At 74.0% G+C, this 42,123-nt stretch carries 35 protein-coding genes and 3 pseudogenes; 28 read left to right on the forward strand and 10 right to left on the reverse strand.

The window, feature by feature from the left end:
* Nucleotides 1–3,849: pseudogene (locus G011_RS30665) on the reverse strand (hypothetical protein); the annotation flags it as partial.
* Between the two features lie 466 nt (nucleotides 3,850–4,315).
* On the opposite strand from G011_RS30665, the gene G011_RS30300 reads away from it, so the two are divergent.
* The 14 genes from G011_RS30300 (at nucleotide 4,316) to G011_RS0126425 (ending at nucleotide 17,495) form a co-directional block, all read left to right on the forward strand.
* Nucleotides 4,316–4,885: a DeoR/GlpR family DNA-binding transcription regulator gene (locus G011_RS30300; RefSeq protein WP_019611078.1), complete on the forward strand. Its 570-nt coding sequence runs from the start codon at nucleotides 4,316–4,318 to the stop codon at nucleotides 4,883–4,885.
* Between the two features lie 595 nt (nucleotides 4,886–5,480).
* Complete coding sequence (locus tag G011_RS0126365; RefSeq protein WP_019611079.1) at nucleotides 5,481–6,029, forward strand: hypothetical protein; 549 nt, start codon at nucleotides 5,481–5,483, stop codon at nucleotides 6,027–6,029.
* Nucleotides 6,023–6,889, forward strand: coding sequence for a hypothetical protein (locus G011_RS0126370; protein WP_019611080.1), 867 nt, complete (start codon nucleotides 6,023–6,025; stop codon nucleotides 6,887–6,889). The genes G011_RS0126365 and G011_RS0126370 overlap by 7 nt, the downstream gene beginning before the upstream one ends.
* Nucleotides 6,890–6,910: 21 nt before the next feature.
* Entirely contained in the window at nucleotides 6,911–7,585 is a 675-nt protein-coding gene (locus G011_RS0126375; RefSeq protein WP_019611081.1) for an SAF domain-containing protein, read from the forward strand.
* A complete protein-coding gene (locus G011_RS0126380) occupies nucleotides 7,585–8,358 on the forward strand; it encodes a hypothetical protein (RefSeq protein WP_019611082.1) in 774 nt (257 codons plus the stop codon). The genes G011_RS0126375 and G011_RS0126380 overlap by 1 nt, the downstream gene beginning before the upstream one ends.
* Nucleotides 8,355–9,713, forward strand: coding sequence for a CpaF family protein (locus G011_RS0126385; protein ID WP_019611083.1), 1,359 nt, complete (start codon nucleotides 8,355–8,357; stop codon nucleotides 9,711–9,713). The genes G011_RS0126380 and G011_RS0126385 overlap by 4 nt, the downstream gene beginning before the upstream one ends.
* The gene (locus G011_RS0126390) at nucleotides 9,701–10,588 is read left to right on the forward strand and encodes a type II secretion system F family protein (protein WP_019611084.1); all 888 of its coding nucleotides are present in this window, start codon (nucleotides 9,701–9,703) and stop codon (nucleotides 10,586–10,588) included. Before G011_RS0126385 ends, G011_RS0126390 begins: the two co-directional genes overlap by 13 nt.
* Before the next feature lie 323 nt (nucleotides 10,589–10,911).
* A complete protein-coding gene (locus G011_RS30305; RefSeq protein WP_231391598.1) occupies nucleotides 10,912–11,478 on the forward strand; it encodes a type II secretion system F family protein in 567 nt (188 codons plus the stop codon).
* Between the two features lie 27 nt (nucleotides 11,479–11,505).
* Nucleotides 11,506–11,676 carry a hypothetical protein gene (locus G011_RS32235; protein ID WP_019611086.1) on the forward strand — a complete coding sequence of 57 codons (171 nt, stop codon included), beginning with the start codon at nucleotides 11,506–11,508 and terminating at the stop codon, nucleotides 11,674–11,676.
* 38 nt (nucleotides 11,677–11,714) lie between these two features.
* A complete protein-coding gene (locus G011_RS0126405; RefSeq protein ID WP_019611087.1) occupies nucleotides 11,715–12,041 on the forward strand; it encodes a TadE family protein in 327 nt (108 codons plus the stop codon).
* A complete protein-coding gene (locus G011_RS0126410) occupies nucleotides 12,038–12,472 on the forward strand; it encodes a TadE/TadG family type IV pilus assembly protein (RefSeq protein WP_019611088.1) in 435 nt (144 codons plus the stop codon). The genes G011_RS0126405 and G011_RS0126410 overlap by 4 nt, the downstream gene beginning before the upstream one ends.
* Complete coding sequence (locus G011_RS0126415; protein WP_019611089.1) at nucleotides 12,469–12,870, forward strand: TadE/TadG family type IV pilus assembly protein; 402 nt, start codon at nucleotides 12,469–12,471, stop codon at nucleotides 12,868–12,870. The genes G011_RS0126410 and G011_RS0126415 overlap by 4 nt, the downstream gene beginning before the upstream one ends.
* Before the next feature lie 16 nt (nucleotides 12,871–12,886).
* Nucleotides 12,887–16,360 (forward strand): OmpA family protein, encoded by a 3,474-nt coding sequence (locus G011_RS0126420; RefSeq protein ID WP_026338685.1) that lies wholly within the window; start codon nucleotides 12,887–12,889, stop codon nucleotides 16,358–16,360.
* 115 nt (nucleotides 16,361–16,475) lie between these two features.
* The gene (locus G011_RS0126425) at nucleotides 16,476–17,495 is read left to right on the forward strand and encodes a glutathione S-transferase family protein (RefSeq protein ID WP_019611090.1); all 1,020 of its coding nucleotides are present in this window, start codon (nucleotides 16,476–16,478) and stop codon (nucleotides 17,493–17,495) included.
* Nucleotides 17,496–17,611: 116 nt separating this feature from the next.
* Here the strand turns inward: G011_RS0126425 and G011_RS0126430 are convergent, their stop codons facing one another.
* On the reverse strand, nucleotides 17,612–18,865 hold the full coding sequence (locus G011_RS0126430; RefSeq protein WP_019611091.1) for an FAD-dependent oxidoreductase: 1,254 nt from the start codon (nucleotides 18,863–18,865) through the stop codon (nucleotides 17,612–17,614).
* A gap of 15 nt (nucleotides 18,866–18,880) precedes the next feature.
* Nucleotides 18,881–19,720: a TetR/AcrR family transcriptional regulator gene (locus G011_RS30310; protein WP_051104411.1), complete on the reverse strand. Its 840-nt coding sequence runs from the start codon at nucleotides 19,718–19,720 to the stop codon at nucleotides 18,881–18,883.
* 457 nt (nucleotides 19,721–20,177) lie between these two features.
* Here G011_RS30310 and folP point away from each other — a divergent pair, with 457 nt between their 5' ends.
* From folP to G011_RS0126450, 3 genes are read left to right on the forward strand one after another with little or no spacing between them, the layout of a single operon-like run.
* A complete protein-coding gene (folP, locus tag G011_RS0126440) occupies nucleotides 20,178–21,038 on the forward strand; it encodes a dihydropteroate synthase (protein WP_019611093.1) in 861 nt (286 codons plus the stop codon).
* Nucleotides 21,039–21,051: 13 nt separating this feature from the next.
* Nucleotides 21,052–21,783: a hypothetical protein gene (locus G011_RS0126445; RefSeq protein ID WP_019611094.1), complete on the forward strand. Its 732-nt coding sequence runs from the start codon at nucleotides 21,052–21,054 to the stop codon at nucleotides 21,781–21,783.
* Nucleotides 21,765–22,538, forward strand: a complete 774-nt coding sequence (locus G011_RS0126450; protein ID WP_019611095.1) for a pyrimidine reductase family protein — start codon at nucleotides 21,765–21,767, stop codon at nucleotides 22,536–22,538. The genes G011_RS0126445 and G011_RS0126450 overlap by 19 nt, the downstream gene beginning before the upstream one ends.
* 322 nt (nucleotides 22,539–22,860) lie before the next feature.
* Here G011_RS0126450 and G011_RS0126455 read toward each other — a convergent pair whose 3' ends face one another.
* From G011_RS0126455 to G011_RS0126475, 5 genes are all read right to left on the reverse strand, one after another.
* Nucleotides 22,861–23,550, reverse strand: coding sequence for a TetR/AcrR family transcriptional regulator (locus tag G011_RS0126455; protein ID WP_155979844.1), 690 nt, complete (start codon nucleotides 23,548–23,550; stop codon nucleotides 22,861–22,863).
* Between the two features lie 196 nt (nucleotides 23,551–23,746).
* Nucleotides 23,747–24,895: a PrsW family intramembrane metalloprotease gene (locus G011_RS0126460; RefSeq protein WP_019611097.1), complete on the reverse strand. Its 1,149-nt coding sequence runs from the start codon at nucleotides 24,893–24,895 to the stop codon at nucleotides 23,747–23,749.
* Entirely contained in the window at nucleotides 24,892–25,503 is a 612-nt protein-coding gene (locus tag G011_RS0126465; RefSeq protein ID WP_019611098.1) for a hypothetical protein, read from the reverse strand. Before G011_RS0126465 ends, G011_RS0126460 begins: the two co-directional genes overlap by 4 nt.
* Nucleotides 25,504–25,661: 158 nt before the next feature.
* The gene (locus tag G011_RS0126470; protein WP_019611099.1) at nucleotides 25,662–26,603 is read right to left on the reverse strand and encodes an MBL fold metallo-hydrolase; all 942 of its coding nucleotides are present in this window, start codon (nucleotides 26,601–26,603) and stop codon (nucleotides 25,662–25,664) included.
* Between the two features lie 67 nt (nucleotides 26,604–26,670).
* The gene (locus G011_RS0126475; protein WP_019611100.1) at nucleotides 26,671–27,594 is read right to left on the reverse strand and encodes a LysR substrate-binding domain-containing protein; all 924 of its coding nucleotides are present in this window, start codon (nucleotides 27,592–27,594) and stop codon (nucleotides 26,671–26,673) included.
* Nucleotides 27,595–27,810: 216 nt separating this feature from the next.
* Here G011_RS0126475 and G011_RS0126480 point away from each other — a divergent pair, with 216 nt between their 5' ends.
* From G011_RS0126480 to G011_RS0126500, 5 genes are all read left to right on the forward strand, one after another.
* Nucleotides 27,811–28,593: an enoyl-CoA hydratase/isomerase family protein gene (locus G011_RS0126480; protein ID WP_019611101.1), complete on the forward strand. Its 783-nt coding sequence runs from the start codon at nucleotides 27,811–27,813 to the stop codon at nucleotides 28,591–28,593.
* Nucleotides 28,594–28,641: 48 nt separating this feature from the next.
* Entirely contained in the window at nucleotides 28,642–30,288 is a 1,647-nt protein-coding gene (locus tag G011_RS0126485; RefSeq protein ID WP_019611102.1) for an acyl-CoA synthetase, read from the forward strand.
* Nucleotides 30,289–30,426: 138 nt separating this feature from the next.
* Nucleotides 30,427–31,749: an MFS transporter gene (locus tag G011_RS0126490; RefSeq protein WP_013152292.1), complete on the forward strand. Its 1,323-nt coding sequence runs from the start codon at nucleotides 30,427–30,429 to the stop codon at nucleotides 31,747–31,749.
* A gap of 90 nt (nucleotides 31,750–31,839) precedes the next feature.
* Nucleotides 31,840–32,829 carry a phosphotransferase gene (locus G011_RS0126495; protein WP_019611103.1) on the forward strand — a complete coding sequence of 330 codons (990 nt, stop codon included), beginning with the start codon at nucleotides 31,840–31,842 and terminating at the stop codon, nucleotides 32,827–32,829.
* A 164-nt stretch (nucleotides 32,830–32,993) separates the two neighbouring features.
* Nucleotides 32,994–33,446, forward strand: coding sequence for a hypothetical protein (locus tag G011_RS0126500; RefSeq protein WP_019611104.1), 453 nt, complete (start codon nucleotides 32,994–32,996; stop codon nucleotides 33,444–33,446).
* Nucleotides 33,447–33,473: 27 nt separating this feature from the next.
* Here G011_RS0126500 and G011_RS0126505 read toward each other — a convergent pair whose 3' ends face one another.
* A complete protein-coding gene (locus tag G011_RS0126505; protein WP_019611105.1) occupies nucleotides 33,474–34,943 on the reverse strand; it encodes a phosphatase PAP2 family protein in 1,470 nt (489 codons plus the stop codon).
* Nucleotides 34,944–35,375: 432 nt separating this feature from the next.
* Here G011_RS0126505 and G011_RS0126510 point away from each other — a divergent pair, with 432 nt between their 5' ends.
* The 5 genes from G011_RS0126510 to G011_RS0126530 are packed head-to-tail and all read left to right on the forward strand — an operon-like array spanning nucleotide 35,376 to nucleotide 40,831.
* Nucleotides 35,376–36,662 carry an NAD(P)/FAD-dependent oxidoreductase gene (locus G011_RS0126510; protein ID WP_019611106.1) on the forward strand — a complete coding sequence of 429 codons (1,287 nt, stop codon included), beginning with the start codon at nucleotides 35,376–35,378 and terminating at the stop codon, nucleotides 36,660–36,662.
* The gene (locus G011_RS0126515; RefSeq protein WP_155979845.1) at nucleotides 36,659–37,522 is read left to right on the forward strand and encodes a DUF1365 domain-containing protein; all 864 of its coding nucleotides are present in this window, start codon (nucleotides 36,659–36,661) and stop codon (nucleotides 37,520–37,522) included. Before G011_RS0126510 ends, G011_RS0126515 begins: the two co-directional genes overlap by 4 nt.
* Complete coding sequence (locus tag G011_RS0126520) at nucleotides 37,519–38,769, forward strand: cyclopropane-fatty-acyl-phospholipid synthase family protein (protein WP_019611108.1); 1,251 nt, start codon at nucleotides 37,519–37,521, stop codon at nucleotides 38,767–38,769. The genes G011_RS0126515 and G011_RS0126520 overlap by 4 nt, the downstream gene beginning before the upstream one ends.
* Nucleotides 38,766–40,028 (forward strand): cyclopropane-fatty-acyl-phospholipid synthase family protein, encoded by a 1,263-nt coding sequence (locus G011_RS0126525; protein ID WP_019611109.1) that lies wholly within the window; start codon nucleotides 38,766–38,768, stop codon nucleotides 40,026–40,028. Before G011_RS0126520 ends, G011_RS0126525 begins: the two co-directional genes overlap by 4 nt.
* Complete coding sequence (locus G011_RS0126530; protein ID WP_019611110.1) at nucleotides 40,028–40,831, forward strand: DUF1295 domain-containing protein; 804 nt, start codon at nucleotides 40,028–40,030, stop codon at nucleotides 40,829–40,831. The genes G011_RS0126525 and G011_RS0126530 overlap by 1 nt, the downstream gene beginning before the upstream one ends.
* Before the next feature lie 228 nt (nucleotides 40,832–41,059).
* On the opposite strand, the pseudogene G011_RS30315 reads toward G011_RS0126530, so the two are convergent.
* Nucleotides 41,060–41,788 (reverse strand): annotated as a pseudogene (locus tag G011_RS30315) (zinc-binding dehydrogenase); the annotation flags it as partial.
* Nucleotides 41,789–41,900: 112 nt separating this feature from the next.
* Here G011_RS30315 and G011_RS0126540 point away from each other — a divergent pair.
* Nucleotides 41,901–42,123 (forward strand): annotated as a pseudogene (locus G011_RS0126540) (IS110 family transposase); the annotation flags it as partial.

A 42,123-nucleotide genomic window follows, 5' to 3' on the forward strand; every position in this document is an offset into this window, starting at 1 on the left:
GATGGACTCGCCGCTCAGCGGGAGGCGCCTGTTGGAGGGGTCGGAGACGGTGTACACCAGTGCCTGCGCGAGCGTGCGCGCCTCGCGGATGGAGCGGTTCTCCGGGACCGGACCGTCGACCGGTCGCAGTGATCTCCAGAATTCGGCGCCCAGCGCCCGTGCCCTGGGGATGTCCTTGTCCGCGAGGGCCCGGGTGAGTTCGGGCAGGCGGTCCAGGACCGACGCGGCGCGGGCGTCGGCCCTCGGGTCGATCCCGGAGACGGCGGGGTCGGTGCGTGTCTGTGCGGGGGTGGGGGAGCCGGTGTCCGCCGCGCGCTCGGGTCCGGTGGCGGGCGGTGCCGCAGGCGCGTCCGTGTCCGCGCTCCGGGCGGGGGTCGGGGTGTCCTCGGCCGTGTCGGGCGTCGCGGCCTCGGCGGCGCGCGGGGCGTCCCCGGTGCCCGGTACCGGCGCCCCGCTGTTCTCCGTCGGCGGGGCTGAGGTCTCCCGGCTGTCGGCCGTGGCTGGGGGCTCCACGGTGGCGGGGGAGGACGGGCTGTTCCGTTCCGGGTTGGTCTCCCTGTTGGGGACGGGAGAGGACGGGCTGTTCCGTTCCGGGTCGGTCTCCCTGCTGGGGACGGGAGAGGGAGAGCCGTTCCGTTCCGGACCGGCCTCCCCGTCGGGGAGCGGTTCCGGACGGGGCCGCGGCGCCTCCTGATCCTGCGGGACACCGTCCGTGTTCAGGGACGGGGCCGCTTCGGACGCCTCGGCCTCGGGTGGCGCGGGCGGACGCACCGTCTCCTCCGCCGTCTCCCCGGTCCCGGTGGTCAGCGGGTCCGGCGGGGTCTCCTGTCCCCGCGAAACGCCGGTCTCGGCGTGGGTGACCTCGGGGGTCTGCTCGCCGCCCTGCTCCTGGCCGTCCTTCCCGTCGGTGGACTCCTCCTCGTGCACGGACTCGGCGTCGTCGTCCGCGCGTTCGCCGTCCTTGCCCTTCTCGTCGTCGGGTCCGTCGCCCTTCTCCTCCCCGGAGCGGTCTCCGTCGCCCCGGTCCCCGCCGTCTCCGGAGCGGTCGCTGTTCTCCTCGCCCGATCGCTCGTTTCCGTCGCCGGACCGGTCCCTCTCACCATCCCGGGAGTGGTCGTCGTCGCGGGAGGTGTCCTCGTCGCGGCCCTCGGGCTGTTCGCCGCCGCGTTCGGACGGGCTGTGCCCGGTGTCCTCCGTGTCCTGGGGCTGCCCGCTCTCGGTGACGGGGGGTGGGGGAAGCGGGACGTCGGCCGGGGAGGGTGCGTCGGAGGCGGTCGGGGTGCGGGGGGTCGCCCGCTGTTCGTCCGTCGAGGTGACCTGGTCGTCCTGCCCGGTGGTGTCGCCGGTGGTCGCGGTCTCCATAGCGGGAGGCGCGCTCTCCGTGGCGACCTGGGGGCCGTTGCCGGTCGTCTGTCGGGTGGACGGGTCCTGGGCGCTGGTGTCACCGGTGCTCTGGGAAGGACGTCCGCCGCCGCGCTCGGAGGACGCGGGGCGCTGGCCGGTGTCGGGGGTCGGGTTCTGCGGGGCGGGCGCGGGTGGTGGAGCCGCCTGGCCGACCGGGGGCGCCACAGCGACGGGAGCGGTGTTCTGCTGCTGCTCCTGTTCGGGGACGGAGCGGTCAATCGGATCCGCGGTGTCGCGGTCGCCGGTGTTCCCCGTGTTCGGTGTGGTCTGTTCGGCGCCGGGGGGCACGGCCGCCATGGGGTTGTCGGGGACGATGGCGTTGAGGAAGTTGACGCTCAGGGGGCTGTCGTTCATGCCCGGCAGGAAGGGGGCGTCGCCAGGCCCGGGGGCGGGGGAATCGGTTCCCCGTGGGGCGTCGCCGGGCCTGGGGTCGTGGGAGTCGGTTTCCCGCGGGTTGTCGCCGGATCTGGGAGTGGGGGAGTCGGTTCCCCGTGGTTCGTCCCTTGGTCCCGGGACGGAGGGCGCGTCGGGGCCGGGTTTCCCGTTCGGTTTCTCGGTGGTGGTCTCCTGCTGGGTAGCGGTCTCGTCGGTGTCGAACAGCGAGGCCTCGTCGTCGCTGTCGTAGGGCGAGGAGTTCTCGTCCCGGTCGAAGACGGACGATGTGTCGCTGCCGTAGTCGGAGTCGCTGTCGTACAAGGACTCCGTGTCCGCGGGCCTTCCCGGCGGGGGCGTGGTGTGGACGTTCGCCTGGTCGTCCGCGCCGTTGCTCTCGGTCCGGGGCTGGGACGGCGGTGTGTCGAGGTCGGGTTTGTCCTTGTCCTTGAACAGGTCGACGCCGTGCAGGATGCCGTCGGTGGCGCCCTGCTGGATGCCCGCCTGGGTCGCACCGGATGTGGCGGACCAGACGGAGGCCTCCCAGCCGCGTCCGTCGGCCATGCTGCCCAGGCCCTCGCCGAGGTAGCCCTCCAGGGCTCCGGTGCCGATGCTGCCACCGGTCTGCTGGGCGTAGGTGCTGGTTTTGGAGAAGTAGTCGTTGAGGGGTTGTTGGAGGGTGACCGGCACGTCTGAGAGGTGGTCGCGGGTGGAGGGGGGCAGGCGGTCGCCGATGGTGTCGCGCAGGTGCTGGGCGAGGTTGGGGTCGGTCCAGTTGCGGGCGAGGGTGTCGGCGTAGTCGCGTCCGAGGTCGCGTGCTGCGGTGTCTCCGATGTGGTCGCCGAAGTGGCGGGCGAACAGGTCGGCGAACTCGTTGCGTGCTGCGGCGGCTTTGGCGGCGTTGTCGAAGACGCCCGCGCCGATGGGGCTGGCGGGGTTGTAGGGGACCAGGAACTCGTCCTTGTGGCGGACGAAGACCTCGGCCAGGTCCTTGTTCAACGAGGGCGGGGGCAGCGGCCCGTCCTTGGGAGCGGGTGTGGTTTCGGGTGTGGTTTTGGGCGCGGGGGAGTCCGGCCCCCGGTCGGGGGTGGTGGTCGGCGGGTCGTCCTTGACCGGTCCGGAGGGCGGCCCGTCGGGTCCGCCGCCGGGCGGTGGTGGCGTGTCGGTGTCGCGGTTGGGGTTGCCGGGAGGCGGGGTGTCCTTGACGGGACTGGTGGGCGGCCCGTCGGGTCCTCCCCCGGAGGGGGGGCCGGGCGGCGGAGCGTCGGGGGTGTCGTTGACGGGGCCGGCCGGGGGCGGTCCTCCACCGTCGGGGTCGGTCCGGACCAGGGGTGGTGGGTCGGGGAGGTCGGTGATGCGGGCGACGCGGTCGTTGAACAGGTCGGTGAGTTGTTTGCTGAAGAGTCCGTCCATGCCCGCGGAGAAGACGGCGGACAGGGCGCCTTCGATGGTGGCGCCGACGTGGGCGCTGCGGGTGAGGTTGGGGTCCTTGTGGTGGCGGGTGCCTCGTCCGATCTGGATGCGTTGGATGATGCTGTCCATGCTGGCGAAGATCTGGCTGATGATCTGGTGGCCGGGCACGGTGATCAGCAGCCAGGTCAGGATGCGGCGGATGGCCAGGCTGCGGATGGCCTTGAAGATGGGGATCCACTTCAAGGAGGCGCCGAAGGTGAACTTGGCGGTGGCGATGGCCCAGGCGATCTCGGCTAGGAGTTGGACGAACTGGCCGATGACCATCATGTGCATGTACTCGACGTTGGCGCGGGCCTTGAAGAGTTCGCTGGACATGGTGGTGGCGTTGGAGCGGGCGGAGCCGACGTAGTCGTTGTCGCCGGTGGTGAACTGGTCCAGGGAGCGTTCGTAGTGTTGGGCGGTGCGGCCGTCGAAGTGGCGTCGGGCGTGGACGCGGCTGAGGTCGAACAGGTCGTCCAGGACCTTGATGCGCTTGTCGAGTTCGGCGTAGACCTCAGAGCCGCGGCCCAGGGTGTTGATGCCCGCCTTGGGGATGGGGATGCCGGTGAGGACCTCGATCGCCTTGCGTTGGGAGGCGCTCATGTTCTCGTCCAACGGCATGCGAGCCCTCCCCCCTCCACGACCGCTCCCCCAGGAGAGATGAAAATAACACCATTGCGGCCAGATGTGGAAGCAGTTGCACTTATGTTTCCGTTCCCGTCCGTGTGCGTTGCCTTGTGTCCTCTTCGGCTGTGGTACGAGGCCCTGTCGCGGATTTCCCTCCGTCCCGCCGCCGCTTCGCCACCGCCGCGGTGCCCGACCCGCAGGTCGGCGGCTCCCGTACGAGGCCCGCACCCAGGGTGACGTTGCCATTTCGCAACGGTTTTCCCCGAACAGCGGGGGTATTCGCATACCGTTCCCCTTCGGCCGGGATGCTTTCTTCGTGAGGAAGCAGAGGACCCGATCGCATTCACTCGCCGGGCCGGGGCCCGTCGCTCCCCCGGCCGAGGGGTTGACCATCGACGGATCGGAGGACCTTGTGAGTGGTCTCAGCGGTGGCGCCACGGTTGTCAGGCAGGCAGCGGGTGTGAGCGCCACGACGACACCGTCCGGAACGGGGCGGCTCTCGGCCGCCGAGGGCAGGATCGCCAGGGCCGCCCTGGAGGAACTGCCGAGGGACGGGGTGATCATGCTCGACGCCGGGCTGATGGCGGAGCGGATCGCGTGGTTGCTGCCCGCCGGGTGCGGGCTGAGCGTCCTGACCAACTCGGTCCCGGCCGCGCTGGCACTGGCCTCGCGCCGCGACCTCTCCGTACACCTCCTGGGGGGCCGGGTGAGCGCGGCGGCCGGGACCACGCTGGCCTCCGTGCGCCTGCTGGAGCAGCTCCACGTCGACGTGGCCTTCATCGTCGCCGACGGGGTGTCCCCCGGGCGGGGCCTGACCTGTGCCGACCCCGCGGAGGTGATGACCAGGCAGGCCATGGTGCGGGCCTCGTCCAGGACCGTGCTGCTGGCCGACCACACCAGGATCGGCGGCGACCGCATCTCCCGCTTCGCGCGGCTGCACGAGGTGGACTGCCTCATCACCGACACCGGCACCGACCCCGAGGACGTCCGGAGGCTGCGCGGACGCGGACCGCGCGTGCGCGTGGTCTGACCCCGTCCGGTGCCGGACACTCCCGGTGACGGACGCGTCGGCCGCCGGACGCGTCCGGCGGCCGACGGATGTGTCGCGCTCCACACCGCGGCGCCCTCCCCGCCCCGTCTCCGGCCAGTCCCGCGGGTCGGAGACGGGGAAACCGGCTCCAACAGCGGTGTCGTTCAGATGTTGTTTTGCGTGTGTTTGTCGCAGGGCCGCGGATGCGTGTTCTTCTCTGGGTGCCGTGAGGCTGATGTCCGGAAGTTCCGCCGGTCCACAGTCACAGAAGGGGCACGGGGGGTTGTTACGGCAGGCGACTTCTCTATAAGCTCACGCAAGGACAGATAAAACCCAACCAATACCACGTGGTTTCGGTCAGTCCTCGGGCTCCGCCCGCGCGACTCGGGTCACGCCGGCCCGCGGCGGACCGCAACCCGGGCGAGGGGTCCCCTCCTCCGCCCGTTCCGCTCAACGGCCTCCGCGTCCGGTCCCGTGACCTCCCGGCGCAGGAGACCGCCCCCGCCCCTCGTCGGAAGGGAAAGGGCCCGTTCACCGGGTCGGTTCCGCCATGCTGCACCACCCCTCCCCTTCCCCGGCAGTGGAGAACGCACCGATGACGACAGCCGTGAGAAGAACCGGCACCGTCCCGCGCGCGGCCGCGATCGCGGGATGCTGCGCGGTCCTCGCCCTGGCGGCGGGCTGCTCATCCTCCGAGAGCGGGGTCTCCGAGGGCGCGGTCTCCGGGGCGGAGGCCGCACCGAGTTCCCCGGCCGCCCCGTCCGGCGACGAGGAGGCCGCGGCGCTCGCCGCCTACACCGGCATGTGGGACACGGTCGTGGCCGCCTCCCACGAGGGCGGCGAGGTCCCCCCCGAACTCCGGGACTACGCCGTGGGCGGCGCCTACGCCCTCATGAGCGCGGCCCTGGAGGGGGCCCGTACCGCCGGTGCCCAGGTCACCGGCGAACCCGTCCTCGACCCCGTCGCCGCGGTCGAGGGACCCGACAGCGCGACGGTCGACGACTGCCTCGACGACTCCGGCTGGAACCTCGGCATGGGCGCCTCCTCCGGGCAGGGCCCGCGCCTCGTCGAGGCCACACTCATTCACGACGGACTCGCCTGGCGCGTGTCCGACCTCAGGATCTGGGAAGCGGGATCATGCTGAGACTCGTACGACCCGCGGCCACGGCCGCGGTACTGACCCTGCTGGCGGCCGGAGCCGCCACCGCCCCCGCGCACGCCGACGACGGCTCCTTCCTCGGCCAGATCGAGTGCGGCAGCTCGGGCGGCAACGGCTGCTCCATCCTGCTGCGCTGGTGGCAGAGCCAGGCGGGCCAGCAGGGCTCTGGCGGTTCGGGCGGCTCGGGGGGCTCCGGCGGCTCCGGAGCCCAGGACGACCCCTACGCCCACGTCGACTGGGACGCGATCGACTGGTCCCAGGTGGACTGGAGCGCCATCGACTGGGAGTCCATCGACTACGAGCAGGACGGTGAGGAGGGGCAGGAGGGCACCGACATGGTCACCGCCCTCCAGGAGGCCATGGCCTCCTTCGAACTGCCCCCGCCCCGGATCGAGACCTCCCCGGGCAGCGACTCCCTGGTCCTGGTCAACACCCCCGTGTGGCTGTGGGTGGAGTCCCAGGACTGGGAGGCCACCGAGGCCTCCGCCGAGCTCCGGGACTCCTCCTTCACGGTCAGCGCTAGCCCCGTCTCCACCGTCTGGACGCTGGGCGACGGCACGCAGATCAGCTGCGAGGGCCCCGGGACGCCCTTCGACCCGGCCGTGCACGACCCCGAGTCGGCCTCCCCCGACTGCGGGCACGTCTACACCCTGCCCTCCGACGGCCAGCCCGGCGGCGCCTACCCCGTCACCGTCCAGGTCGGATGGAACGTGGGCTGGGAGATCACCGAGGGCGAGTTCGCCGAGGGCGCGACGGGCGAGTTCGACCCGCTCACCACGACCTCGCAGGTCGAACTCCAGGTGGCCGAATCCCAGGGCCTGGTCACCGGCACCGGCAACCGCTAACACCGAAAGAAGACGACAGACGTGGTGGACACGAAGACGGCACCGGCCCCCGCGGCCTCCCCGCGGCAGGGGGAGACCCCTCCGGTGCGGCTCCTGGGCAGCGGACCCCGCCGCTGGCGGTGGCTGGTCCTGGCCCTGGGCATGATGACCGCGGGCGGTCTGAGCGGCGTTGTGGCCCTTGAGCAGATGGACGACCGGCAGGGCGTGCTCGTCGCCGACACCGACCTGCCCGCGGGCCACGTGGTGACCGCGGAGGACCTGCGGGTCGCGCGGATCTCCGTCGCCGACGGGGTCTCCTTCGTCGGCGCCGACCGCCTGGAGGCGACCGTCGGCCAGACCCTCACCGTGCCCGTCACCGAGGGCGGCCTCCTCCCCGAGGCGGCCCTGGGCACCGAGGCCGCCTTCCCCGAGCGCGACCGCGCCGTGCTCGGCGTGGCCCTGCGCGTGGGCCGCTTCCCCGCCTCGATCGGCCCCGGCGCCGCGGTCTCCGTGGTGGTCCACCCCGAGGAGGGAGCCACGGGCGGCGGAGTGGAGGCCTACCGCGCGCTCGTGCGCGACGTCCAGCCCTCCGCCGCCGAGGACGGCTCGGTGGAACTCGAACTCGTCGCGTCCTCAGCCGACGCCGCCGCCATCGCCTCGGCCGCCGCCGTCGAGCGGGTCAGCGTCGTCCAGGTCAACCCGCGGGGAGGCGCGTGATGCCCCGGACCGTGGCGCTCTTCTCCCTGGGCGGAGCACCCGGCGTCACCTGCGCGGCCATGGCGCTGGCCGCGGTCTGGCCCGGCGGGGCCGGAGCCGTCCTGGTGGAGACCGACGCCTCCGGCGGCGACGTCGCCACCTGGCGCCGCCTCCAGCCGGACCCCGGTTTGACCGGCCTGGCCGCCGCGGCCCGGCACGGCGGGGCCTCCGCCGACCTGGCCGCGCACACCCAGATCCTCCCCGGAGGGCTGTCGGTGTGCCACGCGCCCGTCACCGCCGACCGCGCCGAGGGCGCCGTGCGCCTGCTCGCCCAGAACCCCGGCGTGCTCGTCTCCGCCGACGGGCCCGCGGTCGTCCTGGACCTGGGCCGCCTGACCCCCGGCGCGTCCGCCGCCGCACTGGCCACGTGGGCCGACGAGGCACTGCTGCTCGTCGCCGACGACCTGGCGCAGCTGCGCCGGGCCAAGGAGGCCTCCGAGGCCCTGACCCGCAGCCTGCCGCGCCTGCGCACCGTCGTCGTCGGCGGCTCCGGCAACGTCCGCGAGATCGAGGGCGCGCTGGGCCCGGGCGTGTGGGGGCGGCTCCCCGACGACGCGCGCTCCGCGGCCTTCCTGCGCGGGGAGGCCAACCCGCGCAAGCCGCACCGCAGGCCCCTGCTGAAGGCGGCGGCGCGTCTGGCGAAGGACCTCGCCGAGGGCGTCCGCCCCGCTGAGCCGGCCGACGGCAGCGGAGCCCCGGCGCCCGCGCCCGAGGCGACGGGGGTCCACGCATGAGCAGCGGACACGACGCCGGATACGACATCACCGACGGATACTTCCTGGACACCGACCGGGCCCGCACCGTGGCCGACCGCGTGGAGCGGACCGTCACCGAGGCCACCCGGCGGCTGAGCGAGGAGACCCGCGGCCAACCCGAGGACACGCCCGAGGAGTACCGCGCCCGCGCCGAACGCGTCATCGCCCAGATCCTCGACGAGGACGCGAGCCGCGCCCTGTCCGAGGGCAGGCAGGTGCTCGACGCCACGACCGAGGCCTCCGTCGCCGCTGGCGCCCTGGCCCGGGTGTGCGGTCTCGGTCCCCTCCAGCCGCTCCTGGACGACCCCGGGATCGAGAACATCAACATCAACGGCGTGCACGTGTGGGTGCGCCGCGCCGACGGCAGCCGCGAGCGGCACGACTCCCTCTTCGACGACCCCGACGAGGTCGTCGCCCTGGTCCGGCGCCTGGCGTCGGAGTCCGCCACGGGCGAGCGCCGCTTCGACCCGGGCGCGCCCATCCTCGACATGCAGCTGCCAGGCGGCGAGCGCCTCAACGCGGTCATGGAGGTCGCCCGGCAGCCCTCGGTGTCCATCCGCCGCCACCGCTACGGCCGCACCACCCTCGAACAGCTCCACGGACTGGGCACGATCGACGACATCCTGGTCGCCCTGCTGCGCGCGGGGGTGCGCTCCCGCCGCAACATGGTCATCACCGGCGGCACCGGCGCGGGCAAGACCACCCTGCTGCGGGCCCTGGCCGCCGAGATCCCCGTGGACGAACGCCTCGTCACCATCGAGGACGTCTTCGAACTCGGGCTGGACCGCGACCGCGACGCCCACCCCGACTGCGTCGCCCTCCAGGCCCGGCCGGCCAACGTCGAGGGCGTCGGCGAGATCACCATCGCCGACCTGGTGCGCACGGCCCTGCGCATGTCGCCGGACCGGGTCATCGTCGGTGAGACGCGCGGCCACGAGACCGTCCCGCTGCTCAACGCCATGAGCCAGGGCAACGACGGCAGCCTCACCACCCTGCACGCCGCCAACTCCGCGGGCGCCTTCACCAAGCTGGGCGCCTACGCCGCCCAGTCCGCCGAGCGCCTGCCCCTGGACGCCACCGCTTCCCTGGTGGCCGCCGCCGTGCACCTGGTCGTGCACGTGTCGGCACTGCCCACGGGCGGACGCATGGTCACGAGCGTGCGCGAGGTGGTGGGAGCCGAGGGGCAGAACGTGGTCTCCAACGAGATCTACCGGCGCGACCGCAACGGGCCCCTGCCCGCGGCGCCGCCCAGCCCCAACACGCTCGACGCCCTGGCCGAGGCCGGGTTCGACCCGGCGATGCTGAGCCCGGACACGGTGGGGTGGGCGCGGTGACGACCCCTGTTCTGCTTGTCGCCGCCGCGGGCGTCCTGCTCGGCGCGGGGCTGTGGCTGGCCCTGGCGTCGCTGGCCGCGTCCAGTGGTAACTCGCGTACCTCGCGGGTTCCGCAGTGGCGGGCGCTTCTGTTCGGTCAGCAGCGGCCGTTGAGGCTGGTCGCGGCGATCGTCGGCGGCCTGCTGGTCTGGTTCGTCACCGGGTGGCCGGTGGCCGGTGTGCTCGCCGCCGCGGGCTGCTGGTGGGGTCCGGCGGTGCTGGGACCCGACCGCGGTCATGAGAAACAGGTGGCGGGGGTCGAGGCCGTCGCGGCCTGGACCGAGATGCTGCGCGACCTGATGGCCGGTGCGGCCGGTCTGCACCAGGCCGTGGCCGCCACGGTGCCCATCGCGCCCGAGCCGGTGCGGGAGCCGGTCGCCAGGCTGGCGGAGCGGCTGCGCGCCGGTCAGCCCACGCAGGGGGCGTTGCGGGCCTTTGCCGATGAGGTGGACAACCCGACCGCCGATCTGGTGGCCGCCGCGCTGACCACCGCGGCGACCCGGCACGCCACCGACCTGGGCACGCTGCTGGGCAGCCTGGCGGAGGCCGCGCGTGAACAGGCGGCGATGTTGGTGAGGGTGGCCGCCAGTCGCGCGCGGTTGCGTACCTCCACGCGGATCATCGTCGGTACGACGCTAGGTATGGCCGCGTTCCTGTTGTTGTTCAACGCCAGTTATCTGGAACCGCTCGACGGTCCTCTCGGTCAGTTGGTGCTCGCGGGTATCGGCGTACTGTGGGCGGTCGCCTTGGTCTGGCTAGCCAGGATGTCCAAATTCGACCTAGGACCGCGAGTGCTCGCATCCACCCCCTCCCGCACTCCGGAGGCCGCCCGATGACTCCCGTTCTGGCTGCCGCTCTCGCGGGTGTCGCCTTTGGGTTGGCCCTGTGGGCGCTTTTCGCAGCCCGTTGGGCCAGGCCTACGCTCGCCGAGCGCCTGGCCGCTCCACCGCCTCCCCGTCCTGTCGTGGCAGCGGGGCCGAACACCGGTGTACTGACGCGCTTGGGAAAGATCGGAGTCCCGGCCCTGGAGGGCTTCGGTATGCCCGGGCCCCGCACACGCCGCAATCTGCGAGTGTGTGAGCGCTCAGCGGAGTCCTATCTCGCGGAGAAGTTCACCGCTCTGGTACTGGGACTGGCATTCCCCCCTCTTTTGGGCGGCATGCTCTCCCTGACAGGTGTTCTGTCGTCCGCCACCATCGCGGGGGCTATGTGGGTGGCGTTTGCTCTGGTCGCCTGGTTCGCTCCCGATCTGTCGCTGCGTGACGAGGCGGACAAACGCCGAGAGCGTATGCGCCGAGCCCTGGCCAGCTTCGCCGACCTGGTCGTGGTGTCCTTGGCTGGAGGCGCGGGCGTCAACGGAGCACTGGCCGACGCGGGTGCGGCGGGCAATGGATGGGCCATGGTGCGCATTCGGGAGAGCCTGCGCGAAGCGGCACTGATGCGCCAGCCGCCCTGGACAGCGCTGCGTGAACTCGGCGATCGATACGACACCCCCGAGTTCGCCGAGCTTGCGGCGAGTCTGCAACTGGCCGGAGCCGACGGTGCGCGTATCCGTAGCTCTCTGGCTGCCAAGGCCAAGACGCTGCGGACCCAGTTCCTTTCCGAAATGGACGCCGAGGCGCAGTCCGCCACCGAGCGGATGAGCCTTCCGGTCGTTCTGCTCTTTGTCGGTTTCCTGGCTTTGCTGGGTTACCCGGCGATGAGCCACATCCTGTTCAGCGCATGAAAAACCCACACGTCTTGGAGACTTCTGATGCAGCGCTTCACCGCCTACCTCAGCTCGTTGCTATTCAGTCGCAGGGACGACGGCTACTCCACCGAGGCAGTCATTGTCACGGCCCTACTGGTGGCCATGGCCATCGGGGCGGTTGCCATTATCAGCAACGCAGTAATGGAGCGAGCCAATTCCATCACCGGAAGCTGACCTTGCGCTCTTCGCAGGATGACCGCGGTAGTGCGGAGATGGTGGTCGCCGCACCTCTCATGCTGCTCCTGGTCCTGTTCGTCATCCAGACGGCCCTGTGGATGCACGGTGATCACGTCGTTGCCGACATTGCCCGCAGGACCGCCGAGCAGTCGCGCACAGCGGGTGGTGGTGCGTCGGTGGTCGAGGGGGGAGGAAGCTCCTTCCTCTCCGGCCTCGACGTATCCGTCAACCGCAGTGCGGAGGAGGTACGCGTGGTGGTGGACGCCGAGGTGCCCAGCATCATCCCCGGCCTCAGTTGGCCCGTGGGTCATGAGGTCACCGCGCCCGTGGAGCGTTTCGTTCCTGCGGAGGCCGCCCCGTGAACCCCGGACGCGTGGTGGGAACCGGACGTGGTGACCGGGGTTCTGCCTCGGCGGAACTGGCACTCCTCACCCCCGCCCTCCTGGCGTTCGCCATGCTCATGGTGCTCGCCGGGAGGGTGGCGGACGCCAACTCCACCGCTGACCAGGTGGCGCACTCCGCTGCGCGAGCCGCTTCCCTCGAACGCAGCGTCGCAGCCGCAGAGGGGGCGGCCTCAAGCACCGCCGCGAGTTCCCTCGCTGAGAACGGCCTGGCCTGCGGCGACCACTCCGTCAGCCTCGACCACGGCGGTCTGACCCCCGGAGGGGCGGTCACCGCCGTGGTCGAGTGCCGCGTCGGGCTGAACGGCCTGACCGGGCTGGGCGTCCCCGGAACCATGACGATCACCGGTGACGCCACCGTCGTCATCGACACCTTCAGGGGGCAGCCGTGAGACGCACGGACGACAGGGGCCAGGCCACGGCGTTCGTCGTCGTCATGGCCTCGGCCTTCATCCTCTGCCTGGGCCTGGTCACCGACGGCGGCGGTCTGATGCGCGCACGCAACGAGGCCGCCACCCTGGCCCAGGAAGCGGCCCGGGCGGGAGTCCAGCAGCTCGACTGGTCCTCCTACCGCGAGGGCACCAGTGAGGTCGCCCTCGACCCCTCGGCGGCCTCGGCCGCCGCGCAGTCCTTCCTCAGCGCCGCCGGTGCCACCGGTACGGTCGCGGTCAGCGGTGACACCGTGACCGTGACCTGCTCGGTGGACTACTCCTTCACCCTCCTGCCGATGGGCTCGACCACCGTCGACGCCACGGCCAGCGCACGTCCCCACACCCAGCCGACTCCCTAGCTCCAGTGAGGCGGACATGACCCAGATCCGACGGCTGAGCGCCCTCCTGCTCGCAGCGGCGATCCTGCTCGGCATCCCCTACCTGCTCCTGTGGCATCTGCCCTGGCCGGAGCTGCCGGACTCCTGGGCCGTGGCCGCGGCGCACCTGCGCGGCTGGCGTCTGCCGCCGGGTGTGTTCACCGCCCTGCTCATCACCGTGCTGTGGGCTCTGTGGGGCCTGTACGCGGCCGGACTGGTCGTGGAGACCTTCGCCCGCCTGCGCGGCATGCCCCGCAGGCTGCGCCCCCTCGGACCGCTCCAGGTGGTGGCGGCGGCCGCCGTGGGAACCGTGGCGGTCGCCCCGGCCACCGCGTTCGCCGACACCGTCACCACGCAGGAGGACCGCGAGGCGGACGGGGAGCAGGACGCCGACGCGCCCCCCGCCCCCGAGGAGGCCCCGTCCGCGCAGCCCGTCGAGCGGGTGCGCACCGTCTCCGGTTTCGGCGTCGGCTCGGCCGAGCTCACCGAGCAGATGCGCGACGACCTCGCACCGGTCGCGGAGATGATCGACTCCTACGGTGACACCGAGACGCCCGTGCGCATCACCGGTCACACCGACCCCAGTGGGAACGCCCAGACCAACCAGGAGCTGTCCGAGCGCCGGGCCCAGGCGGTCGCCGACCACCTCGACGAGGTCCTAGGCGAGGAGGCCCCGGAGATGGAGGTGGAGGGCGTCGGTTCCGAGCAGCCCCGCGAGGGCGGCGCCGCCGCCCAGCGCAGGGCCGAGGTCACCTACACCGTCGTTCCGCAGCCGACCTCCCTCCAGTCGCGTGTGATGGCCGCCGAGACGCCGGACTCCGGTGCCGGTGCCGGTGCCGGTGCCGGTGCCGGGGAGACCGCTGCCCCCGTCGAGGAGGACGACCCCGTGGAGGCGGCGGCCGCTGCCGCCGCCGAGGCCGCCGAGGACGGCGAGAACGTGCTGGTCGTGGAGATCCCCGACGGAGCCGTCACCGGAGCGGTGGCCTTCGCGGGCCTGGCCGGGGGATACCTGCTGGGCAAGCGGGGCGTCCGGATGCCCGGCGTCAGCCTGAGCCTGCCCCGCCTGCCGAGGGCGCCCCGTCGCCTGGCCCTGACCGCCCCGCCGCCCCGCCCCACCCCCGGGGACGAGATCGACGAGCGGGTGACGGTGGAACTCGACCACGTGCCCGGCCTCGGCATCACCGGGCCGGGTGCGGCGGGGGCCGCCCGGCGCCTCATCGTCAACGCGCTCGACCGCCTCAACGGCGACGCCGTGCGCGTGCTGCTCACCGAGGCCGAGGCCTCCCGCCTGGTGGGCGACCGGGGCCGCGACCTGCTGCGCGCGCACCCCTGCGAGCCCGTGCGGATGGTCGGCACGATGGAGGAGGCCCTGACCGTCCTCCAGCGCGAGCTGCACCAGATCGTCGAGGAGCCGGGGGACCGGCCGCACACGCCCCTGGCCCTGGTGACCTCGCCCACCTCCGAGCACGAGACCGCGCTGTCGGGTCTGCTGCTGCACGGGCAGCAGCAGGGCATCACGGCCGTGGTCCTGGGCCGCTGGCCGCTCGGCGGAAGCTGCGTCATCGAGGAGGACGGTCTCATCACCGAGACCAGCCCTCCGCTCAACCCGGTCTTCCACTGCTCCTGGCCCGGCGCGACCGCGGAGGAGGTCATGGACGCCGTCCGCGCCTACCGCCACTCCTCGCCCGCCCTGGAGGAGACCGGGGACCGGGTGCCGAGCCCGGAGGCCGCCGCGGAGACCGTTCCGGACGTCGCGGTGGAGGAGGCCGGTTCCTTCGCGGAGCCGTTCCTCGGCGCCCTGGGGGAGCAGACCGCTGTTGAGACGGCGGAGACGAACGAACCGGTGGAGACGGCTGAGTCGATCGAGTCGGTCGATGCGGTTGATGCCGCTGTGAGCGAGAAGGACCAGAAGAAGACCGAGACGGCCGCGAAGCCCAGGAGGACCAAGGGGATCAGGAAGGCCAAGGCGGCCGACGCCTCGGAGGAGGGCTTCTGGGACGCCGACGTCTGGAACACCGACTTCTGGGAGACCGACGCGCCCGCGGTCGGGAAGGCCGACACCGCCCGGACCGAGGACGAGTCGGCCGACGCCGCGCCGTCCGTCCCCGAGCAGGCCGGCGCCGTGTGGTCCGAGGCCGAGCCGACCGACACAGGGCGGTCCGGGGCCGAGTCGGAGGTCTCCGCGCGACCGGACGCCCGGTCGGACGGTTCCGTCATCGGGCGGCCCGCCGTGGAGGAGAGCACGACGCGGCCTTCCTCGTCCGCGTCCGAGGAAGCGGAGTCCCGAAGGGTTGTGTCCGAGCCGTCCACCGCCGATCGGTCCGTTCCCGAGGTAACGGAGTCCCGGAAGTCCGCGCCCGCGCCGTCCGCGTCCGAGCGCGCGGCCACCGCGCGGACGGACGCGGAACCCGCGGACACCGGAGCGGGCCGCTCCGCCTCCGAGCCGTCCGCCGCCGAGGAGGCCACGTCCGACCTGTCCGCGTTCGAGCAGCTCGCCTCCGAGGAACGGGTCTCCCGGGAGACCGTGACGGGACCGTCCGAGTCCGCGCGGCCCGTCGCCTCCGAATCCGCTCCGGAGAAGGCCGCCGCCGAGGAGTCCGCGCCCGAGCAGCGTGCGTCGGAGCGGTCCGCACAGGAGGAGGGCGCCCCCATGGCGTCCCCGTCCGAACGGCCCTCCGCCGAACAGTACGCCGCCGAGCTGTCCGCGCCCGCGCCGTCCGCGACCCGGGCACAGCGCGCGCCCGAGGAGACCGCGTCCGAGCCCGCCGCGCCCCGGGAGAACGCGTCCGCCCAGGTCACCGCTCCGGCACAGACGGAGCAGCCGAAGGAGAACGCACCCGCCGAGCCCCCAGCCCAGCGCCCCGCGTCCGAGGAGGCCGTCCCCGCCAGGCCCGCCGCCGAGCGGCGTGAGCCGGAGCCGGAGTCCGAGCCCGCCAGGCCCGCCCCCGGGCGTCCGAGCACCGGCACGGTTCCGTCGGTGGTCGCCTCTCCAGCCCGCGCCCAACGCCCGTCCCAGCAGACGCGCACGGCGCCCGCCCAGCAGGAGCCGACCTCCGAGGAAGAGGCCGCCCCCGTCCGCAAGGCCGCCAAGCGCGCCGTGCGCTCCCGCCTGCCGAAGCCGAGCGGGACCGCGTCCGCTCCGGCGGCTCAGGCGTCCCCGTCCGCCCCGGTGGCGCGGTCCGAGCAGCCCCCGCTCCCGGACCAGCCCGCCCGCCCCGAGCGGGCCCGCGCCCGCGCCCAGAATGCGGCCGCGTCCGGCGCCGAACCCCTCACCAGCCGCGCGGAGCGCCTGGAGAGGCGCACCAGGGCCGAACGCAGGAACGCCACCGCCCCCGCCGGAGCCGTCGCCGAGCACCCCGTGCCGGACACCGAGGGCGCGGAGTCGGACGGGTCCCAGCCGTCCCGGCCCCTGCTCCGCAAGCCCAAGAAGGCGGGACGCGGAAGGAGCTGGCGCCCCAGGGACAGCTCCTGACCCGGGGCCCGCACCCAGGTGTCGTGGCGCGGACGGCCGGAGCCGACTCCGTACACTGCACGGACAATGTGCGCGGCTCCGGCCGCGTCCCGCAAGCGTGATGAGGGGGCCGCAGATGAGGGCCAACCAGATGCCCACCGAGGAGATCACCCGCGACCCGGCGGCCTTCGCCGACCGGGTCACCGCCGACGGCCGCTTCGGCCGCCGCGCCGAGCCGGGCCGCTACCGCCTGGTCGTCAGCCGCGCCTGTCCCTGGGCGCACCGGGTCGTCATCACCCGCAGGCTCATGGGTCTGGAACAGGCCGTCTCCCTGGCCGTCACCGACCCCCGACAGGAGGTCATCGAGGGCGACCCGCACTGGGTGTTCACCGAGGCGACCGGCAGCCCCGGCGACAGGGACCCCGTCCTGGGCATCCACGCCCTGCGCGAGGCCTACCTGGCGCGCGACCCCTCCTACGACGGCGGGGTCAGCGTCCCCGGCCTGGTCGACGTGGAGAGCGGCCACCTGGTGACCAACGACTTCGACCAGCTGGTCCGGGACATGGACACCGAGTGGGACGGCCTGGTCAGGGACGGCGCCCCGGACCTGTACCCGTCCGCGCTGCGCGACGAGATCGACGCCCTGTCCCGGGAGGTCTACACCGACCTCAACAACGGCGTGTACCGGGCCGGGTTCGCCCCCGACCAGAGGCGCTACGACGCCGCGGTCGCCGCCGTCTTCGCCAGGCTGGACGCGCTGGAGGAGCGCCTCTCCGGTCGGCGCTACCTGGTCGGGGACTCGATCACCGAGGCCGACATCAAGCTCTTCCCCACCCTGGTGCGCTTCGACGCGGCCTACCACGGCCACTTCAAGTGCAACGTCCGCAAGCTGTCGGAGTACCCGGCGCTGTGGGCCTACGCCCGCGACCTGTTCCAGACCCCGGGGTTCGGCGACACCACCGACCTCGACCACGTCCGGATCCACTACTACTGGGTCCACACGGGGATCAACCCCACGCGGATCGTCGCCGCCGGACCCGATCCGCGCGGCTGGCTCACCCCGCACCACCGCGAGGAGCTCGGCGGCAGCCCCTTCGGCGCCGGGACCTCCCCGGGGCCGGTCCCGAGGGGCGAGCGCGTCCCCGACATCTCCTGACCCCCGCGCCTCGGCCGCACCCCTCCTGGCGCGTCTCCGATCCGCTGGTGGACCGACCGGAACCGTGGCCGGTGTGACGCCAGTGGCCCTGAACTACGATGGCGGGTTTGGCGCCGCTAACGGGCCGCGCGTGCGGGGCCGCGGCGGGCGAACCCCGGTATGTGCTCGGGGCGCAGGCCCTTGCCGATGAGGTAGGCGGGCACGAACGACAACCAGGGCGCGCGGTCCAGGGCCGCCAGCACGGGCTTGGGCGGGCCTTGCCGCTCGCCCCCGATGATCGGTTCGGCCAGACCCCGGTGCATGAGGCGCTGGAGCGTCTGGACCGCGACCGTCGGCACGATCCGCCGCCTGCGCACCGCGGCCAGGTCGCGGGAGGTGAGCGAGCTCCCCTTCAGCGGCCGGGCCAGCAGCGTCGCGGCGGCCACGGCGTCCTGCACGGCGAGGTTGATCCCCACGCCCCCGAGGGGCGACATCGCGTGGGCCGCGTCGCCGATGCACAGCAGGCCCTCCACGTGCCAGCGGCGCAGCCGGTTGACCCGCACGTCCAGGTGCTTCACCTCGTCCATGGACCGCAGGGCCCCCACCCGGTCGGCCAGCTCCGGCATGAGTTCGGCGAGGTCGCGCCGGAAGGCCCCGATCCCGCGTGCGCGCAGTTCCCGGTCGGTGCCCTTGGGCCCGATGTAGGCGATCTGGAGGTAGCCCTCACGCGGGATGACCACGGCGAACCTGCCCGGGGCCGCACGCGGGGTCAGGGTCGCGCGGTCACCCGACTCACGGGGCAAGCGGAACCACCACGCGTCGATCCCCACCGGGAACTCCCGGGACACCAGACCCGTCTCGCGGCGGGCCAGCGACCACCGCCCGTCGCAGGCCACCGTCAGGTCGGCGCGGATCTCCCCGTCGCCGTCGAGGTTCCGGTAGCGCACGCCCGCCACCCGGCCGGACTCGTGCAGCAGCCCCGTCACCTCGGTGTCCATCCGCAGGGTGAAGGCCGCCTCCTCGCCACCCGCCTCGGCGATGAGGTTGAGGAAGTCCCACTGCGGGACCATCGCGATGTAGGGGTGGGCGAGCCCCCGCAGCCTGCGGAAGTCGGCGATGGTCACGGTGCGGCCCCCGCCCAGCGGGAAGGCCACCTCGTCCAGCCTGCTCTGCGGCAGCCGGGCGAACCGCTCGTACAGGCCCAGCTCCTCCAACAGCTCCAGGGTGGAGGGGTGCACGGTGTCCCCGCGGAAGTCCCGCAGGAAGTCGGCGTGCTTCTCCAGCACGGTGACCTCGACACCGGCCCGGGCCAGCAGCAGCCCCAGAGTCATTCCGGCGGGGCCGCCGCCGACGACCACGCAGGTCGTACGCTCGCTCGTGCGTTCACTCATGGCGACTCCGCTCTTTCAGGGTGATTGTGGTGACGTGTCGGCGGTGTTCGGATCGGTCGCGACGGCGCGTAGGAAGGACTCGGCGAACACCGCGCTGACCTCCTCGATCCCGGGGAACTCCACACCCTCCACTCTGTCCAAGGCCGGGCGCAGCATGCAGTGCACGGCGATCGGGGCGAGCATCTGCTGGATCAGCAGGGGGACCGGCAGGTCGCGGACGCGGCCCGCGGCCACCTCCCCGGCCAGCCACCCGCCCAGTCCGGCGAGCAGGCGGGGGAAGAAGAACCGGACGAGCAGGTCGGAGGTGGGGCCCTCGGGGCGGGCGAACACGTCGGCGAGTATGGCGGGCAGCACCCGGGGTTCGCGGCTGAAGGCGTCGCCCAACAGGCGGTAGACCGCCCGGACCCGGTCGGCCAGGTCACCCTCCGGTCCGCTGAGTACCGCCTCCAGGTCCAGGATCGGGCCGTAGCGCTCGAAGACCGCGCGCAGCAGCTCGTCCCGTCCGCCGAAGGTCGCGTAGAGGCTGTGCACCGAGCACCCGGCCGAGGCGGCGACCGCCTCCAGGGTCGCCGCGGCCAGTCCCTGTTCGCTGATGAGGCCGCCCGCCGCCTCGACCGCGCGTTCCCGGACGGGGCGCTGCCCGCCCGGGTCCACGCCCGAGGCGCGCACCGCCTCGTCCAGGGTCCGGCGCGAACCCCCCACGCGGCGCAGGAGGGTGCTGCGGGAGATCCCCGCCTCCTCCGCGATGGCGATCAGGGGCACGTCGGCCACGTCCTTTCCCAGGTTCTCCGAGGCGCGGACCGCCGCGCTCACGAGGTCGGCCGGAATCCGTGGACTGTTGAGCTCTGACATCATGGCAAAGGTAACACGTATTCGAGTATCAGGAAAGGGTGGAACCCCGTTTTCCTCGGAGTGCCGGAGCCGGTCCGAGCCGGTCCGGTCCGCGCTCCCAGCGGACCCGGGCCCCGGCTGAGGGGCCGACCGGAACTGTTACCCGTGTGCTCCGCGAGCCCAGAGCCGCGGTGCCGCCCCGGGCTCGTGCGGCGGGTCCGGGGCCGTCCGCCTTCCCGCCCGCGGCCGTGAACGGCCACCGCCCGGACACGCCGCCGGAGAGCCGGGTGTGCGACGGGGCCCCTGCGCGCGGGCAAGGACGCGTCGCCGGACCCCCTCGGGCGGACGTGCCCTAGTGTTGGCCGCTGGGAGAGGTCCCGTGCGCGAGGGCCGGTGCGGGCACCGGCTACCGCCGCCCTCGCCCCGCCGGTCGAGCGGCCGGTCCGACGCCGACAGGGAGACAGAGGGAAGTGAGCGGCCGGTGCTGAGACTGCGCGGTCGGGAGTACGACGCGGACACGACGCTGGTCATGGCGATCGTCAACCGCACCCCCGACTCCTTCTACGACAGCGGTGCCACCTGGGACGACGGTCCCGCCTTCGAACGCGTGCGCAGGGTCGTGGCCGAGGGCGCCGACATCGTGGACATCGGCGGCGTCACCGCGGGCTACGGCCAGCCGGTCGACGCCGACGAGGAGAAGCGCCGCGTGGTCGACTTCGTGGCCGCCGTCCGCGCCGAGTTCCCCCAGCTGGTGATCAGCGTGGACACCTGGCGCGCGTCCGTGGGCCGGGCGGTGTGCGAGGCGGGCGCGGACCTGCTCAACGACGCCTGGGGCGGGTACGACCCGGAGCTGGCCGAGGTCGCCGCCGAGTTCGACGCCGCCCTGGTGTGCACCCACACCGGCGGCATGGCCCCGCGCACCCCGCCGCACCGCACGCGCTACGAGGACGTGGTGCGCTCGGCCGTCGAGGACACGGTCGCCCTGGCCGAGCGCGCGGTCTCCCTCGGCGTGCACCCGGCGTCGGCGATCATCGACCCAGCACACGACTTCGGCAAGAACACCTGGCACTCCCTGGAGCTGACCCGGCGCCTGGACGAGATGACCGCCACCGGCCGACCGGTCCTGGTGTCGCTGTCCAACAAGAACTTCGTCGGCGAGACCCTGGACCTTCCCGTCGGCGAGCGCCTGACCGGCACACTCGCCGCGACCGCCGTGTGCGCCTGGCACGGGGCGCAGGTCTACCGCGTGCACGAGGTGGCCCAGACGCGGCAGACGCTGGACATGGTCGCCAGCATCCGCGGGGTCCGTCCTCCCGCACGGGCCGTGCGGGGACTGGTGTGAGGGAGGGGAAAGCGTGATCGTCGCGACCGCCGTCTGTCCGCATCCGCCGCTGCTCCTGCGCGAGCTCGGCGGCGGCCTGGACCCGCTCGCCGAACTGCGCGAGGAGTGCGCGTCCGCGGTGAAGGCCCTGGCCGCGGCCGAACCGGACCTCCTCGTCGTCGTCGGCGGGCACGACGCCTCGGCCGAGCACACCGAGGCGCTCGTGCCGGTCCGCGAGTTCGGCGGAACGGGGAGGCGGGTGCCCCGGGAGCGGACGCTGCCGCCGAGCCTGGGCGTGGCGCGGCGCCTGCTCGACACCGTCGGCTACCACGGACGCGTGGAGATGCTCACCGTGGCCTGGGACGCCTCCGCCGCCGAGGTGGAGGAGCTGGGGCGGCGGATCGCCGCCCGCACCGGACGGATCGGCCTGCTCGTCATGGGCGACGGCAGCGCCCGGCGCGGCGACAGGGCCCTCGTGCGGCCGGACGAGCGCGCCTTCGCCTTCGACGAGGAGGTCCGCCGCTGCCTGTCCGAGGGCGACTGGGAGGGGCTGGCCCGGCTGGACCCGGCCCCGGCCGCCGAGCTGATGGCGCAGGGCCGGGCCGCGCTCCAGGTCATGGCGCACGCGCTCGCCGCCACCGCTGACGCCGACGCCGCCGACGCCGACGACGGCCGGGGCGGCGAACCGGCGCGGCTGCGGGTGCTCTACGCCGACGACCCCTTCGGGGTCATGTACTTCGTGGTGGTGTGGCCGTGCGACTGCTGATGAACGACGCCGCCCCCGGCGCGGCCTCCCCGGGCGAGACCCTGGACGCCTCCGCCCTGGAACGGCTCTACGCCTACCCCGACCGGCCCTGGGTCCGCGCCAACATGGTCGCCAGCCTGGACGGTGCGGCGGCCGGGAACGACGGCCGCACCGAAGCCCTCAACACCCCCGCCGACCTGGTGGTGTTCACGCTCCTGCGCGACCTGGCCGACGTGGTCCTGGTCGGCGCCGGAACCGCGCGCGAGGCGGGCTACCGCAGGACGGGCCCGCGCACCGGCGACCGGGCGGCCCGCGCCGTCGCCGAGGGCCGCGCCGACCGGGCCGAGATCGCCATGGTCAGCGGCAGCGGACGGGTTCCGCCGCTGCTGGCCGAGCCGACCGGGGAGGGCGGCGGGGTGCTGCTGGTGACCTGTGCGGCGGCCGGGAACGAGGCCCTGGACCGGGCGCGCCGCACCCTGGGCGGGGACCGCGTGCTGGTGTGCGGGCGCGAGCGCGTGGACCTGCGCGCGGCGGTCGGGGCCCTGGTACGGCGCGGACTGCCCCGGATCCTGTGCGAGGGAGGGCCCCGGCTGCTGGCCGACGTGGCCGCGGCCGGTCTGCTGGACGAGATGTGCCTGACGGTCGTCCCGCTGATGGCCGGGGGAGTCCAGCAGCGCGTCGCGGTCGGAACGGCGGCCGACGCGCCGCTCGTGCCCGGTGTGCTCATCGAGTCCGAGGGCACCCTGCTCCAGCGCTGGCTGCGTCCGCCGAGCTGACCGCCGGGGCCCGCGCGCGGAGCGCCTTCCACGGGCCCCGGCGGGAGCGACCGCCCAGCGGAGTCCGGTGCCCGCGGTGGCCCCCCCCGGGCGGCCCCGCGCGGGACGAGGCCCGTCGCGCGCAGTTCCCCTCGCGGTCGGCGGACCCGGTGCCGGTGGTGGGCCCCGGGCGGCCCTGCCGCGGGGCCGGCCCCTCCACGGGGCGGGACCGGTCGCGCCCGGACTCCTCCGCTGTCGGCGGACCCGGTTCCGGGGCGGTGCCGAGACCCCGTGCGGTCACCGGCGCTCCTCGCGGTCGGCGGGCCGGAGCGCAGCCGCTCGGCTACCGGTGCCCTTCGCGGCCGGCCGCTCCCGTCCCGCCCCCGGAGGGATCCCCGGCCCCGTCCACCAGCGGGGTCAGCACGAAGTCGGCCAGCGGGAACGCGTGCTCGTCCACGTGCTCGCGGGCGCGTTCGCGCTGGCCGGGGCCCATGGTCAGCGCGTGCACCAGGACCGTCCCGTACAGCGCCTCGGCGAAGGGGACGGTGTCGGTGCCCGGCGGCAGCTCGCCGCGTTCGACGGCCCTGCGCACCATGTCCGCCATCCCGTCGCGGTGCACGCGCACCAGCCGTTCCTGGAGTCCCACGAAGGTCTCCATCCCGGTGGTGGCGTCCATGGCCACGCGCAGGGTGACCCAGCCCGACGGGGTCAGGAAGTGGCCCAGCAGGGCCGAGGCCAGCGCGCGGGTGTCGCCGCGCAGGCTGCCGGTGTCGGCCGCGGCGGGCGGCCGGGTGTGCTGCTCGATGGCGTCGGCGAGCAGGCGTTCCTTGGTCGGCCAGCGCCGGTACAGGGCGGCCTTGCCCACCCCCGCCCGGCGGGCCACCCCGTCCAGGGTGAACGCGGCCCAACCCGCCCTGCCGTACTCGGCCAGCGCCGCCGCCATCGCCCGCGGCGTGAGGCTGGGATCGCGCGTGCGCCCCCGCCCGGTCCTCGGCGGTGTCGTCCCCGTGCCCCTCCGTGCTCGCTCACCCATGGGGCACGTTATGCCCAGGTAACGGCCGATGAAAATCCGCGGTCGCGTCCATCCGGGTGTTCGCGGGCCGGGACCGGTGCCCTCCGTACGCCCCACGGCCCGCCCGCCATCCGGTCGGCCCGACATCGGGCCCACCCATCATCCTCTCTGTCCGCTGTCCGTTCCGCCCGCCGCCTGGTCGGCCCGCGCCCGCCGGTCACGGCGTCCGGCGCACCGCCCTGTCCTCGGCGATCGCCAGCATCTGCTCCTGGCGCCTCTCCACGGCGGGCCGCTCCGGTTCGGCCACGTGGCTCAGCTCCCCGACGCGGCCGCGCCGGTTGGCCAGGGCCACCGCCGCCGACCGCCGCATGCCCAGAGCCCCGCCCTCGGAGGCCAGCGTCGCGCGCACCCGGCGCCGGTAGGCGTGCCGGACGGTGAAGTACACGGCCATCGTGGTCAGGAAGACCGCCGCGACCTTGAACACGACACCACCGAACCCGGCGAACAGCGGCGAGTCCAGCAGCCAGTGCAGCGCCACCGCCAGGAGCACCAGCAGGGCGGCGGCCCCGGCCCTGCGCCTGCCGGGCCGCCACGCCACCGCCGCCAGCAGGCCCACGGCGGTGCCCGCGACCGCCGACATCGCCCAGTGCGAGCCCAACCCGGTCAGGACCAGCCGCACCACGGTCGTCTGCACCACCGGCACCAGCCCGCCGGTGCCGCCCGACTGGACGATCGCGTTCATCGAGTAGACGAAGTTCTCCGTCACCTCGAAGCCCAGACCCACCAGGGACCCGATCACGAACCCGTCCACCGGACCGCGCACGGCGGCGGGGAAGGCCACCGCCACCAGCACGATCCCGGCGAGCTTGAGCACCTCCTCGTTGAGCGGGGCGGTCATGGCCGCCCCCCAGACCTCGGAGAAGGGCAGCCCCAGGCTCTTGGCCCAGATCGAGCCCAGGCCCGCGTTGGCGACGACCCCGCCCGCCGGCGCGGCGGTCAGACCCCAGAGCACCGCGGCCACGGAGGCGTCCAGGGCGGGGTCGCGCACCGGACGGATGCGGCGCAGCACCCAGAACCCGAAGGCCAGCGTCACCAGCCCCAGGAACACCGCCAGCGCCGCCTCGGAGAAGAAGACGCGCACCAGCCCGGTGAACCGCACCGCCAGGTAGCCCAGGCCCACCGCGCACAGCACCCCGATCAGGACGAGCGCGGCCAGCGCGGGCAGTCGCTGCCCGCGGGCGCGGGCGCCCCCGGTCGGCCGCTTCCAGACGTGCCGGGGACCGGAGCCCTCCTGGCGGGCGCGGCGCGGAGAGGGCACGGAGCCCCGGTCGGTCGCGGCCGGACGGTTCTCGGGTTCGGGGTTCACGAGCCCTCCCGGGTGAAGGAGACCGAGCGCACGACGTCGGCGACCGCGCTGAGGTCGGCCGGGGTGGCCTCGCGTCCGGCGAGGGTCATCTCCACGGCCAGCTGTCCGTCGGGGGAGGGGTAGACCACCGCGGAGCCGTCCCCCTCGCGGCTCTCCAGGGCCCCGGCGAGCCCCTTGACGCCGCCCCGGGTGGAGATGGTCTCGGGGTCGCCCAGCCTCGCCGTCGCCTCACCGGCGCGCACGACCCGTCGCAGGCCCGCCCACAGCTCCTCCAGGCTGGGCGGCGGCGAGGTCACGGGGGTGACCGAACTGAGAGTCAGCTCCACGGGCCCCCGGGTGAAGCGGTAGATCTGCCCGGCCTGGCTGGAGCCGGTGTTGAGGTGCCAGCCCTCCTGGGGGAAGGTGAGGGAGGCCCGGTAGTCACCCGCGGACCCCACGGGCACCGGTTCGCCGGAGGGGACGGACTCCGAGCCGGGCAGGAGCGCGTTGACCAGCGGCCAGGCCACCACCAGCAGCGCGATCGCCGCCGCGGCCGCGCCCAGTGGCACCCAGTTGCTGCGGGGGCCGCGCCGCCGTGCGCGCGCGTCCTCCCCGGTCGCCTCCGCCATGGCGTTCCCCCTCGTCACCCGCGGTGATGCCCTGTCACGGCAAGCGAAACATTCGGGGGTGTGTGCTTTGGTGGCACGGCGCCGACTTGGCACACGTTTACGGTGATTTCACCAATGCGGGGGCTCGGCGCGGGGGCGCGGTGACCGGTCGGGAACGCTCAGAGGCTGGTGGGCATCAGGCCCCCGTTCCACTCGACGGCGTCGGACAGCGCCGCCGCGAGGTCCATGCCGGTACCGGTGAGGTCGGCGTGGGCGCGGTGCAGGTTGAGCACGATGCGCTCGGCGTCGGCCCAGTCGCGGAATCCGCCCAGGTCGCAGTCCCCGGCGTTCTCCAGCGGGGTGAGCCCCCGGGCGACCCCGTCCCGGGCGGTCTCCAGCACGAACCGGTAGTAGCGCTCGTGCTCGCCCAGCACCGCGTCCAGCTCGGCGGCGCCCAGCAGCGGGCCGTGTCCGGGGACCACGTGCTCGGGGCCGAACGCGTGCAGCCACTCCAGCGAGCGCAGCGCGCCCTCCAGCGAACCCATGAACACCAGCGGCGTCAGCCCGTGGAAGACCAGGTCGCCGGTGAACAGCACCCGCTCCTCGGGCAGCCAGGCCACCGCGTCGCCGGGGGTGTGCGCCGTGTGGCCGGGGTGGCGCAGCTCCACGCGCCGCCCGCCGGTGTGGACGGTCAGCTCCCGGTCGAACACGATCGACGGCAGGCGCCGGGTGACGCCGCCCCAGTCCGGAAGGGGCGACCAGAACGGCGGGCAGGCGTCCAGGATCGGGTCGTGCGCGAGCGCCTCGCGCATGGCGGCCTGCCCGATGAGCGCGGCGGACTCGGGCAGCAGGCTGTTGCCGTAGGTGTGGTCGCCGTGGTGGTGGGTGTTGACCGCCCACCGGACGGGCGCGCCGCCGGCGGCGCGCGCCAGGGCGCCGAGGAACGCGCGGGTGCGGGCCTCGGTCGCGCAGGTGTCCACCACCAGGAGCCCGTCGTCCCCGGCGACGGCTCCCGCGTTGTTGACCCACCAGGTGCCGTCCGGCTGCACCCAGGCGTACACGCCGTCCACGACCTCGGTCAGGCTCGCCGCCTCCGGCCCGGTCCGTGCGGTCCGGTCCATGGGGGTCCTCCCTCGCGCTCGCCGACTTCGGGGCAGGGAAGGAAGAGCGTACAACAGAGCCCCGCGCTCACTCCTCCGCGGTGCCGGACCCGGGCTGGATGACGTGCCCCGCCGCCTCCAGGCCCGCCGTGGCCGCCGCCACGAACACCGCCACGCTCGCGTGCCTGCGGCGGGGCGGCCACACCACCGACGTGCGCCACGCCAGCGGGCTGCCCTCCAGCGGTGACCACACCAGCCCCTCGGGCAGACCGCCCAGCGGGTGCTCGTTGAGGTGCACGCCCCGCCCGGCCAGCACCAGCCCGTTGACGAAGTGCGGGTTGCGCGCGTGCCGGATCGCGCCCGGCCGGAACCCCTCCGACCTGCACGCCGACATGATCTGGTCGTAGAGCATCGGCGCCATCGCGCGCGGGAAGACCACCAGCGGCATCCCGTTGAGGTCGCGCAGCCGCACCGGTCCGCCCGCCGCCAGACGGTGCTCGGCGGGCAGCAGCACCCCCAGCCTGCGGCTGGCCACCGGGCCCGACTCCAGCCCGGTGGTGTCGGAGGGGTGGCGCACCATCCCCACGTCCAGTTCGCCCTCGCGCAGCGCGGCCAACTGCTCGTCCGTGGTCAGCTCGTGCAGGTCCACCAGGACGTCGGGTGCCAGGCGGGCCAGTTCGGCGGTCAGCGTGCGCAGCGTGACCGCCATGGTGTCCGGCGGAATCCCGGCGCGCAGTATCCCGCTCTGCCCGGGGCGGATGCGCCGCATGGCCTCGCGGGCGGACTCGGCGCTCTCCAGCACCGGCCGCGCGTGCTCCAGCAGCAGCGCCCCGGCCTCGGTCAGCCGCACCTGGTTGCGCCCCCGGTCGAACAGCCGCACCCCCAGCTCCCGCTCCAGGTCGCGGATGCGCTGGGACAGCGGGGGCTGGGCCATGTGCAGGCGGGCGGCGGCCCGGCCGAAGTGCAGTTCCTCGGCCAGCACCGTGAAGTAGCGCAGGTGGCGCAGTTCCATGCGGCGACCCTACCGGCCATATCACTGCGATATCGCGTGAGGTCGCAACTGGTGTTGGACGCCGGAGCCGACGGGCTGTTCTCATGGCGTTCACCGGAAGGACGAACCGGCTTCCTCCCCCGCCCCCGGCGCGGAGGCCCCTCGTCCCCGGCACCCCGGCGAACACGACGGTGTACGCCGACCACCCTTGCTTGTGAACATGTGAAAGGACTCCACGTGTCCGACGAACTCGTCCTGGCGCACCGCGAACCCCTCACCGAGGGCCACACGACCGTCATCACCCTCAACCGCCCCGCCAAGCTCAACGCCTGGACCTCCGCCATGCGGGCCCGCATCGTCGAGCTCCTCACCGAGGCCGGGGCCGACCCCGACTGCCGCGCCGTCGTCCTCACCGGCACCGGAGACGCCTTCTGCGCCGGCCAGGACCTCGCCGAGACCCGGGCCATCGATCCCGGGGACCACGCCGCCGCCGAGGTCTGGATCGACGAGTTCGACGTCCTCTACCGGGCCCTGCGCGGCGTCGACAAGCCCACCGTGGCCGCCGTCAACGGCGTCGCCGCCGGGTCGGGCTTCCAGTTCGCGCTCCTGGCCGACCTGCGCGTGGGCCACCCCGGCGTCCGCATGGGCCAGCCCGAGGTCCGCTCCGGCATCCCCAGCGTCACCGGTATCTGGGCCATGTGGGACATCCTCGGCAAGGCCCGCACCATCGAGTTCACCCTCACCGGAGACCTGGTCGACGGCACCGAGGCGCACCGCCTGGGCCTGCTCACCCGCCTCGTCCCCGAACGCGGGGACGTGCTCGCCGCGGCCCTCGACCTCGCCGCCTCCCTGGCCTCCCTGCCGCCCGGCGCCGTCGCGCTCACCAAGGCCCGACTGCGCGAGATCGACGACGCCGCCCTCACCGACGCCGTCACCGCCGCCAAGGACGTCCACGCCCGGGCCTACGCCAGCGGCGAGCCCCAGCGCGAGATGGAGCGGTTCCTGGCCAAGCGCCGCTGAACCGCCGCTCCACCGCCAAGCCACAGCAGGAACAGGGGAAACCACCCGATGACCACCACCGGAACCGAGGCCGCCGCCTTCGAGACCCCCGGCCCGGACGCACTCGCCGAGGGGGAGCGCCTCTACCGCCGACTGCGCTCCGAGCAGCGCTGGGAGGTGCCCGAGCGGTACAACATGGCCGTCGACGTCGCCGACCACCACCCCGGGGACCGGGTCGCCCTCGTCTTCGAGGACCACACCGGCCACCGCGACGAGGTCACCTGGGACCGCGTCCGCGACCGGGCTGCCCGAGTCGCCGCCCACCTGCACGCCCTGGGCGTGCGCGAGGGCGACCGCGTCGCGGTCCTGCTGCCCCAGCGCCCCGACACCCCCGCCACCTACCTGGGCGTGCTGCGCACCGGCGCCGTCCTGGTCACCATGTCCCTGCTGTGGGCCGACGACCCCATCGCCTACCGGATCGCCGACTCCGGCAGCACCCTCCTGATCACCGAGGACGCCGCCCTGGAACGCGCCGCGGGAGCCGTTCGCGCCGCCCGCGCCTCCCACGGGCTCGACACCGACGTCCGCGTCGTGAGCGTGGACGACCCGGCCGTGGCCGCCCGCGAGCCCCGCCACGAGGCCGCCGACACCGCGGCCGACGACCCCGCGCTCATCTTCTACACCTCGGGGACCACCGGCGCGGCCAAGGGCATCGTGCACGCCCACCGCACCCTGCTGGGCCACAACGAGTTCCGCTACTGTCACGACCTGCGCCCCGGCGACGTGTTCTACGGGGCGGGCGACTGGGCCTGGTCCATGGCCAAGCTCATGGGCCCGCTGCGCGCCGGGGCCACCCACCTGGTCCACCGCCCCCGCGCCGGCTTCGACCCCGAGGGGCTGCTCGCCGCGATGGCGCGCAACCGGGTCACCACCGCCCTGGTCAACCCCACCCTGCTGCGCAAGCTCCGCGCCGAGGTGCCCGACGCCGGACGCCGCCACCCCCAGTCCCTGCGCGTGGTGTGCTGCTCCAACGAGCCGCTGACCACCGACCTCATCACCTGGTTCCGGGAGCAGTTCGGCGTCACCCCGTTCGACTACTACGGGTCCACCGAGTCCTACCCCCTGCTCGGGAACATGCCCGGAATCCCGGTCAAGCCCGGCTCGGTGGGCCGCCCGCTGCCCGGCTGGGACGTCGCCCTGCTGGACGCACAGGACCGCGAGGTCCCCGACGGGGAACCCGGCGAGATCTGCCTGCGCGCCCGCAGCAACCCGCAGTTCCCGCTGGGCTACTGGAACCGGCCCGAGGCCTCCGCCGAGACCTTCGGCGGCACCTGGTACCGCACCAAGGACCAGGCCACCCGCGACGCCGACGGCTACTTCTGGTTCCTGGGCCGCACCGACGACGTCATCAAGACCTCCGGCTACCGGGTCGGACCCTACGAGGTCGAGGCGGCCCTGCGCGAGCACCCGGCCGTCGCCGACGCCGGAGTCGTGGGACTGCCCGACCCGCTGCGCGGACAGGTCGTCAAGGCATGGGTCGAACTGGCCGACGGGTACGAGCCGAGCGAGGAGCTCGCCGACCGGATCCGCGCCTTCGCCCGCGAGCACTACTCCCGCTTCGCCTACCCGCGCCTGATCGCCTTCGAGGAGAGCCTGCCCCGCTCCGCCACAGGCAAGGTCCAACGCGCCGAGCTGCGCCGGCGCGACACGGCCTGAGATCCGTGCGGTGGCGGCGGGGGCCGCCACCGCACCCGGCCGCGCCCGGCCACCCCGGCGGGCCGCCCCCTCTCTTGTCCCCCCTACCATCGAATCCGGGCCAGGCCCGGACCAGTGAGAAAGAGGAGTTCGGGTACGGTGCTCAACGACCCCAAAGCCCCCGCGACCCCGCCGGAGGACATCGGCCGCGTCCGCCGCCGCGTCACCGTCGCCACCGCCATCGGCAACTTCGTGGAGTGGTTCGACTCCGGCGCCTACGCCGTCATGTCGGCGACCATCGCGGTGCTGTTCTTCCCCAACTACGACCCCGCCGCCGCGCTGCTGGCGACCTGGGCGATCTTCGCCGCGGGGTTCATCGCCCGGCCCCTGGGCGCCCTGTTCTTCGGCCACTACGGCGACCGCATCGGCCGCAACCGCGCCCTGGCGCTGAGCGTGCTGTGCATGAGCGGCGCCACCCTCGCCATCGGCCTGCTGCCCACCTACGCCGCGATCGGCCTGGCCGCGCCCCTGCTGCTCCTGCTCATGCGCGCCGTCCAGGGCTTCTCCACCGGCGGCGAGTACACCGGCGCCTCCTCCTTCATCATGGAGTACGCCCCCGAGGGCCGCCGCGCCCGCTACGCCAGCGCCGTCCCCATCACCGTGGGCGTGGCCGCCGTCGTCGGCTCGGGCGTGGGCGTGCTGCTCACCGGCACCCTCAGCGAGGAGGCCCTGATGTCGTGGGGCTGGCGGGTGCCGTTCCTGATCGCCGGGCCGCTGGGCGCCATCGGCCTGTACCTGCGCTCCCGGCTCGACGACACCCCCGTCTTCCGCGAGATGGCCCGGGAGGACAACACCACCCGCAGCCCGCTGCGCGAGGCCTTCCGGGTCTCCGGCCGCCAGATGTTCACGCTCTTCGGCTACAGCATCACCAACGCCGTCGGCTACTACTTCATGAGCAGCTACATGATCAGCTACATGTCGGAGTCGCTGGACTACACCAAGACCCAGGCGCTCACCACCAGCGTGGTCGCGATGCTGGCGTACACGCTGATGTGCCCGCTCATGGCCAGGGCCAGCGACCGGTTCGGGCGCCGCCCCATGCTGATGACCGCCTGCGCCGGGTTCGTGCTGCTGACCTACCCCGCGTTCCAGCTCATGGGCACCGGGCTGGCCGGGGCGATGCTGGGCACCTCGGCGCTGGCCGCGCTCGTGGCGGTGATCGGCACCTCCAACGTGCCGATGATGGTGGAGATGTTCCCGGCCCACCTGCGCGCCAGCGGGTCGGCGGTCGGTTACACCACCGCCTACGTGCTCTTCGGCGGCACGGCGCCGTTCGTGGCCACCTGGCTGGTCGCCACCTCCGGCAGCGCCCTGACCCCGGCGTTCTACCTCGTCGGCGTCGCCGCGCTCAGCCTCCTGGTGGTGCTCACCCTGGTCCGCGAGACCCGGGACCTGTCCCTGCACCGCACCACGCTGGACTGACCCGCTCCCGGGGACGCCTCCGAAGCCACACGGGCGTCCCCGGGGAGGAAAATCCCGGCCGCGGCGCGGACCGGCTGGTAGTTTCGCCGCATGCGCGAACGGCTGACGAACCTGGAACCACGCCTGCACGACGCGCTGGCGGCGTGGGGCGTCCACGCGACCTCGATCGACCACGTCCCCCTGGGCTTCGGCGACCACCACTGGAGTGTCACCGACACCGCGGGCCGCCGCTGGTTCACCACGGTGGCCGACCTCGCCCGCAAGTCCTTCCTCGGCCCGGACCCGGCCGCCGTGCGGCGGCGCCTCACCCGGGCCATGGACACCGCCGCCCGGCTGCACGACGACGAGGGACTCGGCTTCGTCGTCGCGCCCCTGCGCACCCCGGGCGGGGACACCGTCGTCCCGGTCGGCGACGGGTACGCGCTCAGCGTCTTCCCCCACGTGGAGGGCGAGTCCGGAGACTTCGGCCGGGAGCTGTCCGCCGACCGGCGGGCCCGGCTCCTGGACACCCTCGCCCAGCTGCACCGCAGCGCACCGGGAGACGCGCCCGCCGTGGAGACCCGCCTCCCCGGCCAGGACCGGCTCGCCGCGCTGCTGGAGCGCCCCGCCGCCGTCGGCGACGCGGGGCCCCACGCCGGGCCCACCGCCGACCTGCTCGCCGAGCACGCCCCGGTGCTGCGCGAGCGCCTGGCCGAGTCCGACCGCGGCGCGGCCGCCCTGGAGGGCGCGGCGGCGGTCCTCACCCACGGCGAACCCCACCCCGGCAACCTGTTGTGGCGCGGCGACTGCCCGCTGCTGGTCGACTGGGACACCGTCGGACTGGCCGTCCCCGAGCGCGACCTGTGGCTGGTCACCGACGACCCCGCCGAGCTGGAACGCTACGCCGAGGTCAGCGGGCACGAGCCCGACCGCGCCCTGCTGGACCTGTACCGGCTGCGCTGGGACCTGCGCGACGTCGTCGAGTTCGTCGACTGGTTCCGTTCGCCCCACGAGGGCGGCCCCGACACCTCCCGGGCCTGGCGGGACCTGGTCCGCATCGTCGAACGCCTCGGCGCGGGGGAGCGGTCCGGCGCCCGCTGACGCCGCCCGGATCCGGCGGCCCGGCGGGTCGCGGCCTGCCCGCGCTGTTTGCGGTCGGTAACATATCCCTGACTCTTGGCGACCGGAAAGACCTGTTGTCGGTACGGCCGGGCCGGATCCGGCCGACCGGGCACGCCACGGACCCGACCAGCTGTTGGAGCGACATGAACCTGCCCCTGAGCACCCGCGACCTGCCGCTGCGCGTCATCACGGGGGCGTTCGTCCTCAACTCCGGGCTGGAGAAGCGCGGCGCCGACGAGGAGGCCGCGCAGGGCCTGCACGGCATGGCGGCGGGGACCTACCCCTTCCTCAAGGACGTGGACCCCGTCACCTTCGCCCGGCTGCTGTCGGCCGGTGAGATCGCCCTGGGCGCCGCCCTGCTGCTCCCCGTCGTCCCGAGCCGTGTCGCGGGCGCGGGCCTGACCGCGTTCGCCGCCGGGCTGCTCGGCCTGTACCTGCGCACCCCGGGCATGCGGCGCCCCCAGAGCCTGCGCCCGACCGAACAGGGGCTGCCCCTGTCCAAGGACGCGTGGCTGCTGGGGGCGGGACTCAGCCTCCTGCTGGGCGGCGACACCGGTAGGGACCACTCCCGCGGCCCGCGGCGGTGCCGCCGCTGACGGTAGGGCCGACGCCGCTCGCGGTGTTCACCGGTTGGTCTCGACGGCGGGCACGAACACCCGCAGGGCCGCGTGCCGCTTGGTGAAGACCACCGTGCGCGAGCCCTCCACGACCTCGCCGTCCACGGCCAGAAGCCTGGGCTCGCCCGGGATGGTCAGCGTCAGTCCCGTGGTCAGCCGCTCGGAGTAGCCCTCGCCGTGCGCGAACTTGCCCAGCAGCACGTCCGCGACGGCGCGCAGCCTCGGGAAGGGCGCCCGCGCGGTGAGCACCCGCACGTCCAGCCGTCCGTCGTCCAGCTGCTCGCGCAGCGCGGGCACCCGGCCGTGCGTGCGGTACCGGCAGTTGCCCACGAACGCCCACCACACCTTGGCGGGCTCGCCGTCCACGACCGCGGAGATCGGACTCACCTCCCGCAGGTCCTGCCACAGGGCCAGCGCGAACGCGGGCCACTTGCCGATCCGCTCGGCCCACTTGTCACGCCGTTCCACCATGCGCGGGTAGGAGCCGAAGGAGGACGTGTTGAGGAAGATCCGGCCGTCCACCTCGCCCACGTCCACCCGGGCCAGCCGACCGTCGTCGAAGGCCCGCAGCGCGATGTCCACCGAGGACAGCCCCAGGGTGCGGGCGAAGTTGTTGAGGGTGCCGTCCGGCAGCACCAGCAGCGGGCGGTCGTGGTCGAGCGCCGCCTGCGCCCCGGCGTTGACGGTGCCGTCGCCGCCCGCCACCGCCAGCACCTCGCTGGTGCGCGCGGCCTGGTCCATGACCCCGACCACGTCGTCGTCGGCCGACAGCGGGATGATCCGCGCCTTGGGCAGCGCCCGCGCCACCCTGCTCGTGACGTCGGCCGCGGTCAGTCCGGGCACCGTGCCCGAGGCCGAGCGCGGGTTGACCACCACCGTCACCCCGGCGCCCTCGCGGTCCACGTCGGTCTCCCCGTCGGCGACGGTGCGCGCGCCGAAGACCAGTTCGGGCCGGGGCGGCACCACCGTCCTGGCGAGCAGGGCCGCGCCGCACCCGATGGCCACCCCGGCGAGCACGTCGCCGGGGTAGTGGACGCCGCTGTGCACGCGGGAGAACGCCACCCCGCCCGCCAGGAGTGCGACCAGCCCGGCCAGCGGCTTGGGCGCGTCGGTCATGACCCCGGCCGCGTAGGCCGCGGCCGCGGCGGTGTGCCCGGAGGGGAAGGAGGTGCTGGGATAGGAACGGTAGGGGCTGCGCGCGGCCGGGACGGCCGAGTTGTCCGGGCGGGTGCGCCCCGAGATCTGCTTGATCCCCGCCGAGACCAGGTTGGCGGTGCCCGCGGCCAGGATCGCGCGCAGGGCGGTGCGCCGCAGTCTGGGGCCGCCGGTGGCAGCGAGGGTGGCCGACATGAGGAACCACGGCGCCATGTTGTCCGTCGCCTGCACGAACTTGGGGGTGTAGGCGTCCAGGGACGCGGGTCCCAACCCCGTCACGTGGTCGTAGACCTTCTTGTCAGCCCGTTGGAGTCGACTCATAAGGCTCATTGCCCCAGATTGGGCAAAGCACCGTCAGATGTCCATAAGGGCGCGCCCGCAGGAGAGCCTTCAGTGTGTTGATGACATCACACACGATGTTGGTTTCGGTCGGACGCGAGTGCCGGAAGCGTGATCCGCGCGGTGCCGTACGGCGTGCGGGAGCGGCGGAGGAGGGGGTCGCCCCCGAGGCCCCGCGGCGTTCCGCGGCACGCCCTGTCCCGCCTCCTGCCGCCCGCCCCGGTGTCCGCCCGGCCCGGCCGTGCTCCGCCACGGGCGCCCCGGCAGCGCTCCCGGTCCGGCACACCCGGCGCGACCGTCCCCGCCCCGGCTCCTTCGCTTTCGAGACCTTTTCGTGATGATGCGGACCAATCCGCCTGGTTCCCGGTACCGAATCACTTCCGCCACACAGCCCCCGGAAGTGAAGAGGACGCATTGGGTACAGGGCAGCACACCCTCCACCGACGCAGGGTCGCGGTCATCGGCTCCGGCGTCTCCGGACTGACGGCGGCGCACGTCCTGCACCGGGACGACGACGTCACCCTGTTCGAGGCCGACGACCGCTTGGGCGGGCACGCCCACACCCACCGGATCGACGGCGGACCGGGCGGCGAGCTGCGGGTCGACAGCGGCTTCATCGTGCACAACAGGCGCACCTACCCCCACCTGCTGCGCCTGTTCGACGAACTCGGCGTGTCCACCCAGCCCACCGAGATGAGCATGTCGGTCAGCTGCCGGGGCTGCGGCCTGGAGTACGCGGGCGCGCGCGGCGTGCGGGCCATGCTCCCCAACCGGTCCCGGCGCAGCCCCGCCTACCTGCGCATGCTCACCGAGATCCCCCGCTTCCACCGGGCCGCCCGGCGCCTGCTCGCCGCGACCCCGCCCCCCGGCGCGGCCGAGCCCACCCTCGGCGCCTTCGTCCGCCACCACCGGTTCACGCCCTACACGGTCGCGCACTTCCTGCTCCCGCTGGTGTCGGCGGTGTGGTCCTGCCCGCCCGGCACCGCCACCGACTACCCCGCCCGCTACCTGTTCTCCTTCCTGGCCAACCACGGCATGCTCAGCGTGTGGGGCTCGCCCCGCTGGCGCACCGTCACCGGCGGCTCGCACTCCTACGTCGAGCGCGTCGCCAAGAACCTGCACGCGGTGCGCACCGCAACCCCGGTCACCTCGCTGGCCCGTACGGCACGGGGGGTGCGCCTGCGCGCCGGGGGAGAGGCCCTGGACTTCGACGCCGCGGTCGTGGCCACCCACGCCGACCAGGCCCTCGCCCTGCTCGCCGACCCCACCGACGCCGAGCGCGAGGTCCTCGGCGCCTTCGGCTACTCGCGCAACCGCACCCTGCTGCACACCGACGCCTCCGTCCTGCCCGCCGACCGCGACGTCTGGGCCAGCTGGAACCACCGCCTGGCCTCCTGCGAACCCGACACCGAGCCCGTGCGCGTGAGCTACCACATGAACCGCCTCCAGCGCCTGGACGCCGACGAGCAGTACGTGGTCACCCTCAACGGAGCCGACGAGGTCGACCCCGACCGGGTCGTGGCCGCCATGGACTACGCGCACCCCGTCTACACCCCCGCCTCCCTGGCCGCGCAGCGGCGGCTGCCCGAACTCAGCGACCGGGTCGTCGCCTTCGCCGGGGCCCACCACGGGTGGGGCTTCCACGAGGACGGGTGCCGCTCGGGCGTCCGGGCCGCCGCGAGCCTGGGGGTGCACTGGTGACGCCCTCCCCGGCGCCCGCGCTGTACGAGGCCACCGTCCGCCACGTCCGCTCCGAACCCGTCCGCAACGCCTTCGCCTACGGCACCTACTACTGGCTGGTGGACCTGGACGACCCGCCGCGCCCGCGCTGGCCGCTGAGCGTCCTGGCCGGGTTCCGCGCGAAGGACCACGCCGTGGACGGCGACCGCGCACCGGTCGTCACCCGCGCCTCCGCTGAAGCCGGTGCCCCGACCCTCACCCGCGTCCCAACCGGCACCGGTGCCGCTCGCCGCCACCGCGCCGGCGGCTGGGCGCGGGAGCTGCGCGCCGACATCGACGCCCTCCTCGCCGAGCACGGCGTGGACCTCGACGGCGGCCGGGTGCTCATGCTCGCCCACGCCCGCGTCCTGGGCCACGTGTTCAACCCCCTGACCGTCTACTGGTGCCACCACCGCGACGGCCGCCTCGGCCGCGTCGTCGCCGAGGTCCACAACACCTACGGCCAGCGCCACCGCTACGTCTTGGACGTGGACGGCCGCGGCCGGGCCGAGGCGGACAAGGCCATGTACGTCTCCCCGTTCAACGCGGTGGACGGCCGCTACCGCCTCAGCCTCCCCGAGCCCGGTGAACGCCTCGCGCTCACCGTCGCCCTGCACCGCGACGGGCGCCCGCCCCTCACCGCCTCGGTGCACGGCGTCCGACGCCCCGCCACCACCGCGTCCCTGCTGATCAGGGCGCTGCGCCACCCCCTCGCGCCGCTGGTCGGCGCGCTGCGCATCCGGCGCCAGGGCATCGGCCTCTACCTGCGCGGACTGCCCGTCCAGCCGCGCGGGCGCACGCACACACCAGCGACCGAACGGAAGACCGGGACACGGCCATGACCACGACCAGCCCCCACACCCATCCGCCCCTGGACGCACGGCGCTGGCCCGACGTGGCCCGGGTGCCCGGCGGACGCCTGCGCGCGGCCGTCGCCCGCGCCATCGTCCGCCACGCCACCGCGCGCTCGGGCGTGCGCGTGCGCACCGGCTCCGCCGCGCCCGCCGCCGACGACGGTGCGCCCGTCCTGGAGCTGCGCGACCCCGACGCCTTCCACCGCCGTCTGGCCGCGGGCGGCCTCATCGGCTTCGGCGAGTCCTACATGGCCGGGGAGTGGGACTCGCCCGACCTGGTCGCCCTGCTCACCCGCCTGGCCGCTGACTACGACAACCTCGTGCCGCGCCCCCTCCAGCCCCTGCGCCACGTCACCCTGCCCCGCAGACCCGCCTCGGACCGCAACACCCGCGCCGGGTCCAGACGCCACATCAGCCACCACTACGACCTGTCCAACGACCTCTTCGGCCTCTTCCTCGACCGGACGATGACCTACTCCTCCGCGCTGTTCGAGGACGGCGAGGCCCGCGACCGCGACACCCTGCCCCGCGCCCAGGAGCGCAAGACCGACCGCCTCCTGGACGCCGCGGGCGTGGCCGAGGGCGTCGAGCTGCTGGAGATCGGCACCGGCTGGGGCGAGCTGGCCGTGCGCGCCGCCCGCCGCGGCGCCCGCGTCACCACCGTCACCCTCTCCGCCGAGCAGCGCGACCTGGCCGTCGAACGCGTCGCCGCAGCCGGGCTCTCCGACCTGGTCGACGTCCGCCTGTGCGACTACCGCGACGTCACCGGAACCTACGACGCCGTGGTCAGCGTGGAGATGATCGAGGCCGTCGGCGAGCGCTACTGGCCCGTCTACTTCGCCGCCCTGGACCGGCTCGTGCGCCCCGGCGGACGCGTGGGTCTCCAGAGCATCACCATGGAGCACGCCCTGATGCGCGCCTCGCGCGGCTCCTACACCTGGATGCACAAGTACGTCTTCCCCGGTGGACTCATCCCCTCGGTCACCGCCGTCGAGGAGCGACTGCGGGCGGGCACCTCCCTGCGCATCACCGACCGGCTCTCCTTCGGCCGCGACTACGCCGACACCCTGCGCGTGTGGCGCGAGAACTTCACCGACGCCGCCGAACAGGTGGAGGCCCTCGGCTTCGACGCCACCTTCCGTCGCATGTGGTCCTTCTACCTCGCCTACTGCGAGGCCGGTTTCCTGTCCGGAATCATCGACGTCGAGCAGATCACCATGGAGAAGGCCCGATGAGCACCACCGCGACCCCCGCCCCGCCCCGCGGAGCCGCCCACTTCCTCGCGCCCCTGGCCGCCGGTCTGTTCAACGGCGTGCTCCCCGTCCGGCTGCGCGCCTGGGACGGCAGCGAGGCCGGTCCCGCCGACGCCCCGCTGGCCGTGCTGCGCGACCGCGACGCCCTGCGCCACATCCTGGCCCGCCCCGGCGAGCTGGGCCTGGCCCGCGCCTACGTCACCGGATCGCTGGACGTGGAGGGCGACCTCACCGACGCCCTGAGCCGGGTGTGGGCGAGCGTGCGCGAGAACGGCACCTCGCTGCCCGGTCCCGCCGAGTGGGCCCGCGCGGCCCGCACCCTCCTGGCCCTGGGCGTGGTGGGCTCCCCGCCGCCCGTCCCGTCGGCCGAGGCGCGCCTGCGCGGACGTCCGCACTCCAGCGAGCGCGACGCCGCGGCCGTCTCCCACCACTACGACGCCGGGAACGACCTCTACGAGCTGCTCCTGGACGAGTCCATGGCCTACTCGTGCGCCTACTGGACCAGCGACGACCCCGGCTACACCCTCGCCGACGCCCAGCGCGACAAGCTCGACCTCGTCTGCTGCGGACTGCGCCTGGGCGAGGGGGACCGCCTGCTCGACGTGGGGTGCGGCTGGGGATCGCTCACCCTGCACGCCGCCCGCCACCACGGAGCGCGCGTCACCGCCGTCACCCTCTCCGCGCGCCAGCGCGACCACGTCGCGGCCCGCGTCCGCGAGGAGGGCCTGTCCGACCTGGTCGAGGTGCGCCTCCAGCACTACCGCGACGTCACCGACGACGGCTTCGACGCCGTGGCCGCCATCGAGATGGGCGAACACGTGGGCCGCGACGAGTACGCGCCCTTCGCCCGCCGCCTGCACGACCGGCTGCGCTCCGGCGGGCGCCTGCTGGTCCAGCAGATGTCGCGGCGAGGCGCCCAACCCGGCGGCGGCCCGTTCATCGAGCGCTACATCGCCCCCGACATGCACATGCGCCCCCTGGGTGAGACGGTCGGGCTGCTGGAGGGGGCCGGACTGGAGGTGCGCGGCGTGCGGGCCATGCGCGAGCACTACGTGCGCACCGCCCGCGCCTGGCTGGAGGTGCTGGAGCGCCGCTTCGACGAGCTGGTGGCCCTGGCCGGACCCGAGACCGCCCGCGTGTGGCGGCTCTACCTGACCGGGGGCGCGCTCGCCTTCGAGGAGGGGCGCATGGGAGTGGACCAGATCCTGGCCGTGCGCCCGGACCGCGCCGGGAGCCGCTGATGGACGTCTCCGCGCTCACCCTCACCCTGGGACTGTCCGCCCTGGCCGTGCTGGCGCTCATGCTCGCGACCTTCGCCCTCGCACTGCGCCTGGGCAGGCACAGCGTGGTGGACGCGGCCTGGGGGCTCGGCTTCACCGCCGTGGCGGTGGTCGGCGCCCTGACCGCCTCGGGCGACCCCGCCCGCTCCTGGCTGCTGGCCGGGCTCACCGCCGTGTGGGGGCTGCGCCTGGCCGCGCACATCGGGCTGCGCTCCCGGGGCAAGGGCGAGGACCCCCGCTACGAGCGCCTGCTGTCCGGGGCGCCCGGGGACCGCAACGCCTACGCCCTGCGCGTGGTCTACCTGCTCCAGGGGTTCCTGGTGTGGATCGTCGCGATGCCGGTCCAGGTGGCGGTGCACACCGACGCGCCCCTCCTCGGCTCCCCGCAGGTGTGGCTTGCCGTCGCCGGTGCGGCCGTGTGGTTGCTGGGGTTCGTGTTCGAGACGGTGGGCGACGCCCAGTTGGCCCGGTTCAAGCGCGACCCCGCCAACAGCGGGCGGATCATGGACCGCGGCCTGTGGGCGTGGACCCGCCACCCCAACTACTTCGGCGACGCCTGCGTGTGGTGGGGGCTGTTCCTGGTCGCGCTGTCGGGGTCGTGGTGGGCGCTGCTCACCCTGCCCGCGCCCGTGGTGATGACCTACCTGCTGACCCGGGGGTCGGGGCAGCGGCTGCTGGACGAGCACATGTCCGGTCGGCCCGGCTGGGCGGAGTACGCCCGGCGCACCAGCGCGTTCGTGCCGATGCCGCCCGGCAGGGGCTGAGGACCCCGGGCACGAATTCCCGTCCCGGGGCCCCACGGAAGGGGAGGGCCCCGGGACGGGCCGCACACGGGCACGGCGCCCCGGCGGCCCGCCGCTTCCACCGCGCCTTCCCGCGCGGTCGGCTCCGGCGCGCCGCTCGGAGGCCCGCCGGTCGTGCGGACCCCCTGAGCGGTCGCCCCCGGTGCGCGTCGCGCCGGCCCGCCGGTCGGGCGGAGGCGCCCGGGGCGGTCAGCTCTGGTGCGGCACCACCACGGCGCGGCCGAAGACCTCTCCGGCCTCCAGCCTCCGGTAGGCCTCCAGGGCGTCCCCCAGGTCGAACCTCTCGACCTCCGGACGGATCTGCCCCGCCTTGTACATGTCCACCACCTCCCACAGCTCTCCCACCGTCCCCCAGTAGGTGTTGGTGATGTAGGACTCGTACGGGTTGGTGAAGAACGAGAACTCGTGCGTGCCGCCCGCGATCCCCACCACGGTCAGCCGTCCGCCCCGGGCCATCGACGCCGCCGCGGTCGCGATCGTGGGGGTCACGCCCACGAAGTCGAAGGCCGCGTCCACGCCCCGCCCGCCGGTGATCTCGCGGATCTCCTCGACCTGGTGCGCGCCCGCCCCCACGGTGACCGCGCCGTTGCGCTCGGCCCAGGCCCGCGGCTCGGCCTTGACGTCGGTGGCGATCACCGTCGCGCCGGTCAGCGCCCTGAGGATCTGCACGCCGATCTGTCCCAGTCCGCCCAGGCCGATCACCAGGGCGTGCCGACCGCCGCCCTCCAGGTGCGGCAGCGCCTCCTTGATCGCGTGGTACGGGGTCAGGCCCGCGTCCGACAGCGGCGCGGCCTCCACCGGGTCGGCGTCGCCCAGCGGGACCAGGTGGTGGGCGGGCACGGTCACGTACTCGGCCATGCCGCCGTCGCGCCCCAGGCCCACCGCCAGGTAGGGCATGGTGGCCGCGTTCTCGCAGTAGACGGTATGTAGGGAGGGTTCGCTGAAGGGCCGGGACCCCGCTCACACGTTGCCGTGGGTTGCCGACCAGGCAGAACCTGGACGGTAGTGCCTACATGTGTGGGAGGTCCCGGTGTCTTTCGAGCCTACGACCGTGGGACTGGACGTGCACGCCCGCTCCACCACCGCGTGCGCGATCCACGACCCCACCGGCGAAATCACCACCACCAAACTCACCAGCGACCACGCCCAGATCTTGAACTGGCTTCATACCCTGCCCGGCCTGGTCCGGGCCGTCTACGAGGCCGGGCCCACCGGTTTCGCCCTGGCCCGCACCTTGAACGACGCTGGCATCG

This window comes from Nocardiopsis sp. CNS-639, assembly GCF_000381685.1.
Classification (GTDB): domain Bacteria; phylum Actinomycetota; class Actinomycetes; order Streptosporangiales; family Streptosporangiaceae; genus Nocardiopsis; species Nocardiopsis dassonvillei.

Coding starts and splice junctions, on each gene's coding strand:
- G011_RS0126365 (WP_019611079.1), top strand. CDS start 5,481: ATGACGACAGCCGTGAGAAGAACCGGCACCGTCCCGCGCGCGGCCGCG.
- G011_RS30310 (WP_051104411.1), bottom strand. CDS start 19,720: ATGATGTCAGAGCTCAACAGTCCACGGATTCCGGCCGACCTCGTGAGC.
- G011_RS0126530 (WP_019611110.1), top strand. CDS start 40,028: ATGGACGTCTCCGCGCTCACCCTCACCCTGGGACTGTCCGCCCTGGCC.
- G011_RS0126405 (WP_019611087.1), top strand. CDS start 11,715: ATGGTGGTCGCCGCACCTCTCATGCTGCTCCTGGTCCTGTTCGTCATC.
- G011_RS30305 (WP_231391598.1), top strand. CDS start 10,912: ATGCTCTCCCTGACAGGTGTTCTGTCGTCCGCCACCATCGCGGGGGCT.
- G011_RS0126500 (WP_019611104.1), top strand. CDS start 32,994: ATGAACCTGCCCCTGAGCACCCGCGACCTGCCGCTGCGCGTCATCACG.
- G011_RS32235 (WP_019611086.1), top strand. CDS start 11,506: ATGCAGCGCTTCACCGCCTACCTCAGCTCGTTGCTATTCAGTCGCAGG.
- G011_RS0126505 (WP_019611105.1), bottom strand. CDS start 34,943: ATGAGTCGACTCCAACGGGCTGACAAGAAGGTCTACGACCACGTGACG.
- G011_RS0126380 (WP_019611082.1), top strand. CDS start 7,585: ATGCCCCGGACCGTGGCGCTCTTCTCCCTGGGCGGAGCACCCGGCGTC.
- G011_RS0126485 (WP_019611102.1), top strand. CDS start 28,642: ATGACCACCACCGGAACCGAGGCCGCCGCCTTCGAGACCCCCGGCCCG.
- G011_RS0126475 (WP_019611100.1), bottom strand. CDS start 27,594: ATGGAACTGCGCCACCTGCGCTACTTCACGGTGCTGGCCGAGGAACTG.
- G011_RS0126495 (WP_019611103.1), top strand. CDS start 31,840: ATGCGCGAACGGCTGACGAACCTGGAACCACGCCTGCACGACGCGCTG.
- G011_RS0126455 (WP_155979844.1), bottom strand. CDS start 23,550: ATGGGTGAGCGAGCACGGAGGGGCACGGGGACGACACCGCCGAGGACC.
- G011_RS0126465 (WP_019611098.1), bottom strand. CDS start 25,503: ATGGCGGAGGCGACCGGGGAGGACGCGCGCGCACGGCGGCGCGGCCCC.
- G011_RS0126430 (WP_019611091.1), bottom strand. CDS start 18,865: ATGAGTGAACGCACGAGCGAGCGTACGACCTGCGTGGTCGTCGGCGGC.
- G011_RS0126470 (WP_019611099.1), bottom strand. CDS start 26,603: ATGGACCGGACCGCACGGACCGGGCCGGAGGCGGCGAGCCTGACCGAG.
- G011_RS0126385 (WP_019611083.1), top strand. CDS start 8,355: ATGAGCAGCGGACACGACGCCGGATACGACATCACCGACGGATACTTC.
- G011_RS0126370 (WP_019611080.1), top strand. CDS start 6,023: ATGCTGAGACTCGTACGACCCGCGGCCACGGCCGCGGTACTGACCCTG.
- G011_RS0126520 (WP_019611108.1), top strand. CDS start 37,519: ATGACCACGACCAGCCCCCACACCCATCCGCCCCTGGACGCACGGCGC.
- G011_RS0126420 (WP_026338685.1), top strand. CDS start 12,887: ATGACCCAGATCCGACGGCTGAGCGCCCTCCTGCTCGCAGCGGCGATC.
- G011_RS0126525 (WP_019611109.1), top strand. CDS start 38,766: ATGAGCACCACCGCGACCCCCGCCCCGCCCCGCGGAGCCGCCCACTTC.
- G011_RS0126425 (WP_019611090.1), top strand. CDS start 16,476: ATGAGGGCCAACCAGATGCCCACCGAGGAGATCACCCGCGACCCGGCG.